This window comes from Phytomonospora sp. NPDC050363 (genome assembly GCF_040655735.1).
Taxonomy (GTDB): Bacteria; Actinomycetota; Actinomycetes; order Mycobacteriales; family Micromonosporaceae; genus Phytomonospora.
The window spans coordinates 1-55,448 of the sequence record NZ_JBFAKK010000022.1 but is presented as its reverse complement, the minus strand read 5'-3'; the positions used below and the strand labels follow the sequence as shown (position 1 = coordinate 55,448).

General features: G+C 71.9%; 54 protein-coding genes, 5 pseudogenes and 1 riboswitch (1 of these 60 running past the window's edge). Of the genes and pseudogenes, 33 read left to right on the top strand and 26 right to left on the bottom strand.

Annotated features, from left to right (window positions below; all coding sequences use genetic code 11):
• From AB0I28_RS37145 to AB0I28_RS37135, 3 genes and pseudogenes are all read right to left on the bottom strand, one after another.
• Positions 1-858: pseudogene (locus tag AB0I28_RS37145) on the bottom strand (ComEC/Rec2 family competence protein) (its annotated part extends 1,254 nt beyond the left edge of the window); the annotation flags it as partial.
• Positions 855-2,003 (bottom strand): ComEA family DNA-binding protein, encoded by a 1,149-nt coding sequence (locus AB0I28_RS37140; protein WP_357500715.1) that lies wholly within the window; start codon positions 2,001-2,003, stop codon positions 855-857. The gene AB0I28_RS37140 and the pseudogene AB0I28_RS37145, both read right to left, overlap by 4 nt.
• Positions 2,004-2,336: 333 nt before the next feature.
• Positions 2,337-2,645, bottom strand: a complete 309-nt coding sequence (locus tag AB0I28_RS37135) for a hypothetical protein (RefSeq protein WP_357500713.1) — start codon at positions 2,643-2,645, stop codon at positions 2,337-2,339.
• A 465-nt stretch (positions 2,646-3,110) separates the two neighbouring features.
• Between AB0I28_RS37135 and holA the strand changes: the two genes are divergently transcribed.
• Positions 3,111-4,091, top strand: a complete 981-nt coding sequence (holA, locus tag AB0I28_RS37130; RefSeq protein WP_357500712.1) for a DNA polymerase III subunit delta — start codon at positions 3,111-3,113, stop codon at positions 4,089-4,091.
• Positions 4,088-4,306 (top strand): annotated as a pseudogene (locus AB0I28_RS37125) (hypothetical protein); the annotation flags it as partial. The gene holA and the pseudogene AB0I28_RS37125, both read left to right, overlap by 4 nt.
• Before the next feature lie 17 nt (positions 4,307-4,323).
• Here the strand turns inward: AB0I28_RS37125 and AB0I28_RS37120 are convergent.
• A complete protein-coding gene (locus AB0I28_RS37120) occupies positions 4,324-5,016 on the bottom strand; it encodes a TetR/AcrR family transcriptional regulator (RefSeq protein WP_357500710.1) in 693 nt (230 codons plus the stop codon).
• 131 nt (positions 5,017-5,147) lie between these two features.
• On the opposite strand from AB0I28_RS37120, the gene AB0I28_RS37115 reads away from it, so the two are divergent.
• Positions 5,148-6,095 (top strand): NAD-dependent epimerase/dehydratase family protein, encoded by a 948-nt coding sequence (locus AB0I28_RS37115; RefSeq protein ID WP_357500708.1) that lies wholly within the window; start codon positions 5,148-5,150, stop codon positions 6,093-6,095.
• A 111-nt stretch (positions 6,096-6,206) separates the two neighbouring features.
• Here the strand turns inward: AB0I28_RS37115 and rpsT are convergent, their stop codons facing one another.
• Positions 6,207-6,476, bottom strand: a complete 270-nt coding sequence (rpsT, locus tag AB0I28_RS37110) for a 30S ribosomal protein S20 (RefSeq protein WP_357500707.1) — start codon at positions 6,474-6,476, stop codon at positions 6,207-6,209.
• A gap of 112 nt (positions 6,477-6,588) precedes the next feature.
• Entirely contained in the window at positions 6,589-7,554 is a 966-nt protein-coding gene (locus AB0I28_RS37105) for a phosphotransferase (RefSeq protein ID WP_357500706.1), read from the bottom strand.
• Between the two features lie 125 nt (positions 7,555-7,679).
• On the opposite strand from AB0I28_RS37105, the gene lepA reads away from it, so the two are divergent.
• Positions 7,680-9,533 (top strand): translation elongation factor 4, encoded by a 1,854-nt coding sequence (gene lepA, locus AB0I28_RS37100; protein WP_357500705.1) that lies wholly within the window; start codon positions 7,680-7,682, stop codon positions 9,531-9,533.
• 99 nt (positions 9,534-9,632) lie between these two features.
• Here the strand turns inward: lepA and AB0I28_RS37095 are convergent, their stop codons facing one another.
• Complete coding sequence (locus AB0I28_RS37095; protein WP_357500703.1) at positions 9,633-10,445, bottom strand: MBL fold metallo-hydrolase; 813 nt, start codon at positions 10,443-10,445, stop codon at positions 9,633-9,635.
• 69 nt (positions 10,446-10,514) lie between these two features.
• Here AB0I28_RS37095 and AB0I28_RS37090 point away from each other — a divergent pair, with 69 nt between their 5' ends.
• Complete coding sequence (locus AB0I28_RS37090) at positions 10,515-11,141, top strand: MOSC domain-containing protein (RefSeq protein ID WP_357500701.1); 627 nt, start codon at positions 10,515-10,517, stop codon at positions 11,139-11,141.
• Positions 11,142-11,143: 2 nt separating this feature from the next.
• On the opposite strand, the gene AB0I28_RS37085 is transcribed toward AB0I28_RS37090, so the two are convergent.
• Positions 11,144-11,620 (bottom strand): Lrp/AsnC family transcriptional regulator, encoded by a 477-nt coding sequence (locus AB0I28_RS37085; protein WP_357500699.1) that lies wholly within the window; start codon positions 11,618-11,620, stop codon positions 11,144-11,146.
• Positions 11,621-11,679: 59 nt separating this feature from the next.
• Here AB0I28_RS37085 and AB0I28_RS37080 point away from each other — a divergent pair, with 59 nt between their 5' ends.
• The gene (locus AB0I28_RS37080) at positions 11,680-12,840 is read left to right on the top strand and encodes a PLP-dependent aspartate aminotransferase family protein (protein WP_357500698.1); all 1,161 of its coding nucleotides are present in this window, start codon (positions 11,680-11,682) and stop codon (positions 12,838-12,840) included.
• Here the strand turns inward: AB0I28_RS37080 and AB0I28_RS37075 are convergent.
• Positions 12,837-13,220, bottom strand: coding sequence for a MerR family transcriptional regulator (locus tag AB0I28_RS37075; protein ID WP_357500697.1), 384 nt, complete (start codon positions 13,218-13,220; stop codon positions 12,837-12,839). The two genes, AB0I28_RS37080 and AB0I28_RS37075, sit on opposite strands and share 4 nt — an antisense overlap.
• Before the next feature lie 64 nt (positions 13,221-13,284).
• On the opposite strand from AB0I28_RS37075, the gene AB0I28_RS37070 reads away from it, so the two are divergent.
• Positions 13,285-14,496: an MFS transporter gene (locus AB0I28_RS37070; RefSeq protein WP_357500695.1), complete on the top strand. Its 1,212-nt coding sequence runs from the start codon at positions 13,285-13,287 to the stop codon at positions 14,494-14,496.
• Here the strand turns inward: AB0I28_RS37070 and AB0I28_RS37065 are convergent.
• The 3 genes from AB0I28_RS37065 to AB0I28_RS37055 form a co-directional block, all read right to left on the bottom strand.
• Entirely contained in the window at positions 14,493-15,518 is a 1,026-nt protein-coding gene (locus tag AB0I28_RS37065; protein WP_357500694.1) for a PQQ-dependent sugar dehydrogenase, read from the bottom strand. The genes AB0I28_RS37070 and AB0I28_RS37065 overlap by 4 nt on opposite strands.
• A gap of 111 nt (positions 15,519-15,629) precedes the next feature.
• On the bottom strand, positions 15,630-16,466 hold the full coding sequence (locus tag AB0I28_RS37060; RefSeq protein ID WP_357500692.1) for a hypothetical protein: 837 nt from the start codon (positions 16,464-16,466) through the stop codon (positions 15,630-15,632).
• A gap of 48 nt (positions 16,467-16,514) precedes the next feature.
• Positions 16,515-17,315 (bottom strand): enoyl-CoA hydratase-related protein, encoded by an 801-nt coding sequence (locus tag AB0I28_RS37055; RefSeq protein ID WP_357500691.1) that lies wholly within the window; start codon positions 17,313-17,315, stop codon positions 16,515-16,517.
• On the opposite strand from AB0I28_RS37055, the gene hemW reads away from it, so the two are divergent.
• The 4 genes from hemW to dnaJ all read left to right on the top strand — a co-directional run bounded on the left by hemW (position 17,314) and on the right by dnaJ (position 22,116).
• Complete coding sequence (hemW, locus tag AB0I28_RS37050; RefSeq protein WP_357500689.1) at positions 17,314-18,558, top strand: radical SAM family heme chaperone HemW; 1,245 nt, start codon at positions 17,314-17,316, stop codon at positions 18,556-18,558. The two genes, AB0I28_RS37055 and hemW, sit on opposite strands and share 2 nt — an antisense overlap.
• An 88-nt stretch (positions 18,559-18,646) precedes the next feature.
• The gene (locus AB0I28_RS37045; protein ID WP_357500688.1) at positions 18,647-19,753 is read left to right on the top strand and encodes a CapA family protein; all 1,107 of its coding nucleotides are present in this window, start codon (positions 18,647-18,649) and stop codon (positions 19,751-19,753) included.
• Positions 19,754-19,889: 136 nt separating this feature from the next.
• Complete coding sequence (gene hrcA / locus AB0I28_RS37040; RefSeq protein ID WP_357500686.1) at positions 19,890-20,912, top strand: heat-inducible transcriptional repressor HrcA; 1,023 nt, start codon at positions 19,890-19,892, stop codon at positions 20,910-20,912.
• A gap of 52 nt (positions 20,913-20,964) precedes the next feature.
• Complete coding sequence (gene dnaJ, locus AB0I28_RS37035; RefSeq protein WP_357500727.1) at positions 20,965-22,116, top strand: molecular chaperone DnaJ; 1,152 nt, start codon at positions 20,965-20,967, stop codon at positions 22,114-22,116.
• 299 nt (positions 22,117-22,415) lie between these two features.
• Here dnaJ and AB0I28_RS37030 read toward each other — a convergent pair whose 3' ends face one another.
• The gene (locus AB0I28_RS37030) at positions 22,416-22,877 is read right to left on the bottom strand and encodes a group II truncated hemoglobin (RefSeq protein WP_357500685.1); all 462 of its coding nucleotides are present in this window, start codon (positions 22,875-22,877) and stop codon (positions 22,416-22,418) included.
• 66 nt (positions 22,878-22,943) lie between these two features.
• Complete coding sequence (locus AB0I28_RS37025; RefSeq protein ID WP_357500684.1) at positions 22,944-23,357, bottom strand: GNAT family N-acetyltransferase; 414 nt, start codon at positions 23,355-23,357, stop codon at positions 22,944-22,946.
• 54 nt (positions 23,358-23,411) lie between these two features.
• Here AB0I28_RS37025 and AB0I28_RS37020 point away from each other — a divergent pair, with 54 nt between their 5' ends.
• Positions 23,412-24,140 (top strand): 16S rRNA (uracil(1498)-N(3))-methyltransferase, encoded by a 729-nt coding sequence (locus tag AB0I28_RS37020; RefSeq protein ID WP_357500683.1) that lies wholly within the window; start codon positions 23,412-23,414, stop codon positions 24,138-24,140.
• Between the two features lie 13 nt (positions 24,141-24,153).
• Here AB0I28_RS37020 and AB0I28_RS37015 read toward each other — a convergent pair whose 3' ends face one another.
• A complete protein-coding gene (locus tag AB0I28_RS37015) occupies positions 24,154-24,837 on the bottom strand; it encodes a type 1 glutamine amidotransferase domain-containing protein (RefSeq protein ID WP_357500681.1) in 684 nt (227 codons plus the stop codon).
• Positions 24,838-24,979: 142 nt separating this feature from the next.
• On the opposite strand from AB0I28_RS37015, the gene AB0I28_RS37010 reads away from it, so the two are divergent.
• The 11 genes and pseudogenes from AB0I28_RS37010 to AB0I28_RS36960 all read left to right on the top strand — a co-directional run bounded on the left by AB0I28_RS37010 (position 24,980) and on the right by AB0I28_RS36960 (position 32,589).
• Positions 24,980-25,324: a histidine triad nucleotide-binding protein gene (locus AB0I28_RS37010; RefSeq protein WP_357500680.1), complete on the top strand. Its 345-nt coding sequence runs from the start codon at positions 24,980-24,982 to the stop codon at positions 25,322-25,324.
• Positions 25,325-25,452: 128 nt separating this feature from the next.
• A pseudogene (locus AB0I28_RS37005) lies at positions 25,453-26,157 on the top strand (PhoH family protein); the annotation flags it as partial.
• A pseudogene (locus tag AB0I28_RS37000) lies at positions 26,146-26,826 on the top strand (LAGLIDADG family homing endonuclease); the annotation flags it as partial. The pseudogenes AB0I28_RS37005 and AB0I28_RS37000, both read left to right, overlap by 12 nt.
• 225 nt (positions 26,827-27,051) lie before the next feature.
• Positions 27,052-27,417, top strand: a pseudogene (locus AB0I28_RS36995) (PhoH family protein); the annotation flags it as partial.
• Between the two features lie 15 nt (positions 27,418-27,432).
• The gene (gene ybeY / locus AB0I28_RS36990) at positions 27,433-27,894 is read left to right on the top strand and encodes an rRNA maturation RNase YbeY (RefSeq protein WP_357500679.1); all 462 of its coding nucleotides are present in this window, start codon (positions 27,433-27,435) and stop codon (positions 27,892-27,894) included.
• Positions 27,894-29,189, top strand: coding sequence for a hemolysin family protein (locus tag AB0I28_RS36985; protein WP_357500678.1), 1,296 nt, complete (start codon positions 27,894-27,896; stop codon positions 29,187-29,189). Before ybeY ends, AB0I28_RS36985 begins: the two co-directional genes overlap by 1 nt.
• A complete protein-coding gene (locus AB0I28_RS36980) occupies positions 29,182-29,505 on the top strand; it encodes a cytidine deaminase (protein WP_357500677.1) in 324 nt (107 codons plus the stop codon). The genes AB0I28_RS36985 and AB0I28_RS36980 overlap by 8 nt, the downstream gene beginning before the upstream one ends.
• Complete coding sequence (gene era, locus AB0I28_RS36975; RefSeq protein ID WP_357500675.1) at positions 29,502-30,404, top strand: GTPase Era; 903 nt, start codon at positions 29,502-29,504, stop codon at positions 30,402-30,404. The genes AB0I28_RS36980 and era overlap by 4 nt, the downstream gene beginning before the upstream one ends.
• 35 nt (positions 30,405-30,439) lie before the next feature.
• A complete protein-coding gene (locus AB0I28_RS36970; RefSeq protein ID WP_357500674.1) occupies positions 30,440-30,931 on the top strand; it encodes a GyrI-like domain-containing protein in 492 nt (163 codons plus the stop codon).
• Positions 30,932-31,021: 90 nt separating this feature from the next.
• On the top strand, positions 31,022-31,369 hold the full coding sequence (locus tag AB0I28_RS36965; RefSeq protein WP_357500672.1) for a YciI family protein: 348 nt from the start codon (positions 31,022-31,024) through the stop codon (positions 31,367-31,369).
• Positions 31,366-32,589: a sigma-70 family RNA polymerase sigma factor gene (locus AB0I28_RS36960; protein ID WP_357500670.1), complete on the top strand. Its 1,224-nt coding sequence runs from the start codon at positions 31,366-31,368 to the stop codon at positions 32,587-32,589. Before AB0I28_RS36965 ends, AB0I28_RS36960 begins: the two co-directional genes overlap by 4 nt.
• A 1,675-nt stretch (positions 32,590-34,264) precedes the next feature.
• Here the strand turns inward: AB0I28_RS36960 and AB0I28_RS36955 are convergent.
• Entirely contained in the window at positions 34,265-35,500 is a 1,236-nt protein-coding gene (locus AB0I28_RS36955; RefSeq protein ID WP_357500669.1) for an extracellular solute-binding protein, read from the bottom strand.
• 144 nt (positions 35,501-35,644) lie between these two features.
• On the opposite strand from AB0I28_RS36955, the gene AB0I28_RS36950 reads away from it, so the two are divergent.
• From AB0I28_RS36950 to AB0I28_RS36940, 3 genes are read left to right on the top strand one after another with little or no spacing between them, the layout of a single operon-like run.
• The gene (locus AB0I28_RS36950) at positions 35,645-37,219 is read left to right on the top strand and encodes a cobyric acid synthase (protein WP_357500667.1); all 1,575 of its coding nucleotides are present in this window, start codon (positions 35,645-35,647) and stop codon (positions 37,217-37,219) included.
• On the top strand, positions 37,216-37,962 hold the full coding sequence (gene recO, locus AB0I28_RS36945) for a DNA repair protein RecO (RefSeq protein ID WP_357500666.1): 747 nt from the start codon (positions 37,216-37,218) through the stop codon (positions 37,960-37,962). The genes AB0I28_RS36950 and recO overlap by 4 nt, the downstream gene beginning before the upstream one ends.
• Positions 37,959-38,792, top strand: coding sequence for an isoprenyl transferase (locus tag AB0I28_RS36940; RefSeq protein ID WP_357500665.1), 834 nt, complete (start codon positions 37,959-37,961; stop codon positions 38,790-38,792). Before recO ends, AB0I28_RS36940 begins: the two co-directional genes overlap by 4 nt.
• Positions 38,793-39,041: 249 nt before the next feature.
• On the opposite strand, the gene AB0I28_RS36935 is transcribed toward AB0I28_RS36940, so the two are convergent.
• Positions 39,042-40,286 (bottom strand): M48 family metalloprotease, encoded by a 1,245-nt coding sequence (locus AB0I28_RS36935; protein ID WP_357500662.1) that lies wholly within the window; start codon positions 40,284-40,286, stop codon positions 39,042-39,044.
• A 102-nt stretch (positions 40,287-40,388) separates the two neighbouring features.
• Between AB0I28_RS36935 and AB0I28_RS36930 the strand changes: the two genes are divergently transcribed.
• Complete coding sequence (locus AB0I28_RS36930) at positions 40,389-42,452, top strand: Hsp70 family protein (RefSeq protein WP_357500661.1); 2,064 nt, start codon at positions 40,389-40,391, stop codon at positions 42,450-42,452.
• 143 nt (positions 42,453-42,595) lie between these two features.
• Entirely contained in the window at positions 42,596-44,863 is a 2,268-nt protein-coding gene (locus tag AB0I28_RS36925) for an Hsp70 family protein (protein WP_357500660.1), read from the top strand.
• Here the strand turns inward: AB0I28_RS36925 and AB0I28_RS36920 are convergent.
• The 3 genes from AB0I28_RS36920 to AB0I28_RS36910 are packed head-to-tail and all read right to left on the bottom strand — an operon-like array spanning position 44,860 to position 47,676.
• The gene (locus AB0I28_RS36920; RefSeq protein ID WP_357500658.1) at positions 44,860-45,654 is read right to left on the bottom strand and encodes an energy-coupling factor transporter transmembrane component T; all 795 of its coding nucleotides are present in this window, start codon (positions 45,652-45,654) and stop codon (positions 44,860-44,862) included. The two genes, AB0I28_RS36925 and AB0I28_RS36920, sit on opposite strands and share 4 nt — an antisense overlap.
• The gene (locus tag AB0I28_RS36915) at positions 45,648-47,081 is read right to left on the bottom strand and encodes an ATP-binding cassette domain-containing protein (protein ID WP_357500657.1); all 1,434 of its coding nucleotides are present in this window, start codon (positions 47,079-47,081) and stop codon (positions 45,648-45,650) included. Before AB0I28_RS36915 ends, AB0I28_RS36920 begins: the two co-directional genes overlap by 7 nt.
• Position 47,082: 1 nt before the next feature.
• Positions 47,083-47,676 carry an ECF transporter S component gene (locus AB0I28_RS36910; RefSeq protein WP_357500655.1) on the bottom strand — a complete coding sequence of 198 codons (594 nt, stop codon included), beginning with the start codon at positions 47,674-47,676 and terminating at the stop codon, positions 47,083-47,085.
• Between the two features lie 29 nt (positions 47,677-47,705).
• Positions 47,706-47,808: riboswitch (TPP riboswitch) on the bottom strand.
• Between the two features lie 60 nt (positions 47,809-47,868).
• Here AB0I28_RS36910 and AB0I28_RS36905 point away from each other — a divergent pair.
• Genes AB0I28_RS36905 through AB0I28_RS36895 form a run of 3 tightly spaced genes read left to right on the top strand, consistent with a single transcriptional unit; the run spans position 47,869 to position 49,782 of the window.
• Positions 47,869-48,882 carry a permease gene (locus AB0I28_RS36905; RefSeq protein ID WP_357500652.1) on the top strand — a complete coding sequence of 338 codons (1,014 nt, stop codon included), beginning with the start codon at positions 47,869-47,871 and terminating at the stop codon, positions 48,880-48,882.
• A complete protein-coding gene (locus tag AB0I28_RS36900) occupies positions 48,879-49,583 on the top strand; it encodes a TIGR03943 family protein (protein ID WP_357500650.1) in 705 nt (234 codons plus the stop codon). The genes AB0I28_RS36905 and AB0I28_RS36900 overlap by 4 nt, the downstream gene beginning before the upstream one ends.
• Positions 49,584-49,605: 22 nt before the next feature.
• Positions 49,606-49,782: a type II toxin-antitoxin system PemK/MazF family toxin gene (locus AB0I28_RS36895; protein ID WP_357500647.1), complete on the top strand. Its 177-nt coding sequence runs from the start codon at positions 49,606-49,608 to the stop codon at positions 49,780-49,782.
• 12 nt (positions 49,783-49,794) lie between these two features.
• Here AB0I28_RS36895 and AB0I28_RS36890 read toward each other — a convergent pair whose 3' ends face one another.
• The 6 genes from AB0I28_RS36890 to AB0I28_RS36865 form a co-directional block, all read right to left on the bottom strand.
• A complete protein-coding gene (locus tag AB0I28_RS36890; RefSeq protein ID WP_357500645.1) occupies positions 49,795-50,205 on the bottom strand; it encodes a transcriptional repressor in 411 nt (136 codons plus the stop codon).
• Positions 50,202-50,501: a metalloregulator ArsR/SmtB family transcription factor gene (locus tag AB0I28_RS36885; RefSeq protein ID WP_184786993.1), complete on the bottom strand. Its 300-nt coding sequence runs from the start codon at positions 50,499-50,501 to the stop codon at positions 50,202-50,204. Before AB0I28_RS36885 ends, AB0I28_RS36890 begins: the two co-directional genes overlap by 4 nt.
• Positions 50,502-50,559: 58 nt before the next feature.
• Positions 50,560-51,453: a metal ABC transporter permease gene (locus AB0I28_RS36880; RefSeq protein WP_357500725.1), complete on the bottom strand. Its 894-nt coding sequence runs from the start codon at positions 51,451-51,453 to the stop codon at positions 50,560-50,562.
• Entirely contained in the window at positions 51,450-52,214 is a 765-nt protein-coding gene (locus AB0I28_RS36875) for a metal ABC transporter ATP-binding protein (RefSeq protein ID WP_357500643.1), read from the bottom strand. The genes AB0I28_RS36880 and AB0I28_RS36875 overlap by 4 nt, the downstream gene beginning before the upstream one ends.
• On the bottom strand, positions 52,207-53,166 hold the full coding sequence (locus AB0I28_RS36870) for a metal ABC transporter substrate-binding protein (RefSeq protein WP_357500642.1): 960 nt from the start codon (positions 53,164-53,166) through the stop codon (positions 52,207-52,209). The genes AB0I28_RS36875 and AB0I28_RS36870 overlap by 8 nt, the downstream gene beginning before the upstream one ends.
• Before the next feature lie 130 nt (positions 53,167-53,296).
• Positions 53,297-53,902 (bottom strand): TetR/AcrR family transcriptional regulator, encoded by a 606-nt coding sequence (locus tag AB0I28_RS36865; RefSeq protein ID WP_357500641.1) that lies wholly within the window; start codon positions 53,900-53,902, stop codon positions 53,297-53,299.
• Between the two features lie 82 nt (positions 53,903-53,984).
• Between AB0I28_RS36865 and AB0I28_RS36860 the strand changes: the two genes are divergently transcribed.
• Together AB0I28_RS36860 and AB0I28_RS36855 are read left to right on the top strand one after the other, a co-directional pair.
• On the top strand, positions 53,985-54,623 hold the full coding sequence (locus tag AB0I28_RS36860; RefSeq protein ID WP_357500640.1) for an NAD(P)H-binding protein: 639 nt from the start codon (positions 53,985-53,987) through the stop codon (positions 54,621-54,623).
• Positions 54,624-54,661: 38 nt separating this feature from the next.
• Entirely contained in the window at positions 54,662-55,183 is a 522-nt protein-coding gene (locus AB0I28_RS36855) for a hypothetical protein (protein ID WP_357500639.1), read from the top strand.
• The last annotated feature ends 265 nt before the right edge of the window (positions 55,184-55,448 follow it).

The following is a 55,448-nucleotide window of genomic DNA, read 5'->3' as shown; positions in this document are numbered from 1 at the left end:
CACGAAGCCGACGAGGGCGACGCCCGCGATGGGCAGCGCCCAGCGCCGGGAGAGGCCGCACCAGCGGGCGGTGAGCAGGACGGCGCCGATCACGAGGGCGACGTTGGCGCCGGAGACGGCGGTGAGGTGGGTCATGCCGGTGGCGCGGAAGTCCTCGGCGACGCGAGGGTCGAGGGCACTGGTGTCGCCGACGACGAGGCCGGGGAGAAGGCCGCCGACCTCGGGTGAGAGGCGGGCGCAGACGGCGCGCAGTTCGGCGCGCAGGTCGCCCGCGGTGTCCTGCCACCACGACGGCGCCGAGAGGTCGAGGGGTTCGCCGCGGGCGATCCAGACGGCGGCCTCGAGTCCGCCGCCGTTCGCGGGGCCGAGGTGGCCTTCGGTGCGGAAGCGCTGGCCGGGAAGGAGTTCCGCCCAGGTGGGGCCGGTGGTGAAGACGAGCGCGCGGACGTCGACGTCGTGGGCGGCGCCGCCGGCGGAGATGTGGATGAGACGGGCCGGGATGAGGTGGCGTTCGGGGACGGCGGGGTTCCTGAGCCGGCGCGGGTCGTCGCCGACGATGAGGGTCGCGGTCCCTTCGGCCTGCGCGGCGACCAGGCCGGCGACGACGGGATTGTCGCGGACGGCGACCTTCCACGCCGTGACGGCGGCACCGCACGAGACACCGAGCAACCCGACGACGATGAGCCCGAGAATGGCCCTTTCGGTCCGCCGCGCCCACACCTCGGCGCCGCCGGCGCCGGCGGCCGAGAGCCCGGCCAGCCAGAACCCGCCCGCCGCCGACAGCGAGAGCGAGGCGAGGGCGGCGAGCCAGACGCCGCCGGCGACGACGGCGAGGCGCAGGTCGAGGCGGGGGCTCATACCGTCACCCGGTCCTTGAGGTCGGCGAAGCGGGCCGAGCCGATCCCGTCGACCTGGCGGAGCTGGTCGACGGTGGTGAAGCCGCCGTTGGCGTCGCGGTAGTCGACGATCCGCTGGGCGAGGACCGGGCCGACGCCGGGAAGGGTGTCGAGCTCGGCGACGGTGGCGGCGTTCAGGTTGACGGGCGCGGGGTTCGCGCCGGGGACTGCCGGTGCGCCGGGTGCGCCGCCGCCCGGTCGCCCCGGCCCGGTCGCCGTCGAGCCCACCACGATGAGCTCGCCGTCGACGACCTTGCGCGCGAGGTTGAGCAGACCGACGTCGGCAGGGTCGCGCACACCACCCGCGGCGGCGATCGCGTCGGCCACCCGCGACCCCGGCGGCACCTCCACCAGCCCCGGACGACGCACCTCCCCCGCCACCGACACGACGAGCATCACCACGGGAGCGCTTGCGGTCGCGACTTGTTCGACGCCACCGCCGACCGGCGTGACCGCCTCCGGCCGTGGCCACGACAGCCACGCCACCACCCCCGCGACGACCACGACCCCCGCCGCCACTACGGCCAGGACCCGCCGGGGGAGCGCGCCGACGGTCGGGAGGAGACGGCGGTGGAGGGTGGTGCGGGGTTGGGCGGAAGGGACGTCGGTGTGGGCGGGGGTGGAGGTGGGGGTGGCGTGGCGGCCGGGGGCAGCGGAGGCGCGGGGAGTATCCGGGGTGTTGTGAGGGCTGCGGGCAGCGCGGGTGTCGGGGGCGCTGGGGACTGTGTGGGCGTCGGCGGTGCCGTGGACGCCGTGGATGTCGTGGGTGTCGTGAGGGCCCAGGGCTGGGCGGACGCCGTGGACGTTGGGAGTGTCGTCGGCGGCATCGCACTCGACGACGGTGATGACGGCCTCGTCGGGTGGCGGCAGGTCGGCGGGATAGAGGGCGGGGGACGGTCGGGCGGTGCGCGGCGTGTGGCCGGGTAGAGGCGGGTTGGTGGGGGTCGGCGCTGTCGGGGACGGCGGTGAAGGCGGTGTCGCCGGGGACGACGGCGATGGCGGTGACGACGGAGGCGTAGGCGGCGGCGGTCCGGGCGGGTGAGCGAGCAGGGCGAGGCGGCGGCGCATGCGCTCGACTTGTTCGCGGCTTGAGGTGAGGGTTCGCACTGGTCAAGTGAAGAGCGGATGCGGTGTGGGCGCACCAGGGCGAGCCGCAGGGCTGTGGATAACTGGTGGATTGTGGATAAGTGTGGGGACGGGAGGGGTGGGCGCTGGCCGGCGCGGGTGGATAGGGCTGCTCCAGGGTGGCCGTGGTGTGCGGGTGGTGGGCTGCTCTTGCGACTGCCGAGGGGCACGGGGGAGCCGCGAAGGTGCGGTGCACGGGTGGTGGGAGCGCCGTTGTGGATGCCGTGGCAGCGCGGGCCTGCCGCCCCTGCGGCTCAAGGCCAGCCGTGAGGCGGGATGTGTGGAGGGGAGCTGCGAGGCGGGAGCAGCGACGTGTCAGGCGGGAGCCCGGGAGGCGGGAGCCGCGAGACGCGATGCGCGGGACGCGAGGCGTGGAGGGGAGCTGCGAGGCGGGAGCAGCGACGTGTCAGGCGGGAGCCCGGGAGGCGTGATGCGCGAGGCGGGGTCCTTGCGTCCCAGGCTCACGCATTGGTGGATGTGGCGGAAGGTGAAGGGCTCGGGCCGGCCGCCGGAGATGGCCTTGGCGAGGGCGTCGGCGATGTAGGGGCCTTGGAAGCCGCCGGAGCGGCAGCCGTAGGCGAGGCTGTCGCCCCATGTCCCGGCGAGCGCGGCGGCGTCCCCCATGACGTGGATCCCGGGGGTGTAGACGCGACGCACCAGGGCGGAAGCCGCGATGCGCGAGGTGGGAGGCGAGAGGGGAGCTGCGATCCGCCAGTCGCGAGCCGTGAGGCGCTAGGCGAGGCCGGGAGGCGTGAGCCGCGAGACCGGGAGGCGGGAGGCGCGAGGCGTGAGCCGCGAGACCGGGAGGCGGGAGGCGTGAGCCGCGAGACCGGGAGCCGCGATGTGCGATTCGCGAGGTGGGAGCCGGGAGCCGCGTGCAGCCGGGCGCGAGCCGTGAGGCGCTAGGCGAGGGCGGGAGCCGCGACGCGACAGGGAGCCGTGAGCGGGAGCAGGGGAGCGGGAGCGGCAGAACGGAACGAAAGACTTCCCCACCCCACACCCTGTCCCCACCCCGTGCCCCCACCCCGTGCCCCCACCCGCCCCTCCCACACCCCCGCCCACCCCGCGCCCACGTGGGAGGATTGCCGCGTGACCTCCATACCCCCGCTTCGTTTGGTCCTCGGCGAAGAGGACCTCCTGGTGTCCCGCGCGATCTCCGACATCTCGGCGGCCGTGCGGGCCACCGAGCCCGACAGTGACGTGCGTGAGTGGGACGCGGGTTCGGCGACCGTCGGCGAGTTCGTGTCCGGCGTGAGCCCGGCGTTGTTCGGGGGTGGCACGGTGGTGGTGCTGCGCAATGCGCAGAACGCGAAGAAGGACCTCACCGCCGCCGTCCTCAAGTACGCCGAGGGCCCTGTGGACGGGGTGTACCTCGTGGTGGCGCATGCGGGTGGGGTGAAGGGCAAGGCTTTCGCCGACGCGTTGAAGAAGGCGGGTGCCGACGTGGTGTCGGCGGCGAAGCTGAAGCGTCCGGCCGACCGCGCGGCGTTCGTCCGCGAGGAGTTCCGGCGGCTGGGCGCGCGGTGTGGCGCGGACGCCGCCGACGCGCTGCTCACGGCCATCGGCAACGACTTGCGCGAGCTGGCCGCGGCGGCGCATCAGCTCGTGTCGGACACGGGCGGCTCGATCTCGGTGGACGTGGTCAACCGCTACTACCGGGGCAAGGCCGAGGTGACGGGCTTCGCGGTGGCCGACGCGGCCGTCGTCGGCGACGTGCCGGGGGCGCTGGAGGCGCTGCGCTGGGCGCTGTCGGTGGGGATGGACGCGGTCCCGATCGCCGACGCGCTGGCCACGGGGGTGCGCAACGTGGCACGCGTCGCGGGTGCGGGGCGGGGGAGTGCGTTCCAGCTCGCCTCGACTCTGGGCATGCCGGCGTGGCGGGTGGAGCGCGCGCAGGCGCAGACGCGCGGGTGGACTCCGGAGGGCCTGGCGGCCGCGATGGAGGCCGCCGCCGAGGTGAACGCCGCCGTCAAGGGTGGCTCCGACGACCGCGGTTACGCGCTGGAGCGCGCCATCTTCGCGATCGCGGCCGCGCGCAAGGGCGAGTCCGTGCGCGGCGGGGTGCGGTGAGCGACGGGGACGTCCCGTCGCCTCGGCGCCCCTTCTACGCGCGGGTGCTGCGCCTTCGCCACATCCGGCCGGGCGCCGCCCTGTGCTTCGTGTTCTTCGAGGGCAGTGTCGCGCTGGGCGTGCTGCTGGCGCTGACCGAGATCGTGAGCTGGTGGGTGGTGGTGATCCTGCCAGTGCTGGTCGCGGTGATGGTCAAGCTCAACGACGTGATCGCGGGGGCGGGGCGCCGGCCTTAGGGCAGGCCGAGCTCGGCGGCGGTGGCGCGGGCGGCGTAGTCGAAGTAGGCGCGGTAGTCGCTGATGACGCCGACGTACTGGCCGAAGAGTTCGAAGCCGATGACGCCGATGAGGCCGCTCCAGGCGAGTATCACGCGTCCGCTGAAGGCGCGGGAGGGATCGTCGACGAGGGCGGCGACGTTGTCGGCGATCAGCGAGGGCTCGACGGTGGGGCGGTCGGCGGGGTAGGTGGCGCCGTTTTCGATGGCGGCGTTGCAGATCCCGACGAGGGTCATGGGCATGCGGGCCGCGGCGACGGTGGTGTCCTGGGGGGCGGCGTATCCGGGGATGGGCGTGCCGTAGAGCAGCTCGAACTCGTGGCGGTGCTCGATCGACCAGTCGCGCACGGCGTGGCAGACCGCCAGCCACCTCTCGGTGGGGCTCGCGTCGGCGGCGACGGCCTGGGCGTCGGCGTGTTCGGCCTTCTCGCCGACGGCGTTGTAGCTGTCGATGATCAGCGCGGTGAGCAGGTCGTCGATGCCGGCGAAGTAGCGGTAGACCGCCGAGGAGACCATGCCGAGTTCGCGCGCGACGGCGCGCAGGGAGAGGGCGCGTGGCCCGACCTCGCCGAGCTGGCGGCGGGCGGCGTCCTTGATGGCCTGGGTGAGCTCTGCCCGGGCGCGTTCGCGGGCGGTCCTGGGTGCTGACATGAGGCGACTCTAACAAAGGTTCGGAAGCGGTGCACAAATTCGAGAGCACCGCTCTTGACGACGCGCTTCCGTCGTGTCATGCTCTCTCCATGAGCGAGAGCACTGCTCTCGAAACTGATGGGAGATCCAAGATGTCGACTCACGTGATCCTCGGCAAAGGCCCGGTCGGCTCGACCACCGCGCGCATGCTCGCCGAGCGCGGCGAGACCGTCCGCGTGCTCAGCCGCTCCGGCGGCCGCGACGCCGACGGTGTCACCCACCTGGCCGTCGACGCCGGCGATGCCGAGGCCCTGCGCCGCGCGACCGCCGACGCCGACGTCCTCTACAACTGCGCCAACCCCGCCGGCTACCACCTCTGGGAACAGGAGTGGCCCCGCATGGCCGGCGCCCTGCTCGACGCCGCCGAGTCGGCCGGCGCGGTCCTGGTCACCATGAGCTGCCTCTACGGCTACGGGCCCGGCGCGCGTGTGATGACCGAGGACACCCCGTTGGCCGCCGAGGGCGTCAAGGGACGCCTGCGCGCCCAGATGTGGAACGAGGCGCTCGCCCGCCACCGCGCCGGCCGGCTGCGCGTCACCGAGGCCCGCGCCTCCGACTTCTTCGGCCCCGGCCCGACCGCCAACGCGGTCATCGGCGAGCGCGTCGTCCCGCGCGTCCTGCGCGGCAAGAGCGTGTCGCTGTTCGGCGACCCCGACGCGCCGCACAGCTTCAGCTACATGCCCGACATCGCGCGCACCTTGGTGCGGCTGGGCACCGACGAGCGCGCCTGGGGCAAGGCGTGGCACGTGCCGAGCGCGCCGGCGCTGTCGCAGCGGGCGATGGTCGAGGCGATCGCCCGGGTCGCCGGCGTGCCGATGGTCAAGGTCTCGAAGCTGCCCTGGTTCGTGCTGATCAACCTGCTCGGGACCGTCCAGCCGGCCATGCGCGGCTTCACCGAGACCCGCCACCAGTGGGACCTGCCGTTCGAGATGGACTCCGGCCGCTACACGGTGACCTTCGGTGAGACCGCCACCGACCTCGACGAGGCGCTCGCCGAGACGATCGCCTGGTGGCGCGGCAAGATCACCGTCGCCGCTTGAGGCGCACGCGCGTGAAAGGCCCGGCCCAGGCCGGGCCTTTCTTCGTTTCGCGGGTGCGCGAAACGGCCCCCGCGCAGGCGGGGGCCGTTGAAGCGTGTGAGTCCGTAAGGACTACTTGGCGGCCAGCTCGTTGAAGGCCTTCGTGATCGAAGACTTCCGGTTGGCGGCCTGGTTCTTGTGGATGACGCCCTTGCTGGCGGCCTTGTCCAGAGCGCGCGAGGCGAACTGGGCCTGGGTGCCGGCCACGGTGGAGTCGCCCGCCTCGACGGCCTCGCGGAACTTCCGGATGGCGGTCTTCAGCGACGACTTCACGGCCTTGTTACGCAGCCGGGCCTTCTCGTTCTGCCGGTTGCGCTTGATCTGGGACTTGATGTTCGCCACGTTTGAAGCCTCGGTCTCGATTCGTTCCGCATGCAATGGAGTAAGTGCCTGCGGAACTTTCCGTCGACACTGCCGTGCGGGGGCATGGGGGCCCAACACACAAGGGGCAAGCTTACCAGCCGCGTCTTGCGGCCAGCCAGGCCAGGGCCGCCTCCCCGCACCACGCCTGGTGGCGGCGGAGGTATGACGACACCCCGGGGATGGGATTTTGCTGTGCCCGGTCCAGATAGTAGCCCGCCGCGGCGGCCAGCACCGAGTCGAGTTGCTCACCGGTGACACCGACGGCGGTGGGGTGGGCGAAGAAGAGCCGGTCGGCGTCGTGACCGTCACCGTGCGCGGTGATGAGCAGGAACACCGTGTCGAACCAGGGCGCGGCGATCGACGGCCAGTTCCAGTCGCAGATCATCGCCCCCGACGCGGTCAGGATCATGTTGTCGGGCCGCAGGTCCCCGTGCGTGACGGCGTCGGCGGCCACCGCCGGGTAGACGCCCAGTTCGAGTTCGGCGAGCTCGCCGAGGTGCCGGGGCGAGACGGCCCGGTGCAGCGGGGCCTCGCCGGCCGCGGCGCGGGTGAAGTTGTGGAACTGGTCCCCGGCGTCCTCGGCGAGGGTGCGGATCCCGGCCGCCCGCAGCGCCTGGGGGACCGGTGCGAGGCGTTCGGCGGCGTCGGCCCAGGCGGCGAGCATCACGTCGAGGTCGGCGGGGGCCATCGGCAGCGTCGGCGCGCGCCCGGTCACCGGCTCGAAGCCGAGGACGATCCAGTCGCCGGCCGACTCGGCGAACAGCATCTTCGGCGCGGGCAGCCCCGCGGGCAGGGCCACGTTGATCTCGGCCTCACGGCGGTACGAGCTCGCCACGTGCGGTTTGTCGGGACCGGCGGCCTTGACGAACAGCGAACGGCCGTCGGCGGCGGTCACCACCGCGGCGAAACCACCGGTGAAGCCGCCCCCGGCGGGCGGTGCCGATACGATCGGGCCACCGAGCTCGCGCTCGACGGCGGCCCGAACCTCCGCCGGAAGGCTCTCGGCGCCCGGGCGCTCGGCGGTCTTGTCGTAAGGAACGGCGATGCCACTGCTCATGGGCACTGATCGTGTCACCCGTCGCCACCGGCTGCCACCGCATAAGCGGTGATCACGCTCATGGGATTATTGAGACCGCTCCATGGGCACCAGCCCACCCTCTACCTCGCGAATGGATGATGGAAGTGACGTACGCGCCAGGCGGCACCGATCCGCAGCGGATCCGGAACTTCTGCATCATCGCGCACATCGACCACGGCAAGTCGACGCTCGCCGACCGGATGCTGCAGATCACCGAGGTGGTCGACCAGCGGCAGATGCGCGCCCAGTACCTCGACCGCATGGACATCGAACGCGAGCGCGGCATCACCATCAAGAGCCAGGCCGTGCGCATGCCGTGGACGGCCCGCTCGGGCGAGCGGACCGGCGACGAGTTCGTGCTCAACATGATCGACACGCCCGGCCACGTCGACTTCACCTACGAGGTCTCGCGTTCGCTGGCGGCCTGTGAGGGCGCGGTCCTGCTCGTCGACGCCGCGCAGGGCATCGAGGCGCAGACGCTGGCCAACCTGTACCTGGCGCTGGAGAACGACCTGACGGTCATCCCGGTCCTCAACAAGATCGACCTGCCGGCCGCGCAGCCGGAGAAGTACGCCGAGGAGCTGGCCCACCTCATCGGCTGCGAGCCCGAGGACTGCCTGCGCGTGTCGGGCAAGACCGGCGTCGGCGTCGGGGAGCTTCTCGACAAGATCGTGCACCAGTTCCCCGCGCCCATCGGCGACCCGTCGGCGCCCGCCCGCGCGATGATCTTCGACTCCGTCTACGACACCTACCGGGGCGTGGTCACCTACGTGCGTGTCATCGACGGCCTCCTGGAGGCCCGCGACCGCATCAAGATGATGTCGACCGGTGCCGTGCACGAGCTGCTGGAGATCGGCGTCATCTCGCCCGAGCCCATCAAGTCCAAGGCGCTGGGCGTCGGCGAGGTCGGCTACCTCATCACCGGCGTGAAGGACGTGCGCCAGTCGAAGGTCGGCGACACCGTCACGCTCAACAACCGGCCCGCGCAGGAGGCGCTCGGCGGATACGCCGACCCCAAGCCGATGGTCTACTCCGGCCTCTACCCGATCGACGGGTCGGACTACCCCGACCTGCGCGAGGCCCTCGACAAGCTCAAGCTCAACGACGCCGCGCTGGTCTACGAGCCGGAGACCTCGGCGGCCCTGGGCTTCGGCTTCCGCTGCGGCTTCCTCGGCCTGCTGCACCTGGAGATCATCCGCGAGCGCCTCGAACGCGAGTTCGGGCTCGACCTGATCTCCACGGCGCCCAACGTCGTCTACACCGTCGACATGGAGGACGGGGTCGAGATCGAGGTCACCAACCCCAGCGAGTTCCCCGAGGGCAAGATCGCCGGGATCCACGAGCCGGTCGTGCGGGCCACCGTCTTGACGCCCAACGAGTTCGTCGGCGCGGTCATGGAGCTGTGCCAGGCGCGGCGCGGCTCGCTGATGGGCATGGAGTACCTGTCGCAGGAGCGCGTCGAGCTGCGCTACACGCTGCCGCTCGCCGAGATCATCTACGACTTCTTCGACCAGCTCAAGTCGAAGACGCGCGGCTACGCGTCGCTGGACTACGAGGCCACCGGTTCGCAGGTCGCCGACCTGGTCAAGGTCGACATCCTGCTGCACGGCGAGCCCGTCGACGCGTTCTCGGCCATCGTGCACAAGGACGGCGCCTACGCCTACGGCGTGCGCCTGGCCGAGAAGCTGCGCAAGCTCATCCCGCGCCAGCAGTTCGAGGTGCCGATCCAGGCGGCCATCGGCTCGCGCGTCATCGCCCGCGAGACGATCCGCGCGATCCGCAAGGACGTCCTGGCCAAGTGCTACGGCGGCGACATCACGCGTAAGCGGAAGCTGCTGGAGAAGCAGAAGGAAGGCAAGAAGCGGATGAAGATGGTCGGCCGCGTCGAGGTGCCGCAGGAGGCCTTCGTCGCCGCGCTGTCGACCGACGACAACGCCGCCGACAAGAAGAAGAGCTAGCCGACGCCGAAACGGCCCCGCCCCGAAAGGGGTGGGGCCGTTGTCGTGGGGACCGACCCCGCGCCGGGATCGGCTGCGGTGAGGAGTTCCCGCCGTCCCTCAGCGAACCCCGCCCGGCACCCGCACGAACGGCTCGCCCAGGTGCGGCGTCGCGACCGTCCCGCCGCGCTCGGCCAGCTCGCCCAGCAGGCGGCTACGGGAGTCGCGGGCCCGCTCGACGTCGATCTCGTGGACGTAGGCCACCTCAGGGTGGAGCAGCTGGACGGCGTGGACGAGGAGGTCGCCGGTGACGGCCACCAGATCGTCGCCGTCGCGGACCAGCACCGACTGGTGCCCGGGCGTGTGCCCGGGGGTCGGCAGGACCTTCACCGGCCCGGCCAGGCGGCGCTCGCCGTCGGCGGGGGCGAGCTGCCCGCGTTCGCGCAGGGGTGCCAGGAGGCTGTCGGCGAGGCCGGGGTTGAGGGTGCCGACGGCGTCGATCTCGGCGCGCTGGAGCACGTAGCGGGCGTCGGGGAAGTAGGGCTTGTGGTCGACCACGGCCCAGCCGACGTGGTCGGTGTGCAGGTGGGTGAGCACGACGGTGTCGACGTCGGCGTGGTCGATGCCCGCGGCGGCCAGCTCGGCGGGCAGCGCCCCGGGCACCGGCGCCCAGGACGCGGCGGGGGAGTCGGCCGGGCCGATGCCGGCGTCGATGAGGATGACGCGGCCGTCGTCGAGGCGCACCGCGAAGCAGCGGAACTTCAGCCACCAGCGGCCGTCGTCGGTGCGGGAGGCGGGGTCGAAGGCGTCGGCGGCGGCCCAGTGCGCCTCGCCGGCTTCGGGGAAGGCGTTCTCGCGGGGCTCGAAGAACGGCCCGGCACCGTCTTCGAGGGCGATGATCTCGGTGTTTCCGACGCGCAAGATCGCTGGCATTGGACGATTGTGACAGCCGCGAGGCAAATCACTCTGGCCGCCGCCGCGGCCGTCTCGTAGCGTGGGGGCATGAAGCTCGCATCGGTGAACCTGGGCGTCCTGCGGTCGGGGAAGTGGGCCGGAAGCCTCGGCCGGACGGGGATCGACAAGCGCCCCGCCGAAGGCCGTGTCCACATGGGACGGCTGGGGGTCGAGGGCGACGTGATCGTCGACGTCGAGAACCACGGCGGTCTCGACCAGGCCGTCTACGCCTACGCCCGCGAAGACGCGGCGTGGTGGGCCGACGAGCTCGACCGGGCGGTCGACCCCGGCGCCTTCGGCGAGAACCTGTCGACGGTCGGCCTCGACGTCAACGGCGCTCTCATCGGCGAGCGCTGGGCGATCGGCGAGGCCGTCTTCGAGGTGTGCTCGGTGCGGATCCCGTGCCGGACCTTCTCGGGTTTCTGGGACGTGCCCGACCTGATCAAGCGCTTCACCCAGCGGGCGGTGCCGGGCGCCTACCTGCGGGTCGTCCAGGAGGGCACGGTCGGCGCGGGCGACGCGATCACGATCGTCGAGCGGCCCGCGGAGCACGACCTGACCGTCGGGGAGCTGTTTCGGGCGATGACCATCGAGCCGGAGTTGCTGCCGAAGGTGCTGACGGCCCCGGCGGTCCCCGTGGAGATCAGGGAGAAGGCCGCGCGGCGGGTGGGGTGAGGTCAGGCCCCCGGGGGTAGCAGCGGCGGCCCGTCCCACTGCTCGAAGATGAGGTTGGTGTGCACCAGCGACACCTCCGGCCGCGCGGTGAACTCGTCGAGGACGAGCCGTTGCAGGTCGCCGACGCCGGGCACGGCCACGTGCACCAGGAAGTCGTCGGGGCCGGCGAGGTGGAACACCGCTCGCACCTCCGGCAGTGATCGCGCGTGCGTCACGAACTCCGCGACCAGCGGGCGCCGGTGCGGGGTGACGCGCACGGCCAGGAACGCCTGCAGGGGACGGCCGAGAGAGCCGGGGTCGAGGCGGACGGTGTAGCCGGTGATGACCCCGGCGTCGCGCAGCCGCCGGATCCGGTCGAGGCAGGTCGAGGGGGCGATGTGCACGCCGGCGGCCAGCTCGCGGTTGGTGATCCGCGCGTTGTTCTGCAATTGACGGAGAATCCGCAGATCCACCGTGTCGAGCGCCACCGTTTCCGACATGCGCCGAACGATATCCGGCGTTCACCCCGTGGCGGTGACCGCGACTCCACACTTCCGGCATGAACGCGACCCCGGCTCACGCATTCGCCACCCGCGCCGTCCACGCCGGGCGCGACGACCTCGCCGCACTCGGCGTGCACGCCGCGCCCATCGACCTGTCCACGACCTACCCCGCCGTCGACTGCGTCGCGGAGGCCGCCCGCATCGAGGAGTTCGCCGCCGGGATGCAGCCCGAGGGTTCGCCCATCTACGCGCGGCTGCACAACCCGACAGTCGCGCGCTTCGAGTCGGCGCTGGCCGAACTGGAGGGCGCCGAGGCCGCAGTGGCCTTCGCCAGCGGCATGGCCGCGATGAGCGCGTGCCTGCTGGCCGTGGCCGCCGCCGGCAAGCGGCACATCGTCGCCGTCCGCCCGCTGTACGGCGGCAGCGACCACCTGCTCGGCGCCGGACTGCTCGGCACCGAGGTGACCTGGGCCGACCCGAAGGGCGTCGCCGCCGAGATCCGGCCCGACACCGGCCTGGTCATCGTCGAGTCCCCGGCCAACCCGACGCTCACCGAACTCGACCTCGCCGCGCTGGCCGCCGACTGCGGCCAGGTCCCGCTGCTGGTCGACAACACCTTCGCCACCCCGGTCCTCCAGCGGCCCATCACCCGCGGCGCCTCGGTCGTCCTGCACAGCGCGACGAAGTTCCTCGGCGGGCACGGCGACGTGCTCGGCGGTGTCGTGGCCTGCGGTGAGGAGTTCGCCCGGGGCCTGCGGCAGGTGCGCGTGGCCACCGGCGGCCTGCTGCACCCGCTGGCCGGTTACCTGCTCCTGCGCGGACTGGCGACCCTGCCCGTGCGCGTGCGCGCCGCCCAGGCAGGCGCCCACGAGCTGGCGCTGCGCCTCAAAGACCACCCCAAGGTCGCCGCCGTGCACTACCCGGGCTTCGCCGTCGACCGCCCCGGCCAGATGGACGGCGGGGGCGCGCTGGTCGCCTTCGAAGTCGACGGGGACGCGCACAAGGTCGTCGCCGCCGTCGGCCTGATCACCCCCGCGGTGAGCCTCGGCAGCGTCGACACGCTCATCCAGCACCCCGCCTCGCTGACGCATCGCGTCGTCGGCGCCGCCGACCGCGAGGCCGGCGGCATCGGCGAGAACCTGCTGCGCGTCTCGGTCGGCCTCGAAGACGTCGAGGACCTGTGGGCCGACCTCTCCGGCGCGCTCGACCGCGCCTAAGCGACCGGCTCGGGGGCGCGGTTGTAGTCGAGGACCGCGCCCAGGTACTCCTCGATCGAGTCCCGGTTGCGCGTCAGGCAGCGGATCCGGTCGCTCATCCGGTCGCGCTCGGTCTCCAGCGTGGCGATCATCTCCGGCGTGGCGTCGGGGAAGTAGATCGCGCGCGGCTTGTCGAGGCACGGCAGGATCTGCTTGATGATCCTGGTCGGCAGGCCGGCGTCGAGCAGCCCGCGGATCTGCACGACCCGGTCGACGTTGTACTCGGCGTAGTCCCGGTAGCCGTTCGCCGCGCGGTCGGGCAGAATCAGACCCTGCTCCTCGTAGTAGCGCAGCAGACGGCGCGGGGTGTCGGTGCGTTCCGACAGTTCTCCGATGCGCACGTGCCCCACCTCACACTGGTTCGGGTTGACCTTCACACTGATGTGAAGGTTTGAGCATAGTCCCATGCGAACCGAGACCGCCGCCCCCGAGACCCGCGCCCCGGGCGGGAAACTCCCCATGGGCGCCCTGCTCGCCCTGGCCACCGCCGTGTTCATCACCAGCCTCACCGAGACCCTCCCCGCCGGCGTCCTGCCCGCCATGAGCGCCGACCTCGGCGTCGGCGAGTCGGCCATGGGCCAGTCGATCACCGTCTACGCCCTCGGCACCGCCCTGACCGCCATCCCGCTGTCGGCGCTCACCGCCGGCTGGCGCCGCAAGCGCCTGCTCCTGAGCGCCATGGCCGGATTCGCCCTCGCCAACACCGTCACCGCCGTCTCGGTCTCCTACCCGCTGACGATGGCCGCCCGCTTCCTCGCCGGCGTCGCCGCCGGACTCGCCTGGGCACTGCTGGCCGGCTACGCCCGCCGCATGGCCCCCGCCCACCTCCAGGGCAAGGCCATCGCCGTGGCCATGGCCGGAATCCCCGTCGCGCTCTCCCTCGGCGTACCCGCCGGAACCTTCCTCGGCAAGGCATTCGGCTGGCAGAGCGCCTTCGGGACCATGACCGCGCTGACCGTCGTCCTGCTCATCTGGATCACCGCCACCGTGCCCGACTTCCCCGGCCAGAAGCGCGGCAGCCGCACCCCCATGCTGCGCGCCCTGAGCGTCCCCGGCGTGACACCCGTCCTGTTCGTCACGCTCGTGTTCGTCCTGGCCCACACCATCCTCTACACCTACATCGCGCCCTTCCTCGACCGCCTCGGCATGGGCCGCTCCACCGACCTCGTCCTGCTCGTCTTCGGCGCCGCGTCCCTGCTGAGCATCTGGATCGTCGGCGCCCTCATCAACCGCCGCCTGCGCCTCCTGACCATCGCCAGCGTCCTGCTCGTCGGCGCCGCCGCCGCCATCATGGCCGTGCTCGCCGACAGCCCGGCGCTCGTCTACGTCGCGGTCACCCTGTGGGGACTGGGCTGGGGCGGCGCGCCCACCCTCCTCCAGACCGCCGCCGGTGACGCCGGCGGCGAGCACGCCGACGCCGCCCAGGCCATGCTGGTCACCTTGTGGAACGCGGCGATGGCGGCGGGCGGCGTCGTCGGGGGAGTACTCCTCGGCGCACTCGGCTCGGAGTCGTTCCCGTGGAGCGTGCTGGCACTGCTGGTGCCGGTCGCGCTGGTCGTCCTGACGGCCTCCGCGCACGGTTTCCCGCGCGCGAGGGCCGCGGTGGAGGGCGCCTAGACCGGCGGGAAACGCACGATCACGTCGCCGGAACCGTTGCTGGTGCAGATCCACAGCCACCCGTCGGGGCCGTGCTCCACACTGCGGACGCGTCCGTAGGTGCCCGTGAGCACGGCCACCGGCTCACCACCGGCCAGCGGCACCGTCCACAGCCGTTGCCCGCGCAGGGCCGCGACGTACATCGTGTCGGCGACCACCGCCGCCCCGCTCGGCGAGGCCTCCGCGGTCGTCCACGTCACCAGCGGGTCGTGGAACTCCGGCTCGCCGCCCTCGCCCTCCACGACCGGCCAGCCGTAGTTGTCGCCGGCGACGATGTGATTGACCTCGTCCCAGGTGTTCTGGCCGAGCTCACTGGCGTAGAGCTCGCCGCCGCCGGTCCAGTCGAGACCCTGCACGTTGCGGTGGCCGAGGGTGTAGACGCGCGAACCCGGGAAGGGATTGTCCTCGGGCACCGTCCCGTCGGGGTTCACCCGCAGGATCTTGCCGCCGAGGCTTCCCGGGTCCTGCGAGTTGTCGCGGTTTCCCGCGTCGCCGGTGGCGATGTAGAGCTTGCCGTCGGGGCCGAACTCGATGCGCCCCCCATTGTGGATGGACGCCTTCGGGATGCCGGTGACGATCGGCTCGGGTGTGAGGTCGGCGAGGGTCAGCCGGGCGACGCGGTTGTCGCCGGCGGCGGTGAAGTACACGTAGATCGTCTCGTCGACGGCGTAGTCGGGCGACACGGCGAGGCCCAGCAGCCCGCCCTCACCGCCCGGGACGACGGTGGGGACCTGCCCGACGGTCTGCGGCGGTGTACCGGGTGCCACCGTCTTGATCAGGGCGGAGTTTCGTTCGGCGAAGATCGCCGTCCCGTCGGGGAGGAAGGACAGCCCCCAGGGGTAGGTCAGTCCGGCGGCGACCTGCTCGCCGGCGTCGAAGTCGAAGTCGGCGTCGGCGGCGGTCTGCGCCTCGGCGCCGCAGACCCCGGTGAACGTGGTGGCCGCCAGGGCGGCGGTGACGGCGATGGACTTGGCGATGCGCACGGCCCTCGCTCCTCTCGGAAAAAGGTCGCGCCACGCCGGTTCGGCGTGGCGCGTCCGCTTTTGTCCTATGTGGAGCCGAATCTATGCGGTCCGGCCCGGCGGGTCAACCGGTCAGGGTTTGGCGCGGACCTCGACGGTGACGTGGTCGCCGCCCTTCTCGGCCGCCGTCCACTCGCCGCTCTTGGCCGACCACTCGTGCCCGTCGTAGACGACACTCGACACGCCGAGATCCTCCGAGTAGGCGACCATCCAGTGCGCGAACTGCCAGCCGTTGTCCACATCCGACATCCGGATGACACGGCCGTCGGCCTTCGCGGTCACCTTGTCCCAGTCGAGGCTGAGCTCACTGGTCACCGCGTCGACGGCGTCGTCGCCGGCCACGCCCTTGTCGTCGACCCGGCACGCCACGGCGGCGTTGACCGAGCCGAGCATCGCGTCGGCGAGGACCTGGGCCTCGTCGGACCACTGCTCATAGGCGTCGGGGTAGGCACTGCGCTGCACCGCCTGGGCGGCGTCGGTGATGCGCATGTCCTCCCAGCCCTCCACCTTGACCAGTGCCTTGAAGAAGCGCTTGGACGAGTAGCGGGGATCCTGGATCTCCTCCTCGGTCCCCCAGCCCTGACTCGGCCGCTGCTGGAACAGCCCGACCGAGTCACGGTCACCGTGACCGATGTTCTCCAGCCGGGACTCCTGGTAGGCGGTCGCCAGCGCGACCACGACACCCCGCTCGGGAATGTCCAGTTTGGAGCCGACCGCCGCGATCGTCGCGGCGTTCGACGCCTGGGTCGGATCCACCTTGATGGTGGAACCTTCCGCCCCGGTCACCGTGCACATGGGCTTGGCGAAGGGATTCGGCAGATCGGCGTCGATGATCCGCGCGATGACGAATCCGACACCGGCGAGCACCGCGATGACCACGATTCCCGTGACCACGTGTCGCGCGCGCATCCAACCTCCTAGTCGGCGTAACCAGAGGACACCGTGACCTAACCGAGATTACGTCCCCTGTTCCACTCTGGGTACCCACCGCGGGTCGCGTCTGTCACGAAAAGCGGCCACACCTTCGCGACCTTCCTCCGAGAGGAAGAAGCCGGCCGACTCGGTGGCCAGTTCGGCGAGCTCGGCGCGGATGTCGGTCTCGTGCCGTCGGCGCAGCAGGGCCTTGGCGCCCGCGAGCGCTCCCGGCGCGCCCTTGACGAGCGCGCCGACGTATCCGGCGATGGCGTTGTCGAGATCGGACGGCGGGACGGCGCGGGTGACCAGCCCGACGTGCGCGGCGCGGTACCCGTCGAAGGTCTCGCCGGTCAGGTAGAGCTCGGCGGCCGCGCGCGGCGAGAGGCGGCGCAGCACGGTCGCGGAGATGACCGCCGGGATGACCCCGAGCCGGACCTCACTGAACGCGAAGGTGCTGTCGGTGCGGCAGACGGCGAGGTCCGCGGCGGCGATCAGGCCGAGCCCGCCCGCCCTCGCCGGCCCGCCGACCCGGGCGACGACCGGCTTCGGCGACTCCCACAGCGCGGCCAGGACCTCGGTGAGCATCGCGGCCGGCACCTGCCCGGCCTCGCGGGCGGCGGCGGTCTCGGTGAGATCGGCGCCCGAGCAGAACACGGTCCCCTCGTGGTCGAGGAGGATCACCCGCACGCTCTCGTCGGCGACGGCGACGGCGAGATGTTCGAGGAACTGCGTCATCAGCGGCGTCGACAGCGCGTTGCGGTTGTGATCGCTGTCAAGCGTCAGCGTGGCGACACCGTCATGGGCGTCATAGCGGACAAGTCGGTCGGGCTCGTGGCTCGGCATGTCCCGTACGCTAGCGCCCGTGCCTGGACTACCTCCGGACGGTGAACCGGTTCCGCGCGACGGGTCGCTACCCGCTCGCGCGCTCACCCGTGTCGGCGAACAGGGCTTCGGCCTCTACGTCCACGTGCCCTTCTGCGCCTCCCGCTGCGGCTACTGCGACTTCAACACCTACACCGCCGCCGAACTCGCCGGGGGAGTGACGCGCGACTCCTACGCCGCCCTCGTCCTCGACGAGCTCCGCCTCGCCGCGCGCGTCCTCGACGGGACCGCCCCCAAGGCGCGCACCGTCTTCTTCGGCGGCGGCACCCCCACCCTTCTTCCCGCCGACGACCTCGTCCGCATCCTCGACGGCATCGACGCCGCCTTCGGGCTCGCCGACGACGCCGAGATCACCACCGAGGCCAACCCCGAGTCGGTCGACCCCGCCTACCTGTCGCGGCTGCGCGCCGGCGGCTTCAACCGCGTCTCGCTCGGCATGCAGTCGGCCGCCCGCCACGTCCTTGCCGTCCTCGACCGCAAGCACTCGCCCGGCCGCGCCGCGCAGGCCGCCGTCGAGGCGCGCGAGGCCGGCTTCGGCCACGTCAACCTCGACCTCATCTACGGGACCCCCGGCGAACGCGAGGAGGACTGGGCCGCCAGCCTCGACGCGGCCGTCGCCGCCGGCGTCGACCACGTCTCGGCCTACTCGCTGATCATCGAGGACGGGACCCGCCTCGCCGCCCGCATCAGACGCGGCGAGGTCGCGATGCCCGACGACGACGTGGCCGCCGACCGCTACCTCGCCGCCGACGCCGCACTCTCCGCGGCCGGACTGAACTGGTACGAGGTCTCCAACTGGGCCGCCGACACCGACGCCCGCTGCCGCCACAACCTCCTCTACTGGCAGGGCGGCGACTGGTGGGGCCTCGGCCCCGGCGCGCACAGCCACGTCGGCGGAGTCCGGTGGTGGAACGTGCGCCACCCCAGCGCCTACGCCGGACGCCTCGCCGAGGGCGCCTCCCCGGGCGAGGGCCGCGAAGTACTCGACGACGCCGACCGCCATGTCGAAGATGTATTGCTAAGACTACGGATCGTCGACGGTATCGAGGTATCCTCATTGGCGCCGCCCGGGCAGGAGAGCGCGGCCCGCGCCGTCGCCGACGGGCTACTCGACGAGCCCGCCTTCGAGAAGGGCCTGGCGCGGTTGACGCTCCGCGGAAGGCTCCTGGCCGACGCGGTGGTGCGCGACCTGTTGCCCGACTGAGAGTGTTTCCCGGCGCTCGCGACTGAGAAGACGCCCCATGCCGAGACGAAGGCCCCGCCACGCCGCACCGCCCAGGTTCGATCCCCGGTTGACGCGCACGACGGTCGCGGCCGCCGTGCTCGCGCTCGCCGGAACCGCCACCGCGCTCACGCTGCCGTCGCCCGCCGTGACGGTCAACGCGCCGCTCGGAGGGCCCCCGGCGGCCGCCGAGTCCACCTCGACGCCGGCTCCGCCGAAGAAGACGGTCACCATCACCGGAACCGGCGACATCATCCTCGGTTCGGCACCCGATGACCTGCCGCCCGGTGATGCCGAGGGCTTCTTCGAGCGGGCCTCCGGCGTGCTGACCGGCGACCTGCTCATCGGCAACTTCGAGGGCACGCTCACCGAGCGGGAGAAGTCGTCGAAGTGCAAGCCGAAGGCCGAGAACTGCGCGGCCTTCCGGATGCCGCCGGGCTACGCCGAGGTGATCGCCGACGCCGGTTTCGACGTCCTCAACCTCGCCAACAACCACGCCCTCGACTACGGCGGCGAAGGGCTCGCCGACACCCGGACACACCTCAACGACGCCGGGATCGAGTACACCGGCATGCGCGGCGAGTACGCCGAGCTGACCGTCGACGGGGTGGAGATAGCCGTCGTGGGTGTCTCGCCGTACGCGTGGTCGCAGGACATGCACGACCTGGAGGGCACCGCCGCGCTGGTCGAGGCGGCCGCCGAGCGCAACGACCTCGTCGTGGTCTCCATGCAGGCCGGCGGTGAGGGCGCCGACAAGGACCACGTCGTCCCCGGCGCCGAGATGTTCCTCGGTGAGGACCGCGGCGACGTGATGGCCTTCTCCCGTGCCGTCATCGACGCCGGCGCCGACCTCGTCGTCGGGCACGGCCCGCATGTGATGCGCGGCATGGAGTTCTACAAGGGCCGGCTGATCGCCTACAGCCTCGGGAATTTCGCCGGATACCGGGTCCTATCGACCGAAGGCAACCGGGGAGTCGGCGGCGTCCTCGCCGTGACTTTGACCATTGACGGCGACTGGGCCGGCGGCGTCCTGCGCGCCACGCGCATGGTCGACGGGGGATATCCCGCCGCGGATCCGGACAACACGGCACACGAGACGTGCAATCGGCTGTCCCGCGACGATTTCGGGGCGACGGCGGCCCTCGTCACCGAAGGTGGCCGTATCACTCCGCCCTGAACGATGAGGCAATACCGGCCCTCGCGCCAGTAGACTGGCACTCAGTCTGCCCGAGTGCCAGGCCAGCTCCATGCCTGCGACCGCCGCTCTCGGTGCCGATGCCCGACCACTGACGAGAGCGCGAGGAGGACGCCGGATGCCCATGGATGAGCGCAAGCTGGAGGTACTGCGCGCGATCGTCCAGGACTACGTCGCCACGCAGGAACCGGTGGGCAGCAAATCCCTCGTGGAACGCCACAACCTGCGGGTCTCCTCGGCGACCGTCCGCAACGACATGGCCGTCCTCGAAGACGAGGGCTACATCCACCAGCCCCACACCAGCGCCGGCCGCGTCCCCACCGACAAGGGCTACCGCCTGTTCGTCGACCGGCTCAGCCAGGTCAAGCCGCTCACCGCGGCCGAACGCCGCGCCCTGCACCGCTTCCTCGACGGCGCCCTCGACCTCGACGACGTCGTCCACCGCACCGTCCGGCTCCTCGCGCAGCTCACCCGGCAGGTCGCCGTCGTCCAGTACCCGAGCCTGTCGCGCAGCCGCGTCCGGCACCTCGAACTGGTGCACCTGACGGCCTCGCGCCTCATGCTCGTCATGATCACCGACACCGGCCGCGTCGAACAGCGCCTCGTCGAACTCCCCGGGCCCGTGGCCGAAGACGACGTGCTGGCCATCCGCCGCACCGTCAACGAGAAGCTCACCGGCGCCCGGCTCACCGAGACGCCCAAGCTCATCCAGGCCCTCGTCGAAGAGGCCGCCGCCGAACTGCGCCCGGCCATGACCAACCTGTCGACCGTCCTGCTCGAAACCCTCGTCGAACGCGGCGAGGAGCGCATCGCGCTGGCCGGTACCGCCAACCTCACCCGGCACTCGCTCGACTTCGCCGGATCCCTGCGGCCTATCCTCGAAGCCCTGGAGGAAGAGGTCATCCTGCTCAAGCTGCTCGGCGAGGTCGACACCTCCGCCGCGCTGCACATCCGGATCGGTGACGAGAACGAGATCGTCGGACTGCGCGCCACCTCGGTGGTCAGCGCCGGCTACGGCCCCTCCGGGGACGTCGTCGGCGGTCTCGGCGTTCTCGGCCCGACCCGGATGGACTACCCCGGCACCATCGCGGCCGTGCGCGCGGTCGCACGGTACGTCGGCGAGGTCCTCGCCCAGAACTGATGAACGACATTTCTTGTTTCGATATTGAGCTGTTGAGGCGATGAGAGCACACGTGGCCAAGGACTACTACGGAATCCTCGGTGTGGCGAAGGACGCGACCCCGGACGACCTGAAGAAGGCGTACCGCAGGCTCGCGCGGGAGTTCCACCCCGACGTGAACCCCAGCCCCGAGGCGCAGGAGAAATTCAAGGAGATCAACGCCGCCTTCGAGGTGCTCTCCGACCCGCAGAAACGCCAGATCGTCGACCTCGGCGGCGACCCCCTCGCCCCCGGCGGCGGAGGCGGGGCCGGACCCGGCGGAGCCGGACCGTTCATGGACTTCCAGGACATCATGGACGCGTTCTTCGGCGCCTCCGGCCCCATGGGCGCCGGACCCCGCCGGGGCCCGCGCTCCCGGGTGCGCCCCGGATCCGACGCGATCCTGCGCCTCGACCTCGACCTCGAAGAGGCCGCGTTCGGGCTCGAATCGCCCATCACCGTCGACACCGCCACCGTCTGCGGAACCTGCGAAGGCTCCGGCGCGGCCGCCGGCTCGGCACCCGTCACCTGCGACACCTGCGAAGGCTCCGGCGAAGTCCAGTCCGTGCAGCGCACCATCCTCGGCCAGATGGTCACCTCACGACCCTGCGCCACCTGCTCCGGCTTCGGCACCGTCATTCCGAACCCGTGCCCCAAGTGCGCCGGTGACGGACGCGTCCGCAGCCGCCGCACCCTCACCGTCAAGATCCCCGCCGGCGTCGAAGACGGCATGCGCATCCGCCTGGCCGGACAAGGCGAAGTCGGCCCCGGCGGCGGACCCGCCGGCGACCTCTACGTCGAGATCCACGAACGACCCCACGACGTGTTCACCCGCAAGGGCGACGACCTCCACTGCAAACTCAAAGTGCCCATGACGGCCGCCGCCCTGGGCACCAGCATCACCCTCAAGACCCTCGACGGCGAAGAAGTCGTCGACGTCAACCCCGGCACCCAACCCGGCAGCACCCTCCGCGTACGCGGCAAAGGCGTCCCCCGACTGCGCGGAGGCGGAGCCAGAGGCGACCTCTTCGTGCACCTCGACGTCCGCACACCCACCAAGCTGGACGCCGAACAAGAAGAACTCCTCCAGAAACTCGCCCAACTACGCGATGAGGAGATCATCGAGACACGGGGCGGCGGAGGTTTTTTCTCCCGAATGAGAGACGCCTTTAACGGGCATGCTTGATTGCTGGCGGCTGGGTTTCTGGCGGCTTCGCCGCATCCGCGCTTCGCGCGCTTGCCGCTGAGCGCGGCGGGCGCCGCCGCCGTCTGTGGTCGTTGTGGGTGGGTGGTGGCGGTGGACGGCTTCGGCGACCACCACGCAGTACGCGGCAGAGTCGGCGGGGGTTGCGCCGGCGGCCGGGTGCGGCCGAGGCTTGCTGCGGCCTGATCGCGGTTTGTGAGTCGACGAAAGGCGCCCCTCGGGGCGCCTTTCGTCGTTAGTGCCTCTACTCGCCGCGGGTCGTCCCGCCCTCTTGTTTGCTGTCAGGCGGGGGACTGGTCTTCTCGCCAGCCCCAGGTGGGGACCGGGTCGGAGCTGGAGATGTCGGACGCGTCCGCCTCCGACACGTCCTTCGCGATTCTCGTGCCCCACTCCAGGTAGGACGTCAGCCTCGCCCGCAGGTGAGGATCGTCGGGGACACCGGTCTCGTCGGCGGCCTCGACGAACGCCGTCACGAACGCCGCCCGCTGCTCCTCGGTGATGTGCTTGCCCGCGTGGTGCAGCAGCAGGGCCTCATGCCCGCCGTGCTCGGCGGTGTAGGTCGCGGGGCCTTCGAAGACCTCACCGAGCCAGTCGGCGAGGTGCACGGCATGTTCGGGCCGCGGCTCGGTACCGAAGACCTGCGACAACACGGGGTCGGTGACGCAACGGCGGTAATGGGCCTCGGCGAGTCTGCGCAAAGCGTCCTGGCCGCCGATGAACTCGTAGATCGTGGGCTCGCTCATGTCTGCCTCTCGTCGCCGTTGAAGACGCGAACTACAGCGTCCGGCGATGCCGCGCTGTTCCCCGGCTCACAAGAACAACCGCGCCATGCCCACCGAGACCGGCGCGACCTCCCGGAACCCGAACTTCTCGTACAGGTGGCGGGCCTCGCCGTCGGCGATGAGCGAGACGTAGGCGCCCTCGGGCATGCCCGCCTCCATCGCCTCGCTCAGCGCGGCCATGACCCGCTTCCCGAGGCCGCGGCCCTGATGCCCGGGCAGGACGCAGATGTCGACGACCTGGAAGAAGCACCCGCCGTCGCCGATGATCCGGCCCATGCCGACCGCCTCACCCTCCCGACGCACCAGCACCCCGAACCACGTGTTCGGCAGGCCCAAGGCCGAGGCCTCGACGGACTTGGCGCCCAGGCCCGTCGAGCCGCGCAGATGCCGGTACTCCTCGACCGTCGGCACGCCCTCGACGAGTTCGTAGTCAAGATCCATGCCCTCAGCCTATGGAGGGGCCTGGCCGCGCCGCCCGTGGGTTAACGTCGCGGCATGAGCGCACCGCTGTTCCTGGTCGCGGCCCTCCCGGCGCCCGGCGCCTTCCGCCTCGACGGCCCCGAAGGGCGCCACGCCGCCGACGTGCAGCGCCTCCGCGTCGGCGAGCACCTGCTCCTGTCCGACGGCGAAGGCGGCGTATGCCCCGCCACGGTCACCGCGACAGAGAAGGGCGCCCTCGTCCTCGACGTCGGCGAAGCCCACCGTGAACCCCTCCCCGAACCGAGCCTGACCGTCGTGCAGGGCTTGGCGAAAGGCGACCGGGGTGAACGGGCCGTGCAGGCGATGACCGAGGTCGGCGTCGACGCGATCGTGCCCTGGTCGGCGTCCCGGTCGGTCGTGCAGTGGCGCGGGGACCGCGGCGACAAGGCCCACGCCAAGTGGGCCGCGACCGCCCGCGAGGCCGCCAAGCAGGCCCGCCGTCACCGCGTCCCCGAACTCGCCGAGACGGCTTCGACCAAGGCCGTCGCCGCCCGCGTCACGGCCGCCTCGGCGGCCTTCGTGCTGCACGAGGACGCCACCGAGCCCCTGTCGACGGCGAAACTCCCCGACGCCGGCCAGATCGTCCTGGTCGTCGGACCCGAAGGAGGGGTCTCCGGCGACGAGCTCGCCGCCTTCGAGGCCGCGGGCGCGCTGCCCGTCCGCCTCGGCCGCGAGGTGCTGCGGACCTCGACGGCCGGCGTCGCGGCGCTGGCCGCCCTGTCGGTGCGGCTGGGACGGTGGTGAGGGCGCCCGGCCCTCAGTGCCCCCCGAGAGCCGTGATCATCAGCTCACCGACCCGCGTCGCCGAGGCCGGGTTCTGCCCGGTCACCAGCCGCCCGTCGGCCACCGCGTGCGGCGACCACTTCTCCCCGGCGCTGTAGTCGGCGCCCCGCGAGCGCAGCTGCGTCTCCAGGAGGAAGGGCACGACGTCGGTCAGACCGACCGCTTCCTCCTCCTCGTTGCTGAACCCGGTGACCTTCTTCCCCTTGACGAGGAAGGACCCGTCGCGCAGGCGCAGGTTCACCAGCGCCGCCGGACCGTGGCACACCGCGCCGATCACGCCGCCGTTGTCGTAGATCTGCGCGGCCAGCTTCAGCAGGTCGGCGTCGCCGGGGAAGTCCCACATGGCGCCGTGCCCGCCCACGTACAGGAGCGCGTCGAAGTCGGCGGGCTTGAACCCGCCCGGCCTGGTGGTCTCGGCGACCTTGCGCGACAGCACCGGGTCGTCGAGGAAGGCCTTGACGACCGGGTCGTCCTCGCTGCCGTCGAGGCCGTCGGCGGGCGGCTGCCCGCCCTGGGGCGAGGTGAAGTCGAGGATGTACCCGAACTTCGCGAAGGCCGCCGCCGGATGGGCCGCCTCGGGCACGTAGTACCCGGTCTTGCGTCCGGTGTCGCCGAGTTCGGCGTGACTCGACAGGGCCAGCAGGACGTGCTTGGACATGGAGATCCCCTCTCGGTTGCGCCTCCAGTCGACGACACGGAGGCCGCGGGCGGGCCGGAACGGCGATTTCGCCCTTTCGCCCGCATGCCGCCTTCGTGCCCGAACGGCCCCGCCCGGAAACCCTCCGCTAGCATCGGCGGGCATGGCGGACTGTCTGTTTTGCCGGATCGTCGCGGGTGAGATCCCCTCGGCGACCGTGCACGAAACCAACCGTGTCCTCGTCTTTCGCGACATCGCCCCGAAGGCCCCGACGCACCTGCTCGCCATCCCCAAGGACCACCACGTCACCGTCGCCGAACTCGCCGCGGCCGACCCGGGCCTCGCCGGTGAACTTCTGGAGGCCGCCGGGCGCGCCGCCGAGTCGGAAGGCCTCGACGGCGGCTACCGGCTGATCGTCAACACCGGCGACGACAGCGGCTGGGAGGTCCGGCACGTGCACGTCCACGTTCTCGGCGGGGAACCGCTGGGGCCGTTGCTGGCCCGCTGAGACCGGCGAATCTCGGTCGACGGGGCCGTGCCCCGCAGCGATAAGATGTACTCCCGAGCTGTACGGACCGCGTGACACGCGGTCCCCGGTAGTGAGAGCAGGTGGCTCAAGGCCCTCGGGCCGTGCCTATGTCCGAGCATTCGTCCTCCGCGACGCCTCCCCAATCGCAAATCAAGATCACTGTCGCGGACCCGCAGACGATGGTCAGCCTGCTCGGATCGAACGACGAGATCCTGCGCTACCTCGAACGCACCGTTCGCAGCGACGTCCACGTGCGCGGCAACGAGATCACCATCTCCGGTACGCCCAAGGACGTCGCCGACACCGAGCGGCTGTTCAACGAACTGATCGCGCTGGTCGGCAAGGGCGCACCGGTCACCATCGACGTGGCCCGCCGCACCCTCGGGATGCTGGAGAAGGCCACCGACGGCGACGAGAGTCCCGCCGACGTGCTGACCCTCGACATCCTGTCCCGCCGCGGCCGCACCATCCGCCCGAAGACGATGGGCCAGAAGAAGTACGTCGACGCCATCGACGAGCACACGATCGTGTTCGGCATCGGCCCCGCCGGAACCGGCAAGACGTACCTGGCGATGGCCAAGGCCGTCCAGGCGCTCCAGGCCAAGCAGGTCACGCGCATCATCCTGACCCGCCCGGCCGTCGAGGCCGGCGAGCGCCTCGGCTACCTGCCCGGCACGCTCTTCGAGAAGATCGACCCCTACCTGCGGCCGCTCTACGACGCGCTGCACGACATGGTCGACCCCGACTCGATCCCGCGCCTGATCACCAACGGGACCATCGAGGTCGCGCCGCTGGCCTACATGCGCGGCCGCGCGCAGCCGGTGTTCACGCCGGTGCTGACCCCGCAGGGCTGGCGCCCGATCGGTGAGCTGCGCGTCGGCGACCTCGTCGTCGGCTCCAACGGCGAACCCACGCCCGTCCTCGGCGTCTACCCGCAGGGCGAGAAGGACATCTACCGCGTCCGCACCCGCGACGCCGCCTCGACGCTGGCCACCGGCGACCACCTGTGGACCGTCGACGGCGGAGAGGTCAAGACCACCACGGAGCTGCTCGACGGCCTCGCCGAGGCCGGCGCCTACCAGCTTCCGCTGCTCAGCGGCCCGGCGCATCTTCCCGCGCGCGAGACCAGCGTCGACGCCTACGAGCTCGGCCTGCGCCTGTGGGACGGCTGCCTCGACACCGTCGCCGCCGGGCACCGCGAGAACGAGGCGGTCGGCCTCGGCCGGATCGTCAAGTCCCGCACCGAGATCCCCGGCGGGCTCGGCCTGACCGGCGTCTGCCCGGACACCGCCTTCGTCCCCGCCGACTACCTGCACAACACCCCCGACGTGCGCCTGGCGGTCCTCCAGGGCCTCCTCGACGCCGACGGCCGGGTCGCCACGCTCCCCGACGGCGGTGTCAGCGTCCGCTACATCACCCCGTCGACGCAGCTGCGCGACGACCTGCGCTACCTGGTGCGCTCGCTCGGCGGCGTCGTCGCCACCCGCGTCCGCAACAACGCGCACACCCTCGACATCCGCCTCCCCGACCGGGTGGAGCCCTTCCGGCTGTCCCGCAAGGCCGAGAAGTACCGCGCGGCCGGGCAGGCCTGCCCGGAGCGGTTCATCGACCGCATCGAGTCCGAGGGACGCGCCGAGGCGGTGTGCATCCAGGTCGCGGCGGCCGACTCGCTCTACGTGACCGAGGACTTCATCCTCACCCACAACACCCTCAACGACGCGTTCATCATCCTCGACGAGGCGCAGAACACCACGCCCGAGCAGATGAAGATGTTCCTCACCCGCCTCGGCTTCGGCTCGAAGGTCGTCGTCACCGGCGACGTCACCCAGGTCGACCTGCCCGGGGCGTCCGTCAGCGGGCTGCGCATCGTCCGTGACATCCTCGGCGATGTCGAGGACGTGCACTTCTCCACGCTGGGCAGCGCCGACGTCGTGCGGCACCGCCTGGTCGGCGACATCGTCGACGCCTACGAGAAGTGGGACGCCATCCGGCAGCAGGACAACGAGGACCGGCCCGGACAGCACGGGCAGCAACGGCCGCGCCGGACCGACCGCCGGTCCGGACGGCAGTGACGCGAGGGGGACACCATGTCCATTGAGATCGCCAACGAGTCCGGCCACGAGGTCGACGGCGACACCATCCTCGAGGTCGCGCGCTACGCGCTGACCGAGATGGGCGTCAACCCGCTCGCCGAGCTGTCCATCCTGCTCGTCGACGAGGAGTACATGACCGAGCTCAACCACCGGTGGATGGGCGGCACGGGCCCGACCGACGTGCTCGCCTTCCCCATGGACGAGATGCCCGTCGACCGGGGCCCCAACTCCGACGAGCCGGCCTCGCCGGCGCTGCTCGGCGACGTCGTGCTGTGCCCGGAGGTGGCCGAGAAACAGGCCGCCGCGGCCGGGCACACCGCCGCCGACGAGATGCACATGCTGACCGTCCACGGGGTGCTGCACATCCTCGGCTACGACCACGTGGAGCCCGACGAGGCCAAGCGCATGTTCGGTCTGCAGGGCAAGCTGCTCGAAGATTGGCGACGAACACGCTGATGTCCACCCCAACGCTGCTCGGCATCGCCGTGGCCCTTGTCGTACTGGCGGGACTGTCGGCGATGACCGACGCGGCGCTGTCCCGGATCTCCCCGGCCCGCGCGGCCGAGCTGGCCCGGGACGGTGTGCGAGGCGCCGCGGGTCTCCAGGCCATCGCCGACGACCGCCCCCGCTACATCAACCTGCTCCTCCTCCTGCGGCTCGCCTGCGAGCTGACCGCGACCACACTGGTCGCGCTGATCACCTTCGGCGCCTGGGGCACCGGCTGGGCGGCGACGCTGACCACGGCCGCGTCGATGCTCGTGGTCTCCTACGTCGTCATCGGCGTCGGCCCGCGCACGATCGGCGTCCAGCACGCCTACCCGGTGGCCCTGGTCAGTTCGGGGATCGTGCGTTTCCTCGGCCGCGCCTTCGGGCCGCTGACGAGGCTGCTGATCCTGGTCGGCAACGCCGTCACACCGGGCAAGGGCTTCCGGGAAGGGCCGTTCGCGACCGAGACGGAGCTGCGCGAACTCGTCGACATCGCCGAGCAGCGCGGCGAGGTCGAGCACGGCGAACGGCAGATGATCCACTCGGTCTTCCAGCTCGGCGACACCATCGTCCGCGAGGTGATGGTGCCCCGCACCGAGATGGTGTGGATCGAGGCGGAGAAGACCGCCGCCCAGGCGCGGGCGCTGGCGCTGCGCTCGGGCTTCTCGCGCATCCCGGTGGTCGGCGAGGACATCGACGACATCCGCGGCGTGGTCTACCTCAAGGACCTGATCCGGCTGTCCGGCGACGGCGAGGACGTCAAGGTCGGCGACATCATGCGCGAGGGGACCTTCGTGCCGGAGTCGAAACCGGTCGACGACCTGCTGCGCGAGATGCAGTCGGCGCGCGTGCACATCGCCGTGGTCGTCGACGAGTACGGCGGCACCGCCGGGCTGGTCACCATCGAGGACATCCTCGAGGAGATCGTGGGCGAGATCACCGACGAGTACGACGTCGAGCGCGCCCCCGTGCAGCGCCTGGCCGACGGCTCGGTGCGGGTCACCGCGCGGCTGTCGGTGGAGGACCTCGGCGAGCTGTTCGGCGTCACGCTGCCCGAGGAGAACGTCGAGACCGTCTCCGGACTGCTCGCGCAGGCCCTGGGGAAGGTCCCGATCCCCGGCGCCGAGGCCGTCGTCGAGGGCCTGCGGCTGACCGCCGAGGGCACGACGGGACGCCGCAACCGCATCGACACGGTGCTGGTGCGCAGGGAGGCGGCCGAGCCGGCCGAACCCGAGACGGAGAAGAGGATGAACGCCGATGCCTGAGCTCGACACCGAGGACAACAAGCTGCTGATCCTGGCGCGCGGCGCTCGCGGCCGCATCGGCGCGGAGACGGGCGCGGCGGTCCGCGACGGCGACGGGCGCACCTACGCGGCGGCGTCGGTGAAGCTGCCCGGCGTCGAGCTGTCGGCGCTGCAACTGGCCGTCGCCAACGCCCTTGCGGCCGGTGCCGAGGAGCTGGAGGCGGCCGTCGTGGTCACCGCCGGGGAGGTCGACGAGGGCGGCCTGGCCGCCGTACGTCACTTGTCTTCGGCCGCGCCGGTACACGTCGCCGACCCGGACGGCACAATACGAGCATGACCGATCACGTGCCGTACCGCGCCGGCTTCGCCTGCTTCGTGGGCCGCCCCAACGCCGGCAAGTCCACGCTGACCAACGCCATCATCGGCTCGAAGATCGCGATCACCAGCAACCGGCCGCAGACGACCCGCCACGTCGTGCGCGGGATCCTGCACCGGCCCGACTCGCAGCTGATCCTGGTCGACACCCCCGGCCTGCACAAACCCCGCACCCTGCTCGGCCAGCGCCTCAACGACCTCGTGCGCGCGACCTGGAGCGAGACCGACGTCGTCGGGCTGTGCATCCCCGCCAACGAGAAGGTCGGACCCGGCGACCGCCTGATCTCCAAGGAGATCGAGGAGCTGCGCACGAAGATCGTCGCCGTGGTCACCAAGACCGACCTGGTCTCCAAGGCCGACCTGGCCAAGCAGCTCATGGACGTCTCCAAGCTCGCCGACTTCGCCGACATCGTGCCGTGCAGCGCCGTCACCGGCGAGCAGGTCGACACGCTCGTCGAGGTGATCAGCGGGCACCTGCCGGAGTCCCCGCAGCTCTACCCCGACCACATGATCACCGACGAGCCCGAGCGGGTGATGATCGCCGAGCTGATCCGCGAGGCGGCCCTCGAAGGCGTGCGCGACGAACTCCCGCACTCGATCGCGGTCGTCATCGAGGAGATCCTCGACGAGGAGAGCGAGGGGAACCCCCGCAAGCACATCTACGCCGACATCTACGTCGAGCGGCCGAGCCAGAAGGCCATCGTGATCGGCAAGGGCGGCGCGCGCATGAAGCACGTCGGCACGCAGGCGCGCAAAGAGATCGGCAAGCTCATCGACTCGCGGGTCTTCCTGGACCTTCACGTGCGGGTCGCCAAGGACTGGCAGCGCAACCCGAAGCTCCTTCAGCGTCTGGGGTTCTAGACCCTTTTGTCGGACCCCGGCCGCACAATGGCCGCATGAGCACTCCCGAGATCGTCACGCACCCGGACCGTCCGTACGCGGCGGTGGCCGGGCGCGTCACCATGTCCACGTTCCCGGAGATCGCCGACCGCTTCGGGGAGGTCTTCGGACACCTCGCCGCGCGTGGCGCCGAGCCCGCCGGCGCGCCCTTCTTCCGTTACAGAGGCGTGGCCATGCCGGGCCCGCTCGACATCGAGGCGGGAATTCCCGTCGCCGAGGCCGTCGAGGGGGAGGGCGAGGTCTTCGCCGGCGTCCTGCCCGCCGGGCGCTACGTGACCGTTTCCCACGTCGGCCATCCCGACCAGCTCGTCGACGTGACGGCGTCCCTGCTGGCGTGGGCGGCCGGTCAGGACCTCGAGTTCGACAAGGAGGACGGTGCGGAGAACGAGCGCTGGGGGTCGCGGCTGGAGTTCTACCTCACCGATCCCAGAGACGAGCCGGACCTGAACAAGTGGGAGGTCCTGCTGGAGTTTCGCCTGGCGCGGTGACGGGCCGAAGTTTTTTCGCGAGGCCGGTAGTAGAGCGTCGTGCCCGTTCGTCATTCAGATGACAGTCGACAACACGATGGGAGCGACACGATGAAGTACCTGATGCTGGTCTGCCTCGACCCGAGCTTCAAGCCCGGTCCCGGCGAGCTCGACGACGCCCCGGACGTCGACGAGTGGGTCAAGGAGATGGACGGCCGGGGCATCCGCCTGATCGGCGAGCGCACCCGTCCGGCCGCCGACGCCACGACCGTTCGCGTCCGGGGCGGCGAGGTGCTCCTCACCGACGGGCCCTTCGCCGAGACGAAGGAGCAGATGGTCGGCTTCGACGTCCTCGACTGCGCCGACCTCGACGAGGCCGTCCAGGTCGCCTCGAAGCACCCCATGGCCTGGGGCGGGCTGATCGAACTGCGGCCGTTCTGGGAGGGCGACGACGAGTGACGGAACAGGACGTGGCCGGCCGTGTCGCGGCCGTCTACGCCGACGGGTGGAGCCGGATCGTGGCGACACTGATCCGGCTCACCGGCGGCGACTGGGACCTGGCCGAGGAGTGCGCGCAGGACGCCTTCGCGAAGGCCCTGCGGCTGTGGCCGGAGAAGGGCGTGCCCGACCAGCCGCTGGCCTGGCTCACCACGACGGCGCGCAACCGCGCGATCGACGTGATCCGGCGTGCCTCGGTCGAGGCCGGGAAACTGCGGGAGGTCGCCGAGATGGAGCCGGTTTCGCCGCCCCCGCACGACTCCGACATCCCCGACGAGCGCCTGGAACTGATCTTCACCTGCTGCCACCCGGCGCTCAGCGTCGAGGCGCAGGTGGTGCTGACCTTGCGGAGCCTCGCCGGCATGTCGACCGCCGAGATCGCCGCCGCCTTCCTGGTGCCCGAGCGGACGATGGGGCAGCGGCTGTTTCGCGCCAAGCAGCGGATCAAGAACACCGGGATCCCGTTTCGGGTGCCGCCGGCACACCTGCTGCCCGAGCGGCTGCCGACCGTCCTCCACGTGCTCTACCTGCTGTTCAACGCCGGGTACGGCGATCCCTCCCGTGAGCGGGTGACGGAGGAGGCGATCCGGCTGGCGCGCCTGCTGGTCGCCCTCATGCCCGACGAACCCGAGGCCCGCGGCCTGCTCGCCCTCATCCTGCTTCACGACGCCCGCCGCGCCGCCCGCACCGACCCCCACGGTGAGCTTGTGCCACTCGACGAGCAGGACCGGTCCCTGTGGGACGCCGAGCGGATCGGCGAGGGCGAGGCCCTTCTGAGGCAGGCACTGCGCCGCCGCCGGGCGGGCCCGTTCCAGCTTCAGGCCGCCATCGCCGCCTGCCACGCCACCGCCGCCGACCCCGAGGACACCGACTGGCTCCAGATCGCCGGGCTCTACACCGAGCTGCTGCGCCTGGTCCCCACACCGGTCGTGGCACTCAACCGGGCCGTCGCCATCGGTATGGCCGAAGGCCCCACCGCCGCCCTCACCATCCTCGACGACCTCACCGCCGCCGGCGGCCTGGATGCGTACTACCTGCTACCCGCCGCCCACGCCGACATGCTCCGCCGGGCGGGGAGGACGGGCGAAGCCCGCGAGGCCTACGCGCGGGCGCTGGAGCTGGCGCCGACGGAGCCGGAACGGCGGTACCTGCGCCGACGGCTGGAGGGGTGCGAGGGGTGAGGGTTGCGGGGCGAGGGGTGCGAGGGGTGGGTTGCGGGGCGAGGGGCCGAAGGGGGATGGGTGGGGAGCCCGCCGACCCGCCTACCTGCCTGCCCACGTGTCCGGTCGCTCACGTGTCCGCCCACGCTGCAGTTCGCCCCATGTCTTAGTTTGCCCAGCGCGAGGCTCTTGCAGGCGCTCGCCGCTTTTCCACCTGCACGCCTTCCGTGCGCGGCCCGTTCACGTCCCACTCCGCCTGCCGCGAGGTCCTGAACGCGCCCGTCGTCTCGCCCCGGTATGGCGTCCGACCCGCCGACGTCTCAGCCTGCCCAGCGCGAGGGCTGCACTCTCTCGCTGTGTCGCCCGCTCCCGCTCCCGCCGACTCAGCGCGATGTTCCTCGCGCGTCTGCCGAACCCCGGTCCGCGCGCCGCCGAACCCGCCGAGCACGCGGCTCTACGAGCGCCCGCCGCATTCCGAGCAGCCCACCCCCATGTCCGTTCCGCCGTGTCCCAGTTCGCTAGGCCGAGGCTTAGGCGCTTGCCGGTGCCGCCCGCACGTGTTCAGCCGGCCCACGTCCGTCCGGTGCAACATCGTGGCCGGCTCAACGCGAGACTCTTACCCGTGGCTGCCGCGCCTCCGGCCGCCTCCCGTGTCGAACCCGCTTACGCCCGAGTCGGCCACCGCGAGACCATTCGCCCGCCCGCCGCCCGCCGCCCGCCGCCCGCCGCCCGCCGCCCGCCGCCCGGGTCCGGGTCCGGTTTGCCCACGTCCCAGCCAGCCATCGCGAGGCTTACCCGCGCCGCCGCTCCTGTCCACCCACGTGTCCGGCCGCCCACCTAGTGCGTGGCTCTACGAACGCCCGCCGCATTTCCACCGGCCACCTCCCGTGGCCAGCTGGCGTGGGGCCCAACCGTCCCAGCGCGAGGCGGCACGCGAGCTCGCCGGAACTCTTGCCCGCTCACTCGTTCGGCATGCCCGGCATCCGGCGCGGCAGGCAGGCAGCTCAGGTGGTCGCCCGCCTCCTCCCCCTTCTCCCCCTTCTCCCCTCCGGAGGCGCGGTGGGTACTGCTGGGCGAGGCGTCCGTGGCCTCCGTGCGTTAGCCCTATTAGCCCTATTAGCCCCACTAGCTCCACCAGTACACCGGCCTTCGACCGGCCCGCGAAACGCTGCCAGCTCGCCCCTGTGCGGCGTTTGGACGCCGCTGCGCTCGCCACCGACATCGTCCAGAGCCGCTCGCCTGCCAGGCGCGCCGCGCACGGGCAGCGCCTCATTTGGCGGCGCGGTGGCGAAGTCGCATGAGGCAAGGCCACGCCGGCAGCGGCAGGCGAACCCAAACCGGGCCACGCCCTGCCCCCATGTCGTGCCAGACGCAGGGGGAGCGAACTACCGCTTCGGCGGTGCGGTGCGGTGCGTACACCGCCTCACCCACAACCCAGCGCGCTGCGCGCACGCGCCAGTCCGTCGCTCATGCGCGCCCCGCGCCCCGCGCCACACGCGCACGCCCCACCCCGTCGCCCGCAGCCACTCGCACGTCACGCCCGCACGCCCGCACGTCACGCACGCCCGTCGGCGTCGGCGGCGGCGTCATGGCGGTGGCGTGCCGTCGAGGTCGGGCACGCCACCGTGAACCTCCGCAGGCCCCCGCCTCACCCCAAGGACGCCCTGCCCCTCACCCACCTCTCAGACCTGGCCCCTCACCCCGCCGGCGCGTACCCCCCGTCCAGCGTCGCGCAGACCTCCTTCGCGTCCGTCAGCCCGCCCAGGAGGCGGGCCGCCGACGCCTGCCACTCCTCGGCGGTCGCCGATGGCACGCCGTCGTCGCCGTCCTCGGCGGCTACCGAGGGGAGGAGGGCGCCGGTGTCGGCGGCGGCGGTGTACAGCTCGTAGCCGAGGCGGTAGATGTCGCCCATCGCCTCCGGTGGGGTGTACTCGGTGACGGCGGGGAAGAGGCCTTCGGCGGTGGCGGCGTGGTCGAGGTTGGCGGGGTCGAGGGAGAAGGCGAGGGCGAAGCGGCGGGCCGCTTCCAGGTCCTTCGCCGCGGCGCTGACCGACAGGCCCCCGCCGTGGTAGGCGGGCACGACCGCGCCGCCGTCGTCGGTGGGCCAGGCGAAGGCCCCGATCTCGAAGGCGGGCGGCTGCGCGGCGGCGGCCAGGGCGAAGCGGCTGCTCGCGGGATACATGGCGGCCTCACCGGCGAGGAAGGCGGCGTCACCGCCGTTGTCGGTGATCGAGACGTACTCCCCGAGTTCGGTGACCTTCTCGGCGGCGGCGCGGAACTCCTTGTCGCAGAAGTGCACGTGGTCGAGCCGCCGGTGCTGCATCCAGGTCGGCGACTCGCGGTACACGTCGGTGGTGATCGTCGCCGACCACAGCAGCGTCGCGGCCTCCACACCGCCCAGCGCGAAGGGCCGCACGCCGTCGCCCTTCAACTCGCCCGCCGTCTTCAGGAGCTCGGCGTAAGTGCCGGGTACTTCGCCGAGCAGGTCCTTGTTGTAGTAGACGACGGGCACGGCCTCGCCGGTGGCGGGGAGCCGGTAGATCTGCCCGGCGACGCTGCCCGAGTAGGGCTGCCGGAAGCGCGCGATCTCCTCGGGCTGCCAGCCGTAGAGCAGCTCGGGCGTGCCCAACCCCTTCGGCGAGACCCCGGCCATGATGTCGGGAAGGGGGGCGCCTTCGCCGAGCATCTGCCGCACGTGCGCGGTGGGATCGCCGCCGAGGGGGATGACGGTCAGCTCGATCTCCAGCCCGTTGGCGTCGGCGACGCGCTCGACGGCCTCGGTCCAGTAGGCGGCGGGCCGCTCGGCGGTCTCGGCGACGAGGAAGGTGAGCCCCGGCGCACCGGGTTCCTCCGAGTCGGCCGCGCCCTGACAGGCGGAGGCGGTGAGTAATACCGCGGCGGCGCAGGCGCTCGCGGCGAGGAGTCGTCCCATGGCGGTTACCTCTCCCAAGGGGTGGCCGGCACCCTGAGTAAATATCCCTAAAAGTAGGGCTCGGGGAAAAGGGAGTCAAGTGGTGGATTCCGGATGCCCCGATCCGCCCGGACGCCCCGGCGAGCGGATGATCACAATGGCCGGGTGACCCGAAGCCTTCGCGCGACCTCCGGTGCCCTGCTCGTCGCGGGCACCACCTCCGACGCCGGCAAGTCCGTGGTGACCGCCGGGATCTGCCGCTGGCTGCGGCGCAGGGGCGTGCGGGTCGCGCCGTTCAAGGCGCAGAACATGTCGAACAACTCCGCGGTGACCCCCGACGGCGGCGAGATCGGCCGCGCGCAGGCGCTCCAGGCCGCCGCGTGCGGGCTGGCCGCCGACACGCGCTTCAACCCGGTGCTGCTCAAGCCCGGCAGCGAGCGCTCCAGTCAGATCGTGCTGCGCGGCAGGCCGCACGGGTTCCTCGACGCCGCCGACTTCGCCACGCTCGGCCCGATGGTCGTCGACACCGTCCGCGAGTCCCTCGCCGAGCTGCGGCGGGACTTCGACGCGGTGATCTGCGAGGGGGCGGGCAGCCCCACCGAGATCAACCTGCGCCACCACGACTTCGTGAACATGGGCCTGGCCCGCGACGCCGACATGCCCGTGGTCATCGTCGGCGACATCGACAAGGGCGGCGTCTTCGCGCACCTCTTCGGGACGGTCGCGCTGATGCCGCGCGAGGACCAGGCGCTGGTCGCCGGGTTCGTGATCAACAAGTTCCGCGGCGACCTCGGGCTCCTCCGCCCGGGCCTCGACCAGCTCCGCGCGCTCACCGGGCGCCCGGCCTTCGGGGTGATCCCGTGGCACCTCGACCTGTGGCTCGACGCCGAGGACGACGTCGCCTACGGGCGGGTGCTGGGCCGCCCGGCGCCGCCGCGCGGCAGCGAGTGGCTCGACGTGGCGGTGGTGCGGCTGCCGCGCATGTCGAACGCCACCGACGCCGAGGCGCTGGCCTGCGAGCCGGGGGTGCGGGTCCGCATGACGATCGAGCCGGGCGAACTGGCCGCCGCCGACGTGCTGGTCCTGCCGGGCTCGAAGTCGACTGTGGACGATCTGGAGTGGTTGCGCGCCAGGGGACTCGACGACGTCATCGCCGCGCACGCGGCCGCCGGCCGGCCGCTGGTCGGGCTGTGCGGCGGCTACCAGATGCTCGGCCGGGCCGTCCACGACGAGGTCGAGAGCCGGCGGGGGAGCGTCGCGGGACTGGACCTGCTGCCGGTCGAGGTGACCTTCGCGCCGGAGAAGACCCTGCGCCGTCCACAAGGGACCTACGGCGGCGTGCCGGTCGGCGGTTACGAGATCCACCACGGCGTCGACCGCGTCGACGAGGGCGCCGCGCCCATGTTCACCCTCCCCGACGGCACCGGCGAGGGCGCCCGCGCCGGATCGGTGTCGGGCACGCACTGGCACGGCGCCTTCGAACACGACGGCTTCCGCCGCGCCTTCCTGACCGAGGCCGCCGCGCTCGCCGGCCGCACCGGCTTCGCCGCCGCCCCCGACACCGACTTCGCCGCCGTCCGCGAGAGCATGCTCGACCTGCTCGGCGACCTGGTCGAAGAGCACCTCGACACCGAAGCCCTCCTGCGCGTCATCGAGGAGGGCGCGCCCGGCGGCCTGCCCTTCCTGCCGCCAGGCGCTCCCGGGAGCCCGTCACACGCGCAAGGCACAATGGGCCCGTGACCGGTATGCGCAGGCGACTCTTCCGCGACGACGCGGTGGTCCTGCGCGTCCAGAAACTCGGTGAGGCCGACCACATCGTCTCGATGATCGGCAGGCGCCACGGCCGGATGCGCGCGGTGGCCAAAGGCGTGCGGCGCACCAGCTCGAAGTTCGGGGCCCGCCTCGAACCCTTCGGGCACATCGACCTCCAACTGGTCGAAGGCCGCAATCTGCACATCGTCAGCCAAGTCGAGGGCATCGACCTCTACGGCCGCCGCATCGCCGAGGACTACGGCCGCTACACCGCCGCCTCGGCCATCGCCGAGACCGCCGAACGCCTCAGCCCGATCGAGGGCGAACCCGCGCTGCGGCTGTTCCAGCTCACGCTGGGCGCACTGCGCGCGCTCGCCGAGGGCCAGTACCCCTCGGCGCTGGTCCTCGACTCGTACATGCTGCGCGGCATGCACGACGCCGGGTGGGCGCCGATCCTGGTCGCCTGCGCCATCTGCGGCCTCAAAGGCGACCACCGAGCGTTCTCCATCGCCGCCGGCGGCTGCGTCTGCCGCGACTGCCGACCGGCCGGGTCGGCGCACCCCTCACCCGCCGCGCTCGACCTGATGCGCGCCCTGGCCGTCGGCGACTGGCGCAAGGCCGTCCCCAGCGTCGTCGGGGTCCGCAAGGAATCCAGCGGCCTGATCGCCGCGCACCTGCAATGGCACCTTGAGCGCGACCTGCGCTCACTGTCTTATGTGGAGAGATCTTGACCCGGTACCGCCCGCCGCAGCAGCACGCCTCCGGCGCCCGCCCGCCCCAGCTTCCCGCCGAGCTGGTGCCCGACCATGTCGCGATCGTCATGGACGGCAACGGCCGCTGGGCCAAGGAGCGCGGTCTGCCCCGCACCGAAGGGCACAAGCGCGGTGAGGCGGTCCTCTTCGACGTCATCGAGGGCGCCATCGAGATGGGGATCAAGACGGTCTCGGCCTACGCGTTCTCAACCGAGAACTGGCGCCGCTCACCCGAGGAGGTGCGCTGGCTGATGGGCTTCAACCGCGATGTCATCCACCGCCGCCGCGACGAGCTCAACGACATGGGCGTGCGCGTCCGCTGGGCCGGCCGCCGGCCGAAGCTGTGGCGCAGCGTCATCAAGGAACTCGAGGTCGCCCAGGAGATGTCGAAGGACAACGACAAGCTGACCTTGCAGTTCTGCGTCAACTACGGCGGCCGCGCCGAACTCGCCGACGCCATGGCCCGCATGGGCGAGGACGTCGCGTCGGGCAGGCTGAAGCCGGGACGGATCAACGAGAAGACCATCCAGAAGTACCTGTACAACCCCGATATCGGGGACGTGGACTTGTTCTTGCGTCCGTCAGGGGAGCAGCGCAGCTCGAACTTCCTGCTGTGGCAGAGCGCGTATGCCGAGTACGTGTACATGGACGTCCTGTGGCCCGACTTCGACCGCCGCCACCTGTGGAGGGCCTGCGAGATCTACGCCAGCCGCGACCGCCGCTACGGGGGCGCGGTGCCGAACCCGGTGGTGGACACGGGTGAGGACTTGAGTGAGGACCCGGCGCCGGTAACCAACGGCGCCGGATAGAGCCGCCAGGCAAAAGCGCCCCACCCCCGCCGGGTAGAAGGAAGCCGGCTCCCGCAGCCCAGGTTGAGGACCGGGTCCAGGGACGGAGTCCTTGGCAGGGTCCGGGACAGCGTCCCGGCGGGGGTGCTGGGGGCGGAGCCCTCCAGCCGGTTCTAACGCCGGGAACCAGCCCTCCCGACACCCCACGGCTCGGCCGCGCCGAGCACGGCCGCACCGCAGTGGGGGCAGGGCACCGGCGGTGGATCGATCTCATTCAAACCGTGCCACATCCCGCCGCGCCTTCTCGTAAACCCCGGCAAGCTCCATGTCGATCCGCGCCGACTCCGCCTCCGGGCACGCCACCTGCGCCGCCGCACCGGCCGCTTCCTCGATGAGCCGCACTCGCAGTCCCGTCGGGGGATGGCTGGCGAACAGACTCATCTCGGCCCGGATCGTCAGTTGCCGGCGATGGGCCGACCTGGGCGCCAGACGCGCCATGGCCTCGCGCACCGCCGGCCGCACCTTCTCCGGCGTGAACTCCCGTGCCCGCGCCTTCGACGTCACCACCGTCACCAGACTCTCACCGTTTACGCCCTTCTCCATTAGCGCCGCCATGCCATCGCGGCCGGCGATGCGGGCGGCGACCGCGTCGGCGCGGTACTCGGCCCGCTGCGACTCGCGCATGGCGATGGCGTAGACGCCTATGTCGGCGAGCTCCAGCAGTTTGTGCAGCGGACTGAGCAGCAGGTATGCGACTCGGTCGAGCGGAGATGGGTGGACACCGGGCCGAAACTGCGGCCGGGTCATGTCGGCCAGGGCGTATAGGACGGTCAGCGCGGGCCGTGCACCGAGTCTGCGGTGCGGGTTCTCATTGCTGAAGTGCCCGAATTCATGGGCCAGCAGGGCGACCCGCTCCTGCGGTTCCAGCCCGATCCACAGTGCAGTCCCAATCGCCAGTACCCGCCGTCTGCGAAACAGGCCGACGACTCCCGAGGCGGTGTTGAAACTTGGGTCGGTCACCACCACCTGCGGCCTCGGCGTCCCCGCCGCCGCGGCCACCCGGTCGATCAGCGCGTGCAGCGTCGGCGCGGCACTCGCCTCCACGACCTGCGCGTACTCGTCGAGCTTGTTCGAGCGCGGCCGCATGGCCCAGGCGACGGCGAGGCAGAACGCCCCCGGCACGATCCACCAGTTCGGGAAGGACCGCAGGCACAGCCACACGCCCAGCCCCGCGAGACCCACGGTCGCCAGGAGCAGCACGGCGGAGATCGCCGTCAGGAGGTACCGGCTGCGGCTGACCTCGGGCACGCCGACGGTCATGCGCAGCCGCTCGAAGGTGGCGATGGTGTCGCGGTAGGCGATCCGCCGCGAAAGGCGGTCCAGGATGTGCGGATCGTCGGCCGGCTCGAACGCCGCCAGGTTCCACAGGCAGACGGGGCACCAGGGCGCCTCGGACAGGTCGGTGACCAGCCGGGCTTGGCAGTCGGGGCAGTATTCGGACACGGCGAGGGACACAGTGGGCTCCGATGGGCGATCGGAAAGGGCCACGCGAGTGTAGACACTCCGCCGCCCTCGCGGCCGTTCCCACCTCCCCGTCCCGCGCCTATCCTCGCCCTCATGACCACAGTGGACGAGGCCGCGGCCCTCGGCGTCGACTTCGGCACCTCCAACACCGTCGCCGTCGTCGCGCGCCCGGGCCGTCCGGCGGCGCCACTGCTCTTCGACGGCTCGCCACTGCTGCCCAGCGCGGTCTACGCCACCGACGACGCCCTCCTCGCCGGGCGGGTGGCGCTGCGGTCGGCGGCGATCGACCCGGCCCGCTGCGAACCGCACCCCAAGCGCTGCGTCGACGACGGCACCGTTTTGCTCGGCGAGCGCGAGTTCGGTGTCGCCGACCTCTTCGCCGCGGTCTTCGGGCGGGTCGCCGACGAGGCGCGGCGGGTGCTCGGCGCCGGACCCGGGCGCGTCGTGGTCACCCATCCGGCCGGGTGGGGCCCGCGACGGCTGCGGCTGCTGCGCACCGCGACCGAGGCCGCCGGCCTGCCCACGCCCGACCTTGTCCCCGAACCGGTCGCGGCGGCCGCCTATTTCCTCGACCACCACGGCGCCCGGCTCCCCGAGGGCCGCCAGGTCCTCATCTACGACCTCGGCGGCGGTACCTGTGATCTGACCCTCGTGCGCCGCGAGCAGGGCCGCATCGTGATCACCGCCGTCGACGGCCTCGCCGACACCGGCGGCACCTTCGTCGACGCCGCCATCGTCGACCACCTCGCCCGCGTGCACCCTGGCGCCGGCGGACAGTGGGACCGGCTGCGCTCACCCGCCGACCGCAACGACCGACGCCACCGCAGGATGCTGTGGGACGACGCCCGCGAGGCCAAGGAGAACCTCAGCCGCGAGAGCACCGCCGCGCTGTTCCTGCCCCTCCTCGACACCGACGTCCACCTCACCCGCGACGAGGTCGACGCCCTCGCGGGCCCGCAGATCCGCGCGACGGCCGAGCTCGCCGCGCGGATGCTCGCCGCCAACGGCGGTGCCGTCGGCCTGTTCCTGACCGGCGGGGCCAGCCGCATGCCACTGGTGGCGACGGCGCTGATGCGCGCGACCGGGCTCGCGCCGGTCGTCGTCGAGCAGCCGGAACTCGTCGTCGCCGGGGGAGCCTTGCGGGGCCTGTCCCTGCTCGCGCCGACGCCCCCGCCGGCCGCCTCGCGGCCCCCGCCCGTCGAGCACCCGCGCGTGCCCCTCACACCGCCCGAGCCGGGCGTCGACGTCGTCGCGATCCGTCCCGACGGTCTGGTCTGGGCCTACGCCGCCGACGCCGGGATCCGCCTGTGGGATCCGGTCGGCGGCCTCCACCCCGAGGGCGCTCGCGGGCTCGACGACGACTGGCACCGGCTCACCGCCGAGACCCTCGCCTGGTCGCCCGACGGGCGGGTCCTCGCCGCCGCCGACGGCCGGGAGATCGGCCTCGTCCAGCCCGGCGGGAGCGGCCGCCTGCCGAACCTGGCCGGCCACGAGGCACCGGTCTCGGCGCTGGCCTGGTCGCCCGACGGGCGCTACCTCGCCAGCGCGACCGTCACCGGCGAGCTGTTCCTGTGGACCGCGCGCGGCGGAGTCGTCGAGGACTACCCCGAATGGGCGCCGGGACCGCCGGCAAAACCCCTCGACGGCAGCGGCATCGCGCGACTGTCGTGGTCGCGCGGCACCGAGCCGCGCCTGGCCGCGCTGGGCAACGAGGGGACCGCGCGGCTGTGGCGCGACGGGCGCATCACCACCCGCCGCAACGTCGCCGACCTGACCTGGCACCCCGACGGCGCGCTCGTCGAGGTCGGCACCCACGGCGCGCTGCGCCTCTACGACCCCCGGCGCGGCCTCGACCACGACGTCGCCCGGCTCGACCGCTGGGAGGGCGCGCAACTGTGCTGCTCACCCGACGGCCGCCGGGTCGCCGCCCTCGCCTCGGCCGGGACCGCGACCGGCGTGTGGACCTTCGACCTGGCCGCCCGCGCGGGCTTCTGGTGGCCCCTCGACGTGCGGATCGGCGCGGGCTCGCTGGCCTGGACGCCCGACTGCCGGTACCTCCTGGTCGCCGACGGAGGACCTGCCGGGCTGCGGGTCCTGGAGACGGCCGGCGGCGGTGTCGTCGCGGGCGGCGCGGGCCCGGCTCCCCGGAGCGTGTGAGGCGCTTTCGGGCGTCCGGCGGGCGCGGATCCGGCGCCTGCGGGCCGTGACCGGCCGGTTGCCCGAAGGTGCCACACCGACACCCCTCCGAGTACACCCGGTGAGGCGGTCGCCACGGGCGCAAGTGGCCTATCCTTCCCGTCATGGCGGAGTCGGCGAGTGGCGTGCGGTTGGGCATCGATTTCGGCACGTCCAGCACGGTCGCCGTCCTGGCCCGTGAGGGTCGGCCGATCGAGACGCTGCTGTTCGACGGCTCGCCGGTGCTGCCGTCCTCGGTGTTCGCCGGAGACGGGAAACTGCTGATCGGACGCGACGCCGAACGCTCCGCGGCCGCCGATCCCGCGCGCTTCGAACCCAACCCGAAACGCTGCGTCGGCGACGGTCTCGTCCTGCTGGGGGACAAGGAGTTCCCGGTCACCGAGGTCATCGCCTCGGTGCTGCGGCGCGTCGTCGACGAGGCCGTGCGGGTGGCCGGCGCGCTGCCCGAGGTGTCGGTCCTCACGCACCCGGCCGACTGGCGCGCCGAACGGCTCGGCGTCTTGCGCCTGGCCGCCAAACTCGCCGGGCTCAACGCGCCGCGCTTCACGCCCGAACCGGTCGCCGCCGCCACGCACTTCACCGCCCACCTCGGCCACACCTTCCCCGAGGGCACCGACACCGTCGTCTACGACCTCGGCGGCGGCACCTGCGATGTGACGGTCGTGCGCAACGACGGCGGGCGCATGCAGGTCGTCGCCTCGGGTGGACTGTCCGATGTGGGCGGTCTCGACATCGACGAGGCCATCGTCGACCACCTCCAGCGCGTCTACCCCGACGAGGCGTGGCGCAAGATCCGCTCCCCGGAGACGCCGAGCGACCGCCGGCACCGGCGCAGCCTGTGGCGCGATGTCAAGGACGCCAAGGAACTCCTCAGCCGGGAGAGCACCGCGGCGCTGTTCATCCCGCTGCTCGACAAGGACGTCCACCTCACCCGCGACGAGCTCCAGGGCCTGGCCGCCCCACTGCTCGACCGCACGGTCGCGCTGACCGTCAACGTCCTCGAACGCGCCAACGTCAGTGCGCAGAACGTGTCCGGCCTGTTCCTGGTCGGCGGGGCCAGCCGCATGCCACTGGTGTCCACATTGCTCCTTCGCCGCACGGGTGTCGCGCCGACGGTCCTCGAACAGCCCGAACTGGTCGTCGCCAGCGGAGCCGTCGACGCGCCGACCACCGCGCCGCCCGCCCCGGCGCCCGCGCCGCAGGACCCCACGATGTTCGTCCAGACCGTTCCGCCGCCACCGCGCCAGGTCATCCGGGGCGTGGCGAAGGTCCCCGTCCGGGCGCAGCCGCCGCAGCCGCCCGAGCGCGTCGTGCACGAGCCGCTCCCGTACACGCCCACCCGCGTCGAGACCGACCCCGAGTTCCTCGACGCGCGCGCCGAGCAGCCGGAAGAGCCGGTCGCGCCGCCGCCCCCGCCTCCCGCCGACGGTGACGTCCCCGTCCGTGTGCCCGAGGGCGACCTCGGCGCCGTGACAGCCCTCGCGCTGCGCGACGACCGCTACCTCGCCGTGGCCACCACCCAGGGGATCGTCATCGCCGAGGCCAGCACCGGCCGCCGCGTGACCGTCCTCGACGGGCACAGTTCCACACCCCGGGCGCTGGCGTGGTCGGAGGACGGGACCGTGCTCGCCTCCAGTGCCGACGGCGACGCCGTGCAGCTGTGGGCGCAGGCGAGCTGGGGATGGAAGGTGTCGCAGGAGATGTGGCGGCCCAACGTGCTCCAGCGGCGCCTCGGTTCGCACTCCGACCAGGTCCGCTCGCTGTCCTGGGCGACCGGCAGCATCGCCGGTGCCAACATCAACTCGATCCGCGTGTGGCGCAGCTATGACGGCAAGCTCAAGCGTGAGCTGACCTTCGCCGACCCCAACAGCACCGTCGTTCCCAAGGGCGTGCGCTGCGTGGCGTGGTCGCCCGACGGTCAGCTGCTGGCCGCCGCGGGCTGCCAGGGCCTGGTGAAGATCTGGCAGGTCGTCGGCGAGGACCCGACGATGGTGCTGCGCACCGATCCGCTGACGATCCGGCAGCTCGCCTGGTCGCCCGACGGCCGCCGTCTGGTCTTCGGCGACGCCGGCGGCGACGTGCGGATGTGGACCATCGGCGGCACCAAGGCAGTGACCCTCCCCAATGGACACAGCGCCGCCGTCGAGACGGTCGCCTGGTCCCCGGACGGCAAGCGCATCGCCAGCGGCGGCGTCGACCGCGTGATCCGCCTGTGGAACGCCGAGACCAGCGATCCGATCGGTGAGCTGACCGGCCACGCCGGCGACATCAGCGCCGTCTGCTGGACGGCCGACGGCAAGTACCTGGTCAGCGGCAGCGGCGACCGGACGGTGCGGATCTGGGATGTGAAGAAGATGCGGGAAGTGCGCTAGAAGATCCCGCGGAACACTCCGAGGGCGACGCTGATCGCCACGGCCCCGGCCGCGACCAGCACGGCCGCCGTGAGCATCACCCAGTCGACCGGCCGCATGCGTTGCGGGCGCGCGATCGTGCGCGGTGTTCGGGCGTCGAAGCCGCGCGCGTCCATCGCGGTCGCCAGGCGCGTGCCGCGCCGGATCGCTCCGACCAGCAGTGCGAACATCGTCGAGGTGAACAGCCGGATCCGTGCGACCGGGTCGAATCCGGCGTCGACTCCGCGCGCGCGGCGGGCCATCGCGATCATCCGCCACTCGGCCGACAGCAGTGGCAGCATCCGAAACGCGGCCAGGGAACCGATCGCGAAGCGGGCCGGAGCGCGCAGTTGCTGGACGAGCGAGTCGGCCAGGTCGGTGGGGTCGGTCGTGGCGAACACCAGCACGCCGGGGACCGCGACCGCCAGCACACGCAGGCCGAGGGCCGCGCCGGTGAACAGCGCGGCGTCGGTGAGCCTCAACGGCCCGACCTGGAGGACCACGTCCCCGCCGCCATCGGCGAACACGGCGTTGACCAGGGTGACGCTCAGCGCAGCCAGCAGCAGCAGACGGCTTCGGCGCAGGAACGCCCCGATCCGGATCCCGCAGAAGGGCAGCGCGAGCAGCTCGGCGGCCAGCAGGATCGCCGGCGTCAAGGGGTCGGTCGTGGAGACGGCCGCCAGCGAGATCACCGCGACCACACCGAGCTTCGCGGCTGGATTGCGTCGCGACAGCCACCCGGAGGGTGCCGCCAGCGGAGCGAGGGTCAGCACGCGATTCGTCCCTTGTGAATGGTCACGGACCGGTCGGCGAGTACGGCGGTGAAGTCGCGATCATGGGTCACCGCGACGATGCCGCGTCCCTCATCGCGGAGCGTCCCGATGAGGTCGACCAACTCGGCCCAGGTCCGCCGGTCCTGCCCGAAGGTCGGCTCGTCGAAGACCAGCAGTCCCGGCGCGGTGGCCAGCGCCGTGGCCACCGACAGACGGCGGGCCTGCCCACCAGAGAGGGTGTAGGGGTTTGCTTCGGCGAGTGCCGACAGCCGCAGCCGTTCCAGAAGCTCACCGACGACGCGGTCGGCCTCACCTGCGGGCATGCCGATGCGCCGGGGACCGAGGGCCAGCTCGTCTCGGACGTTGGAGGCGACGAACTGCTGCTCGGGGTTCTGGAACACCGAGCCGACGGTGCGGGCGAGTCTCGGTGCCCGCCACTTGTGCGGGGAGGCGGCGCCACCGGCCAGAATCACCCGTCCTGAGGTCGGCCGCAGCAGTCCGCCGAGCATGAGCGCGAGGGTCGACTTGCCCGAGCCGTTGGCGCCCAGGACCGCGACCAGCTCACCGGCGCCGACCGCGAGATCGACGCCGCTCAGGGACGCCGTTTCGGCGCCAGGGTGGGTCAGGCCCAGGTCTTCGGTCCGGACGAGTTCGGCGCCGGGCGGGCCGCCGGCGTGCCGGACCGCGACGGGCTCGGCCCCGGGAACCCAGACGCCCTGCCGCGTCAACTCCTCGCCGTGTTCGGCGAAGACCTTGCCCGGCGGCCCGTCGGCCAGCAGCCCGCCGTCCTCGGCGAGCACCACGACCCGGTCCACCAGCCCGACCACGTCGGCGACGCGGTGTTCGACCATGACCATCGTCGACTCGCTCGCAGCCAGCACCGACCGCAGTGCATCGCGGACCTGCCCGGCGCCTTCGGGGTCGAGGTTGGCGGTCGGCTCGTCCAACAGCAGCAGCGACGGCCGCAGCGCCAGCACTCCCGCCAGCGCCAGGCGCTGCTGCTCTCCGCCGGAGAGGGCGGTGGTCTCGCGTGCGCGTCCGTACCCGAACCCGACCGAGTCGAGGGCGGTGTCCACTCGCGCCCAAAGATCTCCAGCGGGGAACCCGCGGTTCTCCAGCCCGAAGGCCACGTCGTCACCGCTGCGGACCATGACCAGCTGGGACTGCGGATCCTGGAAGACGATCCCGGTGCGCTCGCGGGCCTTGCGGGCGTCGATCCCGTCGACGAGGATCTCGCCGGACTGCTCACCGGAATCCTCCGGGAGCAGCCCGGCCAGCGCGCCGAGCAGCGTCGACTTGCCCGAACCGGACGGGCCGAGCAGGAGCACCCGCTCGCCCGAGCCGATCCGCAGGTCGACGTCGCGCACCGCCGGGGCCTTGCGCCCGGCGTGTCGCCAGCTGAAACCGCGCAGTTCGACCGAGGCCATGTCAGACCGAGGCGCGCTCTCGCCCGGAGGGGAAGCGATCGAGGACGCCCGTCTGGGCCAGGGCCTTGGTCAGCAGCAGGGCGCCGAGGCCGGCCACGACGGCGCAGGCGACGGCTGCGCAGGCGATGTAGCCGAGTTTCCAGGACACCGACCACGACGCGTAGGAGTAGAAGACGTCCCAGGTCGTGGCGGCGGCACCGCCCAGGGCGCCCGAGAGCAGCGCGACACCGATGCCGAAGCGGCGGTACCCGCCGGCCGCGATGCCGAGCTCGGCGCCGAGGCCCTCCACGGCTCCCTGCACGATGACGATCGCGCCGTAGGGCGAGCCCAGCAGGACCGATACCGCCGAGGCCAGTGTCTCGGTGAACAGCGCCGCGCCCGCCTTGCGCACGATCATCGGGGCCAGCACCGCCGGCAGGATCCACAGCCCATAGAGCACTGCCTGCGCCGGGGGGAAGAACTTGAACGCGCCCTCGGTCACCGACCACAGGCCGTTGGCCACCTGGAACACCACGCCGAAGGCCACCGCGAGGACCGCGGCGACCACGATGTCGACGGTGCGCCACCGCGCAACAGAACCACCTACATTGGACATTGCTACCTCCCTGATCGCACGCAGGGGGAACACGAGAGAATACGACTCCCTTCGCCGGTGCTAACCGGATCAGGTTCGTAGGGTCTGCGCTGCTGCGCACTCTCAGCCGAGGGGGCTCCCCTGTCGTCGATGCGACGTTAGCACCGGGCGTGGTGGTTTGCCATCGGCGGTTCGGCCCGGCAGGCTGGGATGATGCTCGTCGACGCCGAACCCGACGCCCGGCACGCGGGCCCGCAAAGCCCTCGCCGCAAGGGCCGACGCCTCCCGTTGGGCGGGCTCGAACTCCTCGCCGCCGGGCTGATCGTGATCCTCGTCGCCCGCCCCTGGCTCACCGGCGCACTCGCCGCGCCCTGGCTCCAGCGCTGGACCGTGGTCTTCGTTTCCGTGATCGTCCAGGCCCTGCCGTTCCTCGTGTTCGGCGTCGTCCTGTCGGCCGTCATCGCCGTGTTCGTCCCACCGGCGTTCTTCGCCCGCGTCCTGCCCCGCAACGACGCCCTCGCCGTCCCCGTCGCCGGAGCCGCCGGCGCGATCCTGCCCGGCTGCGAGTGCGCCTCCGTGCCCGTCGCCGGGGCCTTCATCCGGCGCGGTGTGACCCCGGCGGCGGCACTGGCGTTCCTGCTGTCGGCGCCGGCGATCAACCCGATCGTGCTCATCTCCACGGCGGTCGCCTTCCCCGGGCAGCCCGAGTTCGTCGCCGCCCGCTTCGGCGCCTCACTGCTCGCCGCGGTCGTCATGGGCTGGCTGTGGCTGCGCCTCGGACGCACCGACTGGCTCAAACCGCCCGCCCGCCCCCACGACGACGGCTCCAAGGCCGCCGCCTTCTGGGCCTCGTGCAGGCACGACATCATGCACGCCGGTGGATTTCTGGTCATCGGCGGCGCGGCGGCGGCCACCCTCAACGTCGTGATCCCCGAACGCTGGATGACCGCCCTCGCCGACAACCCGGTCCTGTCGGTACTCGCCCTGGCCGTCCTCGCCGTGCTGCTGTCGATCTGCTCGGAGGCCGACGCCTTCGTCGCGGCCTCCCTGACACAGTTCTCCCTGACCGCGCGGCTGGCCTTCCTGGTCGTCGGGCCGATGGTCGACATCAAACTCGTCGCGATGCAGACCGGCGTGTTCGGGAAGTCCTTCGCCGTGCGCTTCGCACCGGCGACCTTCGTCGTCGCGCTCGCCTCGGCGGCCCTGGTCGGGGCGGTGTTCCTGTGAGGCGGCAGGCGCAGGCGGTCGTGCTGATGCTGCTCGGCGGGGCCGTGCTGCGCACGAGTCTCACCGACGCGTACCTGCGGTATGTGAAGGAGGGGCTGCGTCCGTTCCTCATCGCCGCCGGTGTCGCGCTCATCGCCATCGCGGTGGCCACGCTGTACTACGAGCTGCGTGCCCGGCGGGCCCCGCACGGGCACGACCACCCCGAGCCGAAGGTCTCGTGGCTGATGCTGCTCCCGGTCGTCGGGCTGCTCCTCGTCGCGCCCGGCGCGCTGGGCGCCTACGCCGCCGACTCCACCGGCACCGCGCTGGGCGCCTGGGACGAGGAGTCGGACTACTCGCCGCTGCCCGACGGCGATCCCGCCGAGATCGGCGTCCTCGACTACGCCTCGCGTGCCATCTTCGACGAGGGCCGCTCGATGGAGGGCCGCCGCGTGAAGCTGACCGGCTTCATCACGCGCGGCGAGGACGGGACGGTCTTCCTGACCCGGATGATCCTGAGCTGCTGCGCCGCCGACGCCCGGCCCATCAAGGTCGGCATCGAGGGCGCGAGCGCCGACGGGATGGCCGACGACACGTGGGTCGCGGTGGTGGGGACGTACTCGCCGGCGATGGTGCGCGACCCGATCAACAACGAGCGGATCCCGTTCATCGCGGCGGAGTCGCTGGAGCGGGTGGGGACGCCGGCGAAGCAGTATGAGTGAGAGGACGGGGTGGGTTCTGGAGATGGGTGCGGCCGTTTACCGCCCTGAGATCGATATCGACGGTGTGAAGTCACGCGTCCTCACCGATCAGCTCTTCTCGATCGCCCCCGAACGGCTGGGCGATGTCAAGGGCGGCCTTGACTCCGCCGAGATCCAGGATCTCGACCGGGCGCTGCTGTTGAAGCTGGGCTTGTTCTGACCGGGTCTCCCACTACCTCCCCGCACACCCCGCGCAAGTCCCGAAGATCTCCAGCGTGTGCGCCACGTCGGTGAACCCGTGCTCGGCGGCGACCTTGTCGGCCCACCGCTCGACGGCCGGCCCGGCGACCTCGACGGTCCGCCCGCACGAGCGGCACACGAGGTGGTGGTGGTGCCCCTGCGAGCAGCGCCGGTAGAGGTGCTCGCCGCCGGGCAGGCGCATCACGTCGATGCGCTCGGCGTCGGCGAGGGCCTGGAGTGTGCGGTAGACGGTGGTCAGCCCGACCTTGGCGCCGCGGTCGCGGAGGAGGGCGTGCAGATCCTGCGCGCTGCGGAACTCGTCGACCTCGCCGAGCAGGTCGAGGACCGCCGTGCGCTGACGAGTGGAACGGGTGAGGGTGCCGGTGCTGGCTTCTTCGGTCAAGACGACTCCTGAACATGGTGGACCGCGTCGGCGACGATGTGCGCGATGTGGTCGTCGATGAGGGAGTACGCGATCTCCCGACCGCGACGCTGGCCCCGCACCACACCCGCCCCGCGCAGGATCCGCAGGTGCTGGGAGATGAGCGGCTGGGGGGCGCCCAGGGAGTCCACGATCTCATGCACGCAGCGTTCGCCCGCGGCCAGTTCGGTCACGATCGCCACCCTCAGTGGGGCGGCGAGGGCGCGCAGCAGCTCCCCGGCGGCCCGGTACGCCTCTGTGCGGTTCTCGGCGAGCATGGAGCAACCGTAGCGTGCACCGATAACCGAAGTCGTCTGCGACGGTCCCGGGAAATGTTCAGGCGGCCTTGTCAAGGGTGCAGTCCAGCGGTTCGGGTACCGACGGCCCGGCCGGCCGCGGCCTCTTGCGCCGCAGACCGCGGCGCACGAGCTTCACGACGCCGGTGACGACGGCCACCAGCACGAACAGTCCGAGCGCCATCAGCACGATCATCGCGCCCGGCGGGAGGTCGCCGACACCGGCGACGACCACGCCCGATCCGGCGGCCAGGACACCGAGGCCCATCGCGCCGAACATGGTCACGGTGAAACCGCGCGCGAACTGCTGCATGGTCGCCACCGGCACCACGAGCAGGGCACTGATCAGCAGCAGCCCGACCGCCCGCATCGCCACCGTGACGGTCACCGCGGTGGTCACCGCGAGCAGCATGTTCAGGGCGCGCACCGGCACGCCGGAGACCTTGGCGTACTCCTCGTCCTGACTCACCGCGAACAGCCACGGCCGCAGCACGACCATCAGCACGGTCACCAGGGCGCCGAGCAGCGCGATCGTGCGCAGATCCTCCGGCGAGGTCGTGACCAGCGACCCGAACAGGTAGGACATCAGGTTCGCGTTCGACTTCCCGGCGCTCATCCCGATCAGCACGACACCGCCGGCGATGCCGCCGTAGAACAGCAGCGCCAGCGCGATGTCGCCGCTGGCCTTGCCGCGCTCGCGGATCAGCTCGATGGCGACGGCGCCGATGATGGTCACGACCACGGCGGTCCACACCGGCGAGGTGCCCATGAGGAAGCCGACGGCGACACCGGTCAGCGCGACGTGGCCGATCCCGTCGCCGATGAGGGCCATGCGCTTTTGGACCAGGAACACGCCGACCGAGGGCGCGGCGACGCCGATGATGAGCGCGCCGACGAGCGCCCGCATCATGAAGTCGTAGCCGAAGATGCTCAGGTCCACAGCCGCTCCTCCTCCTTGGCGTGCGGATGGACGTGCACGTGCCCGGGATCGGCGTGCACTCCGGCAGGTTCGGGAACGGGTCCGTCGTGCACGATCTCGCCGTGCGAGAGGACGACGGCCCGGTCGATCAGCGGCGCCAGCGGACCCAGCTCGTGGGCCACCAGCAGCACGGTCGCGCCGTCGGCGACGCGGTCGGCGAGCACGGCCGCGAGGGCCTCCTGGCTGGCGGCGTCGACACCGGCGGTGGGCTCGTCGAGGACGAGAAGCTCGGGCTGCGCGGCCAGCGCGCGGGCGATGAGGGTGCGCTGCTGCTGACCTCCCGACAGCGTCCCCACCGGGTCCTTCGCGCGGTCGGCGAGACCGACGGCCTCCAGCGCCGCCTCGATCACGGCCTTGTCGCGCTTACGGGCGGGCAGGCCGATGGTCCGGCGCGACAGGCGGCCCGCCGCGACGACCTCGCGGACACTGGCGGGCACCCCCGACCCGGCGCCGAGGCGCTGCGGGACATAGCCGACGCGATGCCACTTACGGAAGCGCCGCACCGGCGTCCCGAACAGGCTCGCGGTGCCCTCGGAGAGACGGACGAGGCCGAGCGCGGACTTGATCAGGGTCGACTTCCCCGACCCGTTGGCGCCCAGCAGCGCCACCGCCTGCCCTGCCTCCACCCGCAGGTCGACGCCGTGCAGCACGGCGCGGTCACCGAAGTGGACCACGCCGTGCCGCACGGCGACCGGTGGTTCGAAGCTCTTATCCACAGCCGAGCGCCTCCTGGAGAGCGGTGAGGTTGGTGCGCATCACGGAGAAGTAGTCGCCGTCGTAGTCGGCGGCGAGACCCTCGATCGGGTCGAGGACCTTCGCCTGCGCCCCCACTTCGGTGGCCAGGGTCTGGGCCACGTCGGGGCTGACGAGGGTCTCGAAGAAGATCGTGGTCACGCCGTGCTCCTTGGCGAACGCGGCGACCTCGGAGATCCTTCCCGGCGAGGGCTCGCCTTCGGGGCTCAGCCCTTCGATGGCGACCTGTTCGAGGCCGTAGTGCTCGGTGAGGTAGCCGAAGGCGGCGTGGCTCGTGACGACCTCCCTGCGCTCGCAGGTGGCCAGGCCGTCGCGGTACTCGGTGTCGAGGGTCGTCAGGCTCGCGCGCAGGGCCGCGGCGTTGTCGGTGTAGGCCTGGGCGTGGCCGGGGTCGACGGCGGCGAGCTTCGCGGCGACCTGGTCGCCGACGGTGGCAAGGCGCGTCGGGTCGAGCCAGATGTGCGGGTCGAGGGCCGACTCCCCGGCGTGCTCGGCCTCCCCCTCGTGGTCGTGACCGGTGCCGTGGTCTTCGAGCGGGCTCGCGGTGGCCGCGTCGAGGGACTTGTCGGCGGCCTGCTGGGCGATCGCGTCGTCGACGGCCGGCTGGAAACCGCCGAGGTAGACCACCAGGTCGGACTCGGCGAGGTCGGCGACCTGCTGCGGCGACAGTTCGAGGTCGTGGGGCTCCACCCCGGGCGCGGTGAGGTTGGCGACGTTGACGTGCTCGCCGCCGACCTTCTTGGTGACGAACTGGAGCGGGTAGAAGGCGGCGACCGCCTCGACGCTGGCGTTGGGGTTGGCGTCGGGGTCCGGGGTGGTTGCGCCACCGCCTCCCTTGGAACCGCACGCGGCGAGGGCGAGAACGCCGGTGACCAGCAGGGACGCACCGGCGACCTTGAGGGGTGTCTGTCGCATGGGACCAGCCTGCGCGCTATCGACAATCATTGTCAACAACGCATACGCTGTTTCGGGCCAGTGAGGGACGGTCGAAGTGGTGGTAAACATCCCAAAGAGGGTGAATGGTTCACCTGTCAAGTGATCCGGATCACTTTTTCAGCAGCGTCCCGACGAGTCGCGCGGCCAGTTCGCGGTCCTCCGCCGGGCTGGGCGGCTGTGAGCCGCGCACGACGTGGATGAAGCTCTCCTGCATGCAGGCGCCCATGAGGAGCTTGGCCATCACCTCGGGGTCATCTCCCGGGGTCAGGCGGCCGGCCTCCTTCTCGGCGGAGAGGTAGGCGGTCAGGGCCACCATCGGCACCCAGGGGCCCTTGCTGTCGTCGGCGTCACTCGCACGCTGCTTTCGCAGCAGCTCCGGGGCGGCCAGGATCGCGCCCGCTATCGGCACCGACCCCCGGAAGAAGGCCATCGCGGTGGCCGCGACGTCTTCGAGGTTGGCGCGCAGGTCGCCGGTGCCGGGCTTCTTGATGAGGGCGGTCAGCAGGGCGCCGAGCGCGGGCAGTCGCTCCATGAAGACCGCGACCATCAGGTCGTCCTTGCTGGAGAAGTGCTTGTACAGGTTCGCCTCGGAGTAGCCGGCGGCCTTGGCGATCTCCTTGGTGGTCGCCCGGATCAGTCCCTTCTCGGACAGCACGGCCAGTCCCGCGTCGAGGATGCGGTCGCGCGCCTCCGCCTGTCGGGGTGTGAGATCCATCTGACTCTCCGGGGTTGCTGGGTTGGTGAGTATTCACTTACCTTGGTTAGTGAACACTCACCACCATACCGGGAGCCTGATCATGCGACTCGTCATTCTCGGCGCCACCGGCGGCATCGGCCAGCACGTCGTCGGGCAGGCCGTCACCGCCGGACACGAGGTCGTCGCCGTCGTGCGCGACCCCTCCGTCCTCACCACCCGGGGCGACAACCTCGAAGTGAGCACCGCCGACGCCCTCGACTCGGCCGCGCTGACACCCGTTCTGAGCGGCGCCGACGCCGTCATCAGCGCCCTCGGCGTCCGCCCGCCGGTCAAAGGACCCGTCAGTCTCCTGGCGAACGGCGCCACCGCCGCGCTGAAGGCCATGGAGGCCGCCGGCGTCACCCGCTTTCTCATGGTCTCGGCCGCCGGAGCCTTCCCGGAGGCCGCCGACGGCATCGGCACCCGCCTGCTCGTCAAGCCCCTGGTCGGCAGGGTCTTCCGGTACAGCTTCGACGACACCCGCGTCGCCGAGGAGATCGTGCGCGCCTCCAGGGTCGACTGGACGATCGCCCGCCCGCCCCGCCTCACCGACGACCCCCGCACCGGCCGCTACCGGGTCGGCGACGAGCGAGGGCTCAAGGGGGCGTTCACGATCACGCGCGCCGACGTCGCCGACTTCCTGCTGCGCGCGGTCGGTGATGCCGCGACGCACCGCCGCGCCATCGTCATCGCGAAGTGAGGGGGCGGGGGGTGGTCGCCGGCTGCCACGATGTCGGAATGACGAGCGGTGCGCGGATCGACTGGCAGGAACTCGCCGAGGACATCGGCGTCGACCCGAACTCCGGCGGTGACCGCGTCGCCCGTCGGGCGCTGGCGTTCCTGCTGGGTGACGATGCCGTGCGGGCGGCCGTCGACTGGTACGTCGACGGCCGCCCCGCCTCCGAGCACGCACGGTCGGTCTTGCGTCTGCTGCAACCCGATGCCGCCCGTGCCCGCTGCCTGGAGATCTACCGCGGCGATCCCGACGCCGACCGTCGTCATCTGGCCGTTGAGTTGCTGCGGGTCGTCGCCACGGCGGAGGATCTGCCGCTGGTGGCGGAGTTCCTTGCGGACGCCGATCGCGTGGTGCAGGCGTGGGGTATCGGTGTTCTCGACCAGCTCGTGTTCGGTGACCTCGTCGATGCCGATGACGCGGAGCCGTATCTGCGGGTGGGGGAGGGGCACGGTAATGCTTTTGTCCGGGAGAAGTGCGGGGAGCTGCGTGAGGTGTTGGGGCGTCGTGGCCGTGGACGTGGCTGACGCCCGCGGGCTCGGGGCAGGCGTGGCTGCGCGCGGGGTTGGGGGCTTCGTGCCGGGGGCGTGGCAGACCACGCGGGGTACCCTGCCGCAGCCGGCTTCCTCACCGCAGCCACCCCCGCCCTGAGCCCTCGTCCCACCCCAGCCCTCCCCAGCCCGCAAGGTCAAGCCCTCGGCCGGGGGCTTCGCCCCCCGCACCCCCACCGGAGCTCCGCCCCGGACCCCGCTGGGACTCCGTCCCAGACCCTGCTGGGAGGCTTCGCCCCCA

Coding starts and splice junctions, on each gene's coding strand:
- AB0I28_RS37055 (WP_357500691.1), bottom strand. CDS start 17,315: ATGCCGAGCCACGAGCCCGACCGACTTGTCCGCTATGACGCCCATGAC.
- AB0I28_RS36915 (WP_357500657.1), bottom strand. CDS start 47,081: ATGGCCTCGGTCGAACTGCGCGGTTTCAGCTGGCGACACGCCGGGCGC.
- era (WP_357500675.1), top strand. CDS start 29,502: ATGACCGATCACGTGCCGTACCGCGCCGGCTTCGCCTGCTTCGTGGGC.
- AB0I28_RS37120 (WP_357500710.1), bottom strand. CDS start 5,016: ATGTCAGCACCCAGGACCGCCCGCGAACGCGCCCGGGCAGAGCTCACC.
- AB0I28_RS37090 (WP_357500701.1), top strand. CDS start 10,515: ATGAAGCTCGCATCGGTGAACCTGGGCGTCCTGCGGTCGGGGAAGTGG.
- AB0I28_RS37080 (WP_357500698.1), top strand. CDS start 11,680: ATGAACGCGACCCCGGCTCACGCATTCGCCACCCGCGCCGTCCACGCC.
- AB0I28_RS37085 (WP_357500699.1), bottom strand. CDS start 11,620: ATGTCGGAAACGGTGGCGCTCGACACGGTGGATCTGCGGATTCTCCGT.
- AB0I28_RS36955 (WP_357500669.1), bottom strand. CDS start 35,500: ATGGGACGACTCCTCGCCGCGAGCGCCTGCGCCGCCGCGGTATTACTC.
- ybeY (WP_357500679.1), top strand. CDS start 27,433: ATGTCCATTGAGATCGCCAACGAGTCCGGCCACGAGGTCGACGGCGAC.
- AB0I28_RS37095 (WP_357500703.1), bottom strand. CDS start 10,445: ATGCCAGCGATCTTGCGCGTCGGAAACACCGAGATCATCGCCCTCGAA.
- AB0I28_RS37135 (WP_357500713.1), bottom strand. CDS start 2,645: ATGGGGGACGCCGCCGCGCTCGCCGGGACATGGGGCGACAGCCTCGCC.
- AB0I28_RS36970 (WP_357500674.1), top strand. CDS start 30,440: ATGAGCACTCCCGAGATCGTCACGCACCCGGACCGTCCGTACGCGGCG.
- AB0I28_RS36910 (WP_357500655.1), bottom strand. CDS start 47,676: ATGTCCAATGTAGGTGGTTCTGTTGCGCGGTGGCGCACCGTCGACATC.
- hrcA (WP_357500686.1), top strand. CDS start 19,890: ATGCCCATGGATGAGCGCAAGCTGGAGGTACTGCGCGCGATCGTCCAG.
- AB0I28_RS37070 (WP_357500695.1), top strand. CDS start 13,285: ATGCGAACCGAGACCGCCGCCCCCGAGACCCGCGCCCCGGGCGGGAAA.
- AB0I28_RS37025 (WP_357500684.1), bottom strand. CDS start 23,357: ATGGATCTTGACTACGAACTCGTCGAGGGCGTGCCGACGGTCGAGGAG.
- AB0I28_RS36965 (WP_357500672.1), top strand. CDS start 31,022: ATGAAGTACCTGATGCTGGTCTGCCTCGACCCGAGCTTCAAGCCCGGT.
- AB0I28_RS36925 (WP_357500660.1), top strand. CDS start 42,596: ATGGCGGAGTCGGCGAGTGGCGTGCGGTTGGGCATCGATTTCGGCACG.
- AB0I28_RS37060 (WP_357500692.1), bottom strand. CDS start 16,466: ATGCGCGCGCGACACGTGGTCACGGGAATCGTGGTCATCGCGGTGCTC.
- AB0I28_RS37010 (WP_357500680.1), top strand. CDS start 24,980: ATGGCGGACTGTCTGTTTTGCCGGATCGTCGCGGGTGAGATCCCCTCG.
- AB0I28_RS36905 (WP_357500652.1), top strand. CDS start 47,869: ATGCTCGTCGACGCCGAACCCGACGCCCGGCACGCGGGCCCGCAAAGC.
- AB0I28_RS36930 (WP_357500661.1), top strand. CDS start 40,389: ATGACCACAGTGGACGAGGCCGCGGCCCTCGGCGTCGACTTCGGCACC.
- AB0I28_RS36885 (WP_184786993.1), bottom strand. CDS start 50,501: ATGCTCGCCGAGAACCGCACAGAGGCGTACCGGGCCGCCGGGGAGCTG.
- AB0I28_RS36870 (WP_357500642.1), bottom strand. CDS start 53,166: ATGCGACAGACACCCCTCAAGGTCGCCGGTGCGTCCCTGCTGGTCACC.
- AB0I28_RS36865 (WP_357500641.1), bottom strand. CDS start 53,902: ATGGATCTCACACCCCGACAGGCGGAGGCGCGCGACCGCATCCTCGAC.
- AB0I28_RS37105 (WP_357500706.1), bottom strand. CDS start 7,554: ATGAGCAGTGGCATCGCCGTTCCTTACGACAAGACCGCCGAGCGCCCG.
- AB0I28_RS36985 (WP_357500678.1), top strand. CDS start 27,894: ATGTCCACCCCAACGCTGCTCGGCATCGCCGTGGCCCTTGTCGTACTG.
- AB0I28_RS37020 (WP_357500683.1), top strand. CDS start 23,412: ATGAGCGCACCGCTGTTCCTGGTCGCGGCCCTCCCGGCGCCCGGCGCC.
- AB0I28_RS37015 (WP_357500681.1), bottom strand. CDS start 24,837: ATGTCCAAGCACGTCCTGCTGGCCCTGTCGAGTCACGCCGAACTCGGC.
- AB0I28_RS37115 (WP_357500708.1), top strand. CDS start 5,148: ATGTCGACTCACGTGATCCTCGGCAAAGGCCCGGTCGGCTCGACCACC.
- hemW (WP_357500689.1), top strand. CDS start 17,314: ATGTCCCGTACGCTAGCGCCCGTGCCTGGACTACCTCCGGACGGTGAA.
- AB0I28_RS36860 (WP_357500640.1), top strand. CDS start 53,985: ATGCGACTCGTCATTCTCGGCGCCACCGGCGGCATCGGCCAGCACGTC.
- AB0I28_RS36855 (WP_357500639.1), top strand. CDS start 54,662: ATGACGAGCGGTGCGCGGATCGACTGGCAGGAACTCGCCGAGGACATC.
- AB0I28_RS36980 (WP_357500677.1), top strand. CDS start 29,182: ATGCCTGAGCTCGACACCGAGGACAACAAGCTGCTGATCCTGGCGCGC.
- AB0I28_RS37030 (WP_357500685.1), bottom strand. CDS start 22,877: ATGAGCGAGCCCACGATCTACGAGTTCATCGGCGGCCAGGACGCTTTG.
- AB0I28_RS36895 (WP_357500647.1), top strand. CDS start 49,606: ATGGGTGCGGCCGTTTACCGCCCTGAGATCGATATCGACGGTGTGAAG.